Raw genomic sequence first — 51,671 nt, 5'->3', positions numbered from 1 at the left:
AGGAACTCCTTTTTCTAATGTTTAAAGAAATAAATTTAAGGAATCATTCATCCTTACACAAACTATTTTACAGTCTCTAGTAGTTATTATGTTCCTCTGCAAAAAGTATTTGTATAAATGGTTCGATAGATATGCTCAGGATATTTTTAACAATAGCATGCAAATTTTATTAATTGGTACAATTTATACTTTTGGACAGCCTGATGAAATTAAAAGTTATATAAGTGAAGATCTTACAAGAATGTTAATCTCAATTATTGTATTATGGAGTATAGGTCTAATAATTAAAAGGATAGGTAATAGTAAAAAATCTGTGTGTGATAAAAAATAACTGTGGTGAGATAATTAACAAGTTTGCGGTCTTTGTTCTTATGAACGAAGGCCGTTTTTCTTTTGGCATGGTGTTGGGTAATTCTGCGATTGAGCCGTCTAGTAGAGACGCCTAGTTTCAGGACAGTTCATTTTTTATTGCCGTTGTGATCAACTGGTTCTTTGATAGTCTTGTACTGTTCTTCATATTTCATAGTTAAATCACTCCTTGTCACTAGCTATAACCTCCAGTAAGAGAGATTGAGATATTATCACTTATTAATCACAATGAAAAAGTGCACTATTTCTAATAGCACTTGCATCATATGCTTCTAAATATTTAAGAATAATGTAATTAGTAGCAGCGCTTTAATATATCGAACATAGTTACTTTCAGAAAAAGTTAAAAAATGCAGTAAATTTTTGCGATAAATAGTATAATTAATCAAAAAAGACAAGGGGTACTAGAATGGATAATTTAAAATTAACAGAGGATGTCAATCAATTTATTGTTAATGGTATCGTAAATGGATATAAAGAATATTTAGCTATGAGAAAGAGAGAAAATGCAAGATTAGTTATTAGTACTGGTTTGTCATGGGCTAAAGGAAATTATATTGATACTGCTTTAAATAATATTGCTGAAAATGCAGATGTAAAATTCGAAATGGCTGGAGGATGGAAATTCTTAAGCTATAGTTTAAAGAATGATGAATTTGAAAATCCAGATTTATTAATCGTGCGAAATGCTAGAACAGCTAATCAACAATTTCACGGAAATATTGATGATATTGCTGATTATCTTCGTGAAGATGCAGCAATTAATAATCATTTATTCAGTAAAAATGAAATTGTAACTAAGAATAGCAATCGTTCAGTTCAGTTAGAGTTGCCATTAATTGATGGAGAGGAAAAGAGTAAGTCAAAAGTAGAAAAGTATAATAGATTCTATATTGCAATATATGAATTAGATAAAAATCAAAATATTAAAAGTATTAGATTAGAACTACCAAATCAAAAATCTGCAGAGTTTTTAGAGGTTGAAGATCTAACTAAATATATTCAAAATACGGCTACTATTACAGAAGATGAATTAGAGCCTGTGAGAAATGATAATATTCCTGCTGCGCAATACGATAATCATAAATTTAATATTACGGAAATAGCACAGCAGCAACAAGAAAATAATGATCGAAATTAAGGTGGATAAATGATGTTTTATGGAGAGAAGCTTCAACAATTAAGGGAATTAGAGGGACTCTCTCGTAAAGATTTAAGTGAAAAATTAAATGTAAGCGAACAAACTGTAGGGCAATATGAAAATAATCAAATTACCCCTAGATTGGATATTCTTTATAAAATAAATGATCTTTTTCAAGTAGATACTGAATATCTGATGACCCCTAGTTTTTTAAAAGAAAGAGTAATTTCTGAAAGTAATGTAGCTTATAGGGCTAAAGATAAAAATTCAAGAAAGAAAACAAAATTAGAATTAATGTATATTACATTTGCTGATTTTTTCATTAGTTATTTTGGTAGTTTTGTGAAGCTAGAACAAGATAATTTTGATAAATTAAAGAAAGCTAGTGATATGCAAAAGTGTAAAGTTAAAGATACTTCCACAAGAATAAGCAAGATTGCAATTTTTACTAGACGTTTTATTAGATTGAATAATAATCGGGATTTAATGTTTAGTTTGGAGAGTCTTGGGATTAATATTCTTGAGAAGAATCTTGGCCGAGAAATAGACGCTTATAGTGGATATACCAGGAGTGGTAAGCCGTATATCGTTTTAGGAACTATTCGAAAATCTGCAGTTAGAAGAAATTTTGATTTAGCGCATGAACTAGGGCATCTGTTGTTACATGATGATCAGGATATGACCATTTTGAATGAAAAAGAAATGCGAGAATTAGATAAGCAAGCAGATACTTTTGCTTCTCAATTTCTTTTACCGGAAAAAGAATTAAGAGATGATTTTCAAAATATATCCAAACCAAGTAATCCAGATTCGTATATTGAATTAAAGAAAAAGTATTTTACTTCTATCGTGGCACTAGAATATCAAGCATATAAGATAAAATTATTATCGACTCAGCAAAACCGTTATTTCTGGGCACAAATGACTAAAAAGGGTTATCGTTCTAATGAACCACTTGATGATGTAATTCCACCAATTAAGCCTGGTAAAGTTAAGGCAGTACTTGAATTTTTACTGGATAAAAATATTATTAACGTTTATGATTTAACTGATACTTTTCATATTAAATTGGATTTCTTAATAAGATTATTTGATTTGAAATCTAACTTCTTTGATAAATATTTAAAAGATAGTAGTAATGATTTGAATAAGCTTTCAAATATAATTGATTTTAATTTAGTTAGAAAAAATTTGAAATTAAAAAACGATTTAGCGTAAGCGTTGAATAAGCGGTTCTTTGTCAAAGAACCTAAAGTAGGAGATGAATCTTGGCATAATGATACTATGGTTTATCTCTTATTTTTTACAATTAAATATTTCAGCTATCGCAGTGTTTTATGACATAGAAAAGAAAATATTTTCTTTTAAAATCTTATACTCTGTTGAGATAAAGCTGCCCCTCACCTCAGTCTTTCAATCATTAATTTGCTAAACTAGGTTTCAAAAGTCCATATACTCCAATGAAATTCCTGAAAAGCCGGTGAAGCTCCTCGTTTTATAGATGACATTAAGTGTCCAAAAAGCGTTTGGCATTAAGTGTTTCATCTCAGCTTTTATTTTAGTATAAATTTATATAAAATAATTTTAAGTATTAATAATTATGTAGAATAAGTTAATAAAAGTAGTTTAAGGACAAGTTATTTATGGCAGATGGCAGTAATAAATCATTAAGTTTTTCAAAGTTTCAATTATATGTGGAATCTCAAGAGGAAATTGCTAAGACTAGGGAGGTAAAATTATCAGATTTTCAAAATTTACCTAGAACTTGGAGATACGTTTATAATAATACAGTTTACGAATGTGTTAGTGAGGTAAAAGAAGAGTATTTGTTTCTTTCGATTAATTATGGAACTTCTGAACCACGGGGTGAAAAGCTGTATGACTTTAAAAAGAAGGAAAATATTGCTAATCCTAGAACTTCTTCTCAAGCTGAACTTAGAAATCAGCTTTTTGTGTATTATGATTTTGAAACTGAATTATTGTATTTAAATAATAGTTTAAAAAAGACGGTAGTCGAGGGAATTTTAAAGCAAGAGACTAACCTGATTTTTGATATAAAGGATATTTTTGTTGATATAGATGATTTTGTGAAGGAACTTAATACTGTTGATTGTTTTGAATTTACGTCAATAAAAGATATTTTTTCTTCATCAGGAGAAGAAGCTGAACGTAAAGCGTTGGAAGATTTAACTGGTACTACTGCTCCAACCAAATTTAGTGTTAAGGCTGTATATAAGGGGCAAGATAGATACCTCATCACTAAATTTATAAGGAAAATGGGTAAAAAGTTTAAATCCCATCAATTGCGGGGATTAATTATAAAGGGGAAATCTGAAGAGGGTTTTGAACGTATATATAATACCGATACTTTTATTCAAAAGGAAATTCTAAAAAATGTGACAGTTGATGAGAACAATCAATTTAATCCTCAAATAGTTCTAACAACTCTACAACAGCAAATAAATGTAGGAAAATAACAATGGAAAGAAAATCGATAAAAAAAGAATACTTAAAGGGACTTAGCATATTAATAATTACCTATGGAATCGGATGTTGGCTAAATATTAATTTAAATAATAAGTCCGATTTAATTACTTTTTTATCAATTATGATGGGATTTTTTATGACGGCATTATCTTTTTTATTTTCTTCACCGTTATATGAAATCTTACAAAATAAAGAAAGAAAAGGATATCCAAATAAATGGGTAGAAATTGTTGATAAATATTTTATTGCTGTTACTTTTTCAATGATATTCATTTTGTTATTGCTTATTAGCTGGAAAATACCTGAATTTTCAATTTATAAATTTAAAATAAAGATCCAAGAGAAAAAGATATATTTTGGCATGACATGTGCAAGTATTTACTTATTTAGTAATATTAGTTGGGTATTTTTTAAGAATTTAAAATTCCCTATTAATCAAAATTAGCATTTATAGTGTCTACATATTATTAAGAAATTAAATGATTGATCGGGTAAAGGAGTAATAAGCATAGAAAGATGCCAACATACTACACAAGCGGCGAATTTGCGGAAAAGGCGCATGTCTCAATTCGCACGATTCGTTATTATGACCAGAAAAATTTATTAAAACCAGCTGTGCGTGCCAAGGGTGGTGCACGGCGGTATACAGACCAAGATTTTGCTAAGTTGCAACAGATTCTGCTGTTGAAATATCTAGGTTTTTCACTTAGTGAGATTCGGGAGATGGCGATTGGGTCAGGGGATGCCCAAGTTTTACTCAATTCTTTGCAAATTCAAAAGCGTCTAGCTGAAGAGCGGCTTGAAGAAATGAAGAATGTGATTGCGGCGATCGATTCGACCAGTCAGGCACTGAAGTCTAACCAACAAGTTGACTGGAGTCAAATGCTAAAGCTGATCCACTTAACTTCAATGAATCAATCACTTAGCCTGCAATATAAAAATGCTACCAATATTTCAGCCCGCATTCGTTTGCACCGCGACTATTCGCTTAACAAAGAGGGCTGGTTTCCGTGGCTTTTTAGTAATTTACACCTTAAAGCTGGAATGAAAATACTAGAGTTAGGAGCGGGCAATGGCGCCTTATGGTCGCAGAATCTCGCTAAAATTCCATCTGGCGTAACGGTAGTTTTATCCGATATTTCGGAAGGAATATTGGCTGATGCCAAAAAAGCAATTGGCAAGCAACCACAGTTTCAATATGCCGTTTTTGACGCTCAGAAAATTCCTTTTGCGGACAATACTTTTGACTTAGTAATTGCCAACCACATGCTTTTTTACTGTGATGATCTTGCTAAAACACTTAAAGAAGTGCAACGGGTGCTTAAGCCTGGAGCTACTTTTACTTGCAGCACCTATTCTAAAAGACACATGCATGAGATTACCGATCTTGTGCAAAGCTATAGTGACAATATTGTTTTGTCTTCGACCAATTTATATGAACGCTTTGGCCTAGACAATGGCCGACAAATACTGCAGCCATATTTTAAGGATATCGTTTGTCACAAGTACCGAGATGCGATTGAACTTTCAGATTCGATGCCAATTATCTCTTATATATTATCTTGTCACGGTAATCAAAATTCGATTTTGCTTGATCATTATCAAGATTTTAAACAGTATGTCGATCAGCAAGTTGAAGATGGCTTTCATATTACTAAAGATGCGGGCTTTTTTAGCTGTAAAAAGTAACATCTTTTTTATTTATCTTGAAGGTGACGTAACGTAATGTTATATACTTCAGATGAATAAGATTTTGTAGTGGAGGAATTATATGAAAGTTATTGTTACTGGCGGAGCAGGTTTTATCGGCTCAAACTTCATTTTTTATATGATGAAGAAGCATCCTGATTACGAAATTATTTGTTTAGACAAGTTAACTTATGCAGGTAACTTATCAACTTTGAAGAACGTTTTAGACAAGCCAAACTTCAAGTTTGTTAAGCTTGATATCTGTGATCGCGATGGTGTTTACAAGTTATTTGAAGAAGAAAAGCCTGACGTTGTAGTTAACTTTGCTGCTGAAAGCCACGTTGACCGTTCTATCGAAAATCCAGAAATCTTCTTGGAAACCAACATCATTGGTACTTCTGTCTTAATGGACGCATGTCGCAAGTACGGCATCAAGCGTTTCCACCAAGTTTCAACTGATGAAGTTTACGGTGACTTGCCACTTGATCGTCCAGATTTATTCTTCCATGAAGATACACCACTTCACACTTCAAGCCCATACTCATCAAGTAAGGCTAGTGCAGACTTATTAGTTGGTGCATATGGCAGAACCTACAACTTGCCAGTAACTATTTCACGTTGTTCTAACAACTACGGTCCATATCAATTCCCAGAAAAATTGATTCCATTAATGATTCAACGTGCCTTAAACAATGAAAAGTTGCCTGTATATGGTGACGGTGAGAATGTCCGTGACTGGCTCTATGTTGAAGATCACTGCAAGGCAATTGATCTAATCCTTGAAAAGGGTACTCCTGGTGAAGTCTACAACATTGGTGGTCACAACGAAATGCATAATATCGACATTGTTAAGTTGATTTGTGATTACTTAGATAAGCCTTACTCATTGATCGAACATGTTACTGATCGCAAGGGTCACGATCGTCGTTACGCAATTGATCCAGAAAAGATTCGCAATGAATTGGGCTGGTTGCCAGAAACCATGTTTAAAGACGGCATTAAGAAGACCATTCAATGGTACTTGGACAACAAGGAATGGTGGGAAAACATCATTTCTGGTGATTACCAAAATTACTATGAAGAAATGTACGGCAACAGAAAGGTATTAGACAAGGATTAATCATGAAGGGAATTATTTTAGCTGGGGGCTCAGGAACACGACTTTATCCATTGACTTTGGTTACTAGTAAGCAATTATTGCCAGTTTATGATAAGCCAATGATTTATTACCCATTGTCTACTTTAATGTTGGCTGGAATTAAGGATATTCTAGTAATTTCCACACCAGCAGATACACCACGTTTCAAGGAATTGTTAGGCGATGGCTCACAATTTGGGATTAAGTTAAGCTACAAGGTTCAGCCAAGTCCAGATGGTTTGGCCCAAGCATTTACTTTAGGCAAAGACTTCATCAATGGTGAACCATGTGCCATGATTTTGGGCGACAATATTTTTTACGGCAATGGTTTTACTGAATTGCTTAAAAACGCTACGGCTGATGCGCAAAAAGGTAAGGCAACCGTCTTTGGCTATTATGTAAATGATCCAGAGCGTTTTGGCGTGGTTGATTTTGATCAAAATGGCAAGGCAATCTCAATTGAAGAAAAGCCAGCTCAACCTAAGAGTAATTATGCAGTGACTGGTCTGTATTTTTACCCAGCTGGCGTGAGCGAAAAGGCTGCGCAAGTTAAGCCAAGTGCACGTGGTGAATTGGAAATTACCAGTTTAAATGAAATGTACTTGAATGAAGACGACTTAAATGTGCAATTATTGGGCCGAGGCTATGCCTGGCTTGATACAGGAACGATGCACAGCTTGGTAGACGCAAGTAACTTTGTTAAGATGACTGAAGAACGCCAAGGCGTATCTATTTCTGCACCAGAAGAGATTGCTTATATTCATCACTGGATTGATAAAGATGAATTGCTAGCTGCAGCCAAGCACTATGGTAAGAGTCCATATGGGCAACATTTAAAGTCAGTTGCCGAAGGTAAGTTACGTTATTAAGAGTGAATAAAGAAAGAAGATAAACATGGGACAAATTAAAGTAGAAAAAAATGTCGGTGGTATTGAAGGTTTAGCTGTGATTACCCCAACTGTTCACGGTGATGATCGTGGTTACTTTATGGAAACTTTTAACCAAAGAGACATGATGGATGCTGGTTTTAGCATTAACTTTGTGCAAGATAACCAATCAAGTTCAACCAAGGGTGTATTGCGTGGTTTACACTTTCAAAAGCATTATCCACAAATTAAGTTGGTTCGTGCTGTTCGCGGTAGCGTTTTTGATGTTGCTGTTGACCTTCGTAGTGAATCAAAAACTTATGGTAAGTGGTACGGCGTTGAATTGACCGCTGAAAACAAGAAGCAATTCTTGATTCCACAAGGTTTTGCACATGGCTTTTTGGTATTAAGCGATGTAGCTGAATTTTGTTACAAGGTTAATGATTTTTGGCACCCTAATGATGAAGGCGGTATGGCTTGGAACGATCCTGAAATCGGTATTAAGTGGCCACATTTACAAGGTGAATACCCAGGTAGTCCAGATGCTTCTGGCTATACTTTAGATGATGGCACTAAGCTTAATATGGCTGAACGTGACCAAGAATGGAAGGGCTTAAAGGATACTTTCAAGTTTTAATTAGTGAGGTAAATTTATGAAAGTTTTTGTAACTGGCGTTAATGGTCAATTAGGTCATGACGTAATGAATGAACTTGCTAAACGTGGCTATGAAGGCGTTGGCAGTGATTTAGCTCCAGAATACGCAGGGGTAGCTGATAATACGGCTGTCACTAAGGCGCCATATGTTGCCTTGGATATTACTGATGCTGAAGCTGTGGATAAGGTGATTAGCGAAGTTAACCCTGACGTAATTATCCACTGTGCAGCGTGGACAGCTGTGGATATGGCTGAAGATGACGACAAGGTTGCTGCTGTACGCAAGGTTAATGTCGGGGGTACGCAAAATATTGCTAGCGTAGCTAAAAAGCTCGATGTACCGATGGTTTATCTCTCAACTGATTACGTTTTTGATGGACAAGGTACAACACCATGGAAGCCCGACTTTAAGGGTTACAAGCCAATGAACGTTTATGGTGAAACTAAGCTTGGCGGAGAAGAAGCAGTTGCCAATACTTTAGACAAGTACTTCATTGTTAGAATTGCTTGGGTCTTTGGTGTGAATGGCCATAACTTTATCAAGACAATGCTCAAAGTTGGTGCAAATCATGATGAGGTGAAGGTGGTTAATGACCAAATTGGTACGCCAACTTATACCTTTGACTTGGCGCGTTTGCTTGTCGACATGATTGAAACTGATAAGTACGGTTACTATCATGCAACTAATAGCGAATTGCCTGAAACAGACAGCGGCTTTGATGAAAATGGAACCAAGACAGGCTACATTTCATGGTATGACTTTACTAAAGAAATTTATCGCCAAGCAGGCTACGATACCAAGGTAACGCCGGTAACGACTGAAGAATATGGTTTGTCAAAAGCTGTTCGTCCATTTAATTCACGCTTAGATAAGGGCAAGCTGGTAGAAAACGGCTTTAAGCCATTGCCAACTTGGCCTGACGCTGTTAAGCGGTACTTAGAGATTTTGAAGAAGCAAGGCTTTTTTGAAGAATTGAAGTAGATGAAAGATGAGGCATTTGGGATGCCTCATTTTTTGTTACCAGCAAGGGTATGACAGTAGATGATGAAATAAAAGGATATTTTCACTTAAGACATTATCATTTATTAATCACAATATGACACTTACCAAGCTATTAATTAGTTGCAAGCATTTTAGTAACTACGTATAATGGCACTTAAGACAGATCAAGTTTAGAGGCACTAGGAGAGGGTTCTAAACAAAACCTTGATATAATGTTCACATTGAATGTTGTTATCAGGGTTTTTATTTTTTAGGAGTTAATAATTGGAACTAACGAATAGGTCTTTTAGGAATTTAGATCAACAAGTAAATATTCTTCGAGAAAAAGGAATGCTGATTGAGAATGAAGAGTATGCTAAAAATTGGTTGAAGGATTTAAAAGAATGATTAGAAAGCTACAGTTTAATTGAATTAGGGTGTGCTTATGAAGTGCATCCTATTTTTTTGCTCTAAAAAATAAGGCTATCAAGTTTTTACTGGTTAAGTCAGAGTTATAAAAATCATATTCTAAATAGACTAATCTGTTATATACTAAACAATATGGAGGAGGATATTATGAAAATTAAAAGAAGTTTTGTCCTTTTAATAGGGATGCTGTTTGCTTTTGCAATAGTTTTGACAATTAACCAACCTAAGCAAGTAAGCGCATCAGTTTTTCAAAAAACTACAGTACCTAAGAAGTTCCGAGGCACTTGGTATGGTTATGATTATCAAAAGAAGATCAAGGCTTTTAAGATTACCAGCTCGAAAATTGTGTTAGCTGGTTATGGGGATGCAGGCATGAAGACCAGAACTTATAAATATACTAAACGCTCACACAATTCACACGCTGATTATAGTTCACACCAGTTAATTAAGTGTAGTGGAAATAGAATGCTGATGAGCTATCCAATGGGTGAAAACGCAGCTGCATATGTTACCAGTAACCGTAAAAAGCTTTATGTTGGGATCGATACTTGGGTAGACACATATTACAAGAGTAAAGCTGCAGCTAAAAAGAATCATCGTGCTGATAGTAAAAGAAGTAGAGCAGTCAAGCTTTTTAAATTAGTTTGGCAACAGTAGTATTAAAAGATTCAATTTGGAGGAGAATCAATGAAGAAGAAAATTTTATTAATGATGGCTGCATTATTGTGTTTGACTACTGTTTTGGTAGTTTCAAGCAATACTGCAAATGCGGAGAGTATTGCTCTTAAAGGTAATTATTTATACGATCGGCAAGGCAAAGCACATAAGATTCCGATCACTAAAAAAGGCAATCATACCAAAGCGGCTCAACGAGTAGCCAAGTTGATTGCTAGATGTGTTGGCAAGAAGGCTGGCGATACGGATTTGGCGCGAGTAGATACAGCGGCATACTATGTTTCATTATTTGCTGCTCGTGATGCCTATTCAATGAAGGCGCCATATTATAACAAGGCTTATGGCGTATTCATTGGCGGTTCATGTTCATGTGCTGGGACAGCCGATGCGATGCAAATGGTTTTGAAACAAATGGGCTTTAAGGCTAGACATGTTAACAAAAATAAATATACACACCAATGGTGTACTTTGAAGATGGATGGCAAAAAGGGTTACGCCGATGGTCAAGCTGGTTTTGCCAACTATGGCAGCTACTTTTCTAAGAAAAATAAGTATGTCATGATTCCATCAACTAGCGTGGCATTCAAGAAAATTAATGGTGAGCTAGAATAATTAAGCTGTATTTTTGAATAGGATAGTTGAGGACTTTGTTCTTTTGAACGAAGTCCTTTTTTTATAGTCAAACTTTTATTTTAAAGGACAAAGTCCTCTATTTTTGTAGCATTTAAGTTAGCTAATGCAATATAAAAAATATCTTTTACAAATTGGAACGTTCCAAGTATAATCATAAGTTAAAAGTAAGCGGTTTCAAAAAATAGAACTGAATTATGAATAAAGTAGTTAAGGAAGTAACTTATCGCTTTACAGTAATTACTAATTCATTGATTAAAGCGATGATGGACGTTTGAAGATCGTCCTACAACGGCAATTTTGCATCGAAATTTTAAGAAAGATTTTGATCTTGAATTGTCAAAAAAGGTTAGGGGAGACCAAATTAATAAAGATTATAAAAGGATATTACCTGTTTCATTTGTTAAGGCGGAAAAGCCATTCGAGTAATGTGTTGGAGGAAAAATCATGAAGTTATGGAAAAAAGTATTAATGTGTAGCACCGTTGTATTAGCAGGATTAACCTTAGGAGCTTGCGGCAATAAAAAATCTAATAACTCAGCAACTGATAGTAAAAAGCCCATTACTTTGTGGGTGGCAACAGATTATGTTCCTTGGTATAAGACGTCAGTTAAGCAATTTGAAAAAAAGTATCCGCAGTATAAGGTAAAGGTTACCCAAAGTCCTAATGGTACTTCGAATGCTAAAACAGATGTTGGTAAAGATCCAACTAAAGCCGCTGATGTGTTTGCTGTACCCAACGATCAATTAGGGCAAATGGCAGATGCGGGTTATATCAATCCGCTTTCTCCTAAGGATGTAGCTAAGATTAAAAAGAATGATACAGCGGTAGCCTATAAAGCATCTGCATGGAAAGGAAAGTTATATGGCTATCCATACACTGCTGATGTGCAATTTTTGTACTATAACAAGTCAAAGTTATCAGCAGCTGATGTTAAAGATTGGGATACTTTAACTAAGAAGGGAGTAGTCGCAACTGACTTTTCAAACGCTTATAATATTTGGCCGGTAATGTTTTCAGCAGGTACCAAGTTATTTGGCAGTAGTGGTGAAGATTTGAAGGGATCTACCATGGACAGTCAAAACGGTGTAAATGGATTGAAGTGGGTTGCTGCACAGAAGAATAATAAGGGTGTAATGCAAACTTCAAATGCTTTGAACCAACTGAAGCTGAATCATGCTCAAGCTATTTTAGATGGACCGTGGGATGCCCAAAATATTAGAAAAATTCTGGGTAAAAACTTTGCAGTAGCCCCATATCCAACTATTACGATTAATGGGCAAAAGAAACAAATGCAAGCATTCTTAGGGATCGGATGTTTTGGCGTGAACTCACATACTAAGAATCCTAAAGCAGCAAATGCATTGGCTGAATTCTTAACTAGTAAGGAACAACAATTAGTTGTTCATAGTAAAACTGGTGAAACACCAGTTAATAAGTCTGCTCAAGCTACTGCCGCAGTGAAGAATGATAAAGTAGCTGATGCTGTTATGACAATGTCTAAGCCAGGGTATTCAGTGATTATGCCGAAGATGCCACAAATTACGACATTTTGGAATGAATCTGCTCCGTTGCTTAGTGGGGTTTATGATCATAAGATTACTCCGTCACAATACAAAGCTAAACTGGCAAAATTACAAAAAGATATTTCTAAGAAATAAAAAGATAGAAAATGCTGATGATCGTCACTTGTTTTTCAATAAGCAGTGATATCATCAGTATTTTTTCGTCCATAAAAATAACAACTATATTATTTTTTGATTAAATGCATATTTTGGGGCAGATTAGCTGATAACCAAGGACTCTTAAAAAGATAATTTAAAAATTATGTTATAAAATTAAAAATATATTGCAAGCAAATTATAATCATGATATTATTTTTCATAACTTGAAAGTGGGATAGATTTAACCACAAGTTTTATCCACAAGGAGGAAAATATATGAATCAGAAAAACTTTGATGTTCGAGATTATTCGTACGTATTTTGTACTAAGAAAAGACTTGAATTAGTTCAAGCACGTAAACATAGTAACGGCTTAGTTGGTTTAAGAAAAAAGTGGGCAACTGCTGCTATTTTGACATTAGCCTCTGGTTCAGTATTTATTTTTTCACCTAATGGTCAAGTTCAAGCTGCAGAAAATAGTAATGCTGCAAAACAAGTGTCAAGCAGTGAAAAACAGACCAACATTGCAGATTTTCAGGCGAAACAACAAAGTGACTTAGCTAAGTCGGCTGGTACAGCTGAGGATGATACGCTTGAGTCAAAGCAACAAGAAAATACCACAGTTTCTACACAAACAAGTGAAAATGGTCAGGTTGAAAAGGCTAACGTTCAAACTCAAACTACTTCAGTAAATTCAGCCCAAGATAATAGTACTCAAGCTGATGCTCAACCTGCTACCAATTCTCAAAATCAAGTAACACCACCAGCTAACAATCAAGATCATGTAAAAGGTAATGTTCAAAGTGCCTGGGATCAAGGATACAAGGGTGAGCACACAGTAGTTGCCGTAATTGATAGTGGTGTTGATACTAGCCATAAAGATTTTCAAACTATGCCTAAAGATCCTAAGTTAACAGCTGATCAAATGAAGGAATTGATTGCTAAGTTAGGATATGGTCGTTATGTGAATGAAAAGTTTCCGTTTGTGCATAACTATGTTGATAACAGTGAAGATGATATAAAGCCCGAAGCTGATGAACCTCATGGTCAACACGTTTCAGGGATTATTGCAGCTGATGGTCAACCAGATGGTGACAAAGAATACGTAGTTGGGGTAGCACCGGAGGCTCAATTATTACAGTTACGGGTCTTCAGTGCTGATGGAACATCACTTGATTTAGCTAAACAAATTGTTGATGCTGTTAATCTAGGTGCTGATGTAATTCAAATGTCTCTTGGTGGTGGTGTAGCCGCTGCCGATTTGGGAGTGGCTGATCAAAAAGCAGTTCAATATGCAGTTGATCACGGTGTAATTGTTTCGATTTCAGCATCAAATAATGGGAATGCAGCCTCTGTTGATAATACTAGTCATATTACTGATTCAGATTATCAATCAGGAGGAAATGCTGGTAATTATGAACCGTTTAGTTCAAGTACTGTTGCTGATCCGGGTGCATCACGCAACGCAATTACTGTAGCTGCTGAAACTTCTGACACAGGTAAAGATAGTGACATGGCTTCTTTCAGTTCATGGGGACCATTGCCTGATTTTACATTAAAGCCAGATGTTTCAGCTCCAGGATCTGATGTAACTTCTTTAGCAAATGATAATCAATATACTAAGATGAGCGGGACTTCGATGGCTGGTCCATTTGCTGCAGGAGCAGCGGCTTTAGTTAAAGAACGACTAGCTAAAACTAATCCTGAACTAAAAGGTGCAGAGTTAGTTAAGGCAGTTAAAGCATTGTTAATGAATACGGCTAATCCACAAACTCAGAATGGTTATACTACACCAGTTTCACCTAGAAGACAGGGTGCAGGTCAAATTAACGTGGGAGATGCAACAGCTTCACCGGTATATATTACTACTGATGATGGCACTGGGGCACTCAGTTTACGTAAGGTCGGAGACAATACTGAATTTACCTTGACTTTGCATAACTTGTCAGATAAGTCTCAAACTTATACTTTTGATGATATGGGTGGAGGCTTTACTGAAAAAAGAGAAAAGGACAGCGGAATCTTTTACGATGTTCAACTCGCAGGAGCAAATGTTTATGGTGCAGATACTGTTACCGTAGCACCAAAGTCAGATGCACAAGTTAAATATACTTTAAAATTATCTAATTTGAAGCCTAATCAGTTAGTTGAAGGGTTCTTAAACTTTACAAATACTGAAACTAAGAAAACATTGGTAGTGCCATACTTAAGTTATTATGGTGATATAACCAATGAGAATGTCTTTGATAATAATGCTAATGAAGATAATGATATCCAAGGCAATCGTTGGACTAATGAGGATAACTATCCACGCGGAATTGCTGATCAAGACTCACTTAAAAAGTTAATTAATGTGGATGGTCAATATAATTGGCAAGAGGTAGCTAAGTTATATGAAAGTGGTAAGGTTGCCTTTTCACCCAATAACGATAATAAGAGCGATTTAGTTCGACCTTATGCATACCTTAAACAAAATGTTGAAGATCTTAAGGTGGAAATCTTAGATGCCAAAGGTAATGTAGTAAGAGTTTTGGGTGATTCTCATGGGATTCAAAAGTCATATCATGCCGATGGCGAAGGTACCGTTGATATGGGATACTCAGCTTCAGATGCATCTGTTTTTGACTGGGATGGTAAACTTTACGATGCTCAAACAGGTAAGATGGTTGTCGCTCCAGATGGAAATTATACTTATCGGTTTGTGGCAACCTTGTATAATGATGGTCCTCATCAAGTTCAAACACATGATACTCAAGTTGTAATTGATACTGTTGCGCCAACTTTAAGTAATGTAAAATTTGATCAGGCAAATACTACTTTGAGTGGTGATTATAAAGATACGGGTGCAGGTTTTACTAGTTATTCATACGGTACGGTAACCATTAATGATAAAGTATTTGGTTTTAAATTAGATGATCAAGAACAATCAGTTTTTTCAGATCACGATAAAACCTCAGGCCATTTTGAATTTAAGCTGACACCTGAAGAGCTTAATGCATTTTCAGGTGCGGGTAATAAAATAACTGTTGCAATTAGTGATGTGGCTGATAATACTGCTACCTTTACTTTAGATGTAGCTGGTCAAGCAGGCAAACCAGAGGTTTCCGTTTGGAATGCTACTAACGGTTTAGCTTTTAATCAAAAAATGGAGGATTATTATGCTAAAACCAATACTTATACTCTACGTGGTGGTGCAACAAAGGATTTCTATCTTAATGGAAAGTTAGTTCAAGTGGCCAATGGTCAATATGCGGTACCCGTTGCTGCAGATGAAAAAACACCATTGGTATTCTCAAGTGATCAAGCTGGCCATGATGTATTACTAACCTTTACTCCAGCTACGCTTAAGGCAAAGTTTGCATGGCAACATGTCGATGGAGAAAAGAAGAGTTTCGGTCCAGAAATCTATTCAGTATTTGGTTCCAATGATCAGGATATTGTTGTTCAAGCAGCAGTGACTAAAGGTGATAATGTTCAAGCATTTGCCCAAGATTATTTCACTAAAGAAATTTATACTGCTACTGTCAAAGATGGCGTAGCAACATTCCATATCCATACAAGTATTAATAAGGAAAAAGATGGCAAATTTGCTCGAGCTTTACTAAAAGGCTGGACGGAGATTGTTGGACCTACCTTTAATGATAAACAAAAGACAGCAACTACTGATATTAATGATGAAGGCTATATTGGAGTTTACTATGACCCTACTCATGCTGATCAACAACCTTATACTGATCGGGATAAATTAGGAGTTGAAATGACCGATGAAGTAGCTGATACGGCTGCATTTGGTCCTACTCCATATCCAGGTCATGAGCCAGAAGATAAGTCTAATAAAGACATTCATTTTGACTATTTGACAGATGGTGGCGTATCTAATCTTGGGTTAGAAGCAGTCGAAAATGGCTATTATGATCCTGCTACTAATGAATTTACTTTGACAGGTCATGTTGATTCTAACGTTGTTAGCTTAACAGCAATGGTAGCTAGTGGGTTTGAAAATGATCCTAATAATCAGATTGATATTCACAATAATGGTAAATTTACAATTGTCTTTAAGATGCCTCACACAGGTCATAGATATGTGCAATACATCTATAAGACTACTGATGGTGCCGAAAAACGTGGATCAGTTGGTTTGATTTTAGATATAGTTAAACCTACATTATTAGTTGATCAACTTGGCAATCAAGATGAAGCAGAATTTACAACTAATAAGCCAACTTTTAAGATTTCTGGTGAAGCTAACGACAATCTGGATGGCTATAAATTCTATCTGGATGGTGATAACTTATTCAGTCAATTTAACGGTTCTGGCTACGATTATGTTGCAGGATTATATGCTAGTTCTGACTCAACTAACGATTATGGCTCACACAAGTTTGAAAAAGAAGAAGTACTTGATGATAATCATGGTCAGCCAACAACACATGTCTTTACAATTGCAGTAGTTGATCAATTGGGTAACAAGTTAGAAAAGAAAGTAATTGTCCATTATGATCCTAACTTTGTTGAAACTCCTGTTGTTGATCCTAATCAAAATAGTGGCAATGCTGATAATAATGAGAATAAGCAAGCTCCTGTGACAGGACCTACATCAGCTGCCGAAAATTCATTTGAGCAGGGAAATCCAACTCAATCTGATGTTAAGAATGATGTTACTCCATCACTTGCTGATGCTGCTAAAGAAAAGACCTTCGTTTTAACTCATGCTGCACTAGTTTATGATCAAGATGGACAGGTTCTTGCAACTAATAATAAAGTTCAACGTCTTGAGAAGGGAGCAACTATTTCTGCCTGGAATAATGGTCAAGTAGTGAAAATCAAGGAACAGCAATTCCTTCAAGTAGGAACTAATGCATATGTTAAATTAGCTAATACCTTTATGAAGAAATTAGTTGTAAGAAATGCTTATGTTTACAATGCAAGTGGTAGAGCATTATCAGTTGATGGCAAGGTCAGATTGATTAAGAAGGATCATTATGTTTATGTATGGAATAATGGCGAACTCTTTGAGATCCATGGTAGAAAGTATTACCGAATTGGTGAAAATGCCTACATTAAATTAGCAAATCTTCAAGCCACTAAGTATGTTTTATTGAAGAAAAATGCCTATGTCTATGATCATAATGGCAAAGTTGTCAAAAACCATACTAAGCGTGCCCTGTTAAAGAAAGGAACTAAGCACGGCGTATGGAATAATGGCAAAACTGTTTTGATCCATGGTAAGCGTTTCTATCAATTAGGACAAAATAGCTATGTTAAAGCTGTAAATGCTAAACTACTGTAAAAAATAAATACACGAAAATAATCGGACAATCTAATGACTGCCCGATTATTTTTGTGCTTTTCTAAGCTAAACTAATCTCACGACTAATTTGTTTAATCGTCTTTTCTTTCAAATCCGCGGATAAAGTAAATTTGGTAAAGGTATTGCAACACTCTGGCTGAATATATAGCGTACGTTTTGCTACATCATAGCCAATCCAATAGCCGGTGTAATCAGATTTACCGCTATTAGCACCTAGTTTTTCAATACCTTTTGGAATCATGACCGTCTTGAAAACGTCATATAATTGCATAATTCCTTCTTCACGCTTGAAGCTGTCAACGTAGTTTGACAAAAAGGTTGCCCGAATAAAACGAGCAGGTGGTGTGTAATCACCAGGGAGTCCCAGTAATCCAGAACCACTTTCGATTTGTTTAATGACTAATTGGTCATTTAGCTTATTTTCACCAACATTATGCGGCCGTATTTGCACGTAGTTGCGTAAGTTATTTAAGTGCCAAGAATATTCAGGACTATTGGTCATTACCCCGATGCTGTCGTAGATTTTAAAGGCACCATTGTTAACCGGCTCGAGGACGACGCCTTTACCGCTTGGATCAAAGAAAGTGAAGTGCATTGGTACTGGACTAGGGATACCAGTTTCGGCATCTTCCCAAGGTTGATACTTAGTTTTTAATAAAGCTAGTTTAGGGACGGCTTGTTTGATTTCAGCAACATCTTTAAAATTGCTAAGAATATAGCTGACAAATTCGGCTCCTACGATCGGAGTTAGATTACGCTTTTTTAAGTTTTTTTCAGTGTCCCAGCTGCACTCTTCAAGATATTGGGCATCCCCAACTAATCCTTCACTATTAATCCCGTCATTATAAAAGAGCGAATTATTAACGTTAATTCCTACAAAAGCATATTTGCTCGTCCATTTATGATAACAACTTGGCATTTCTGTATTTTTAGGAAAAGCAGTGATTTGAGTTTTCACACTCTTTTTGAAAGGACTGAAAGTAAAGTCATCGGTTCGGCCCCAGAATAAATCGCCATTATTTGCCTTCATTGCAATTGATGTACACGGCATATTAAAACCTCCCTTGTTCAGATTAATCAGTTATATTGTAGTGCGACTGATGAGGAATGCTAAGTGATATAGCTTGCACTTTATGAAGGCTCAATTACCAAATGAATGAAAGATAAGAATGCTTTAACGCCTCATCTTTTTGTTTCATGATTCCTGTCAAAGCTAGTAAAATAGATACGAAATGAGGAAAGTAATGGATATAGAAGTATCAATAATTGTACCTGTGTACAATGTGGAAAAATATTTACCTAATTTATTTGATTCGCTTAAAAAGCAAACTTTTAAGAATGTGGTAGTAAAAATTTACCACATTGTTCAAGGCGTGTTAGCAGCGATCTTAACAGTAGTAATCCCACGTTTAGCCTGGCTATGGGGCAAAAAAAGATGCTTAGAATATAACAGTCTTTTAAAGCAATTATTTAATGGCCTGCTGTTACTGGCTTTGCCGATAGTGACTGGTATTACAATGCTAAGTCGAGCAATAATTTTACTAATTGCTGGTCAAAAGTATTTATCTGCACTTGGTTCTTTGCGGATAATTTCTTGGGCAATCTTATTTTCTATTATGGCATGGCTATTTTCAGATTGTGTTTTGATAGTTGCTAAACGTGAAACATTAATTTTACGGAATACAGTTATGGTCGCATTGCTTAATGTAGGCCTAAATTTAGTTTTGATCCCGCTACTATCAGATCAAGGGGCGGCAATAGGCACAGTGATTGCAGAACTTAGTGCTATGCTATTAAATTATTGGACCTGCCGCGATATAGTTAATTTGATAATTTTGAACAAGGACACTTGTAAAAATATTTTTGAAGCTCTTGTAGGTTGTATGGGGATCGTAATAGTTTGTGGCTTATGTGAACGGGTTTCGAATATCTTTATCCAAATTGTTTTGGCTGTAAGCATTTCAGGTCTGGTTTATGTTTCAATTTTGCTGTTGCTAAGAAATCAATTCCTGTTCAAATTAGTTAAGCAACTTAAGAAAAAGTAATTCAGATACATTATTCCTTAATAAAAGATCTATACTTAAATTAAGAAATAAAGCTATTAAAATAAGGAATTATTTATGCAGAATTGGTTACAAAAATTAGAATATAAAATTAAACAATACATGATCTGGTGTTATGCGTTATCTGTCTTTGTCCAAGTAATTATGATGACAGAGTATGTAAAATTGCATCCCCAATATGCTGCTATTTTAAATGGGCTAAATCGAATTTTGTTTATAGCAATGATGGTCGGTGTATTAGTTAGTGCATTAGACAGCAGACGAAATTTAAGCATTTTAGTACTTACTGTAGCACTATTAATTATGGAAAAAGTAGTAGCAGGAAATATGAATTTTAAATCTACTTTGCTTTTAATGTATTTATTACCAATTATTGGTTTTCCGCGTATGCTTTATCTTGATTTTTGGTCGAGACTTGTTGGCTACGGTGTAGTGGTTGTCGTGTTACGTTTATTAGCTACCCATAATGTCTATAATCCGGTCGTCTTTGGTTGGAAATTAGGGCTAGGTTTTAATAACCCTAATACGTTGGGAGCAATGACGATGATTTTGTTTATGGAATTGGTAACATTGCACAAATACTTCTCTAGATATATTTTCTGGGGCGGATTATTGGCTTGGGTGCCATTTTTATTTATGTCACGCTCTCGAACCGCTATTTGGGGTTCAATGATCTTTTTGATTTTTATTTTATTATTTAAATATTTGAATCTTAGGCGTTACCGGGTAACTGATTATTTTGTTGTTTTAATGCCATTAATCGCAGCAATTATCTCGGCAATTTTTGCAATTTGGTATAAACTTAATGCTCAGCATGCTTGGGTAAAGGCTTTTGACTTATTTACATCTAATCGTTTGCAGCTAGGATCATATTTCTTCCATAAATATGGGATAGGGCTATTTGGTCATACAATCAATACTTCCAAATATGTTTTGGATACAGGATATTTAAATCTGTTAATTACTCAAGGAATAATTATTACGGTCCTCTTTTTAGTCTATTACGGGTTGACATTGGCTAACTTAATTCGAGTTAATTGGTGGCCAATTGTACCTGCAATGTTAGCAATGCTATTTGTAGGATTATCAGAAGGTTATTTTGCTAATGTTAATATGAATCCCTTTTTGCTAACATTCGGTTTAGTTTTAACGCAATTTGATAAATTGAAGTTTATTCAAGAAAGTAATATTGATGAAGAATAGATTAACTATTAAATTAGTGCGTGCGTTTCTGTTAACTATAATGCTTATTTTGGTAATTTGTGGGATTAAATTTAAACGGCAACTTGATGTTAATTTGTATATCAAAGCAGCTCATTTTTCTTATCCTGGTGTAACTAAAATACAGTCAACTTTTACACAGGATGAGCCATATCGGCATAATAAACCAGAGGGAATTGTCATTCATGAGACAACAACTACTACGCCAGCACGAAAAGAAGCTGAAACTTTTTTAAAAAACTGGCGCAAACGTGAAGCTTATGTGCATGCTTTTGTAGATCAAGATGCAGTGGTACAAATCCATACTCCAACTCGAGCTGTCTGGGGTGCGGGACGGCCGGCCAATAGGCGGTATATTCAAGTAGAATTGTGTGAAGGGCGCAACTTTAATGAATTTGCACGGAGTGTAAATAATGACGCAATTTATGTAGCATATTTGTTACATAAATATCAATTGAAGCCCAGCTGGGCACAACCAACACAAAAGAATTGGACATTAAATAAAAAGAAATCTGCTAAACAAGATGTGATGGATGGTAAAAGCGGCGGTTTAGGTACAATTTGGTCACATCACCAAGTAACCCATTATTTGGGCAATACCACGCATACCGATCCTGATGGCTATTTTGCTAAGTATGGTTATAGCATGCAACAATTTTATCAGCTGATTTGTTGGCACTATGATAATCAGCGGTAAAATATTTAGTTTCAAATTACTTAACATTGTCCTGCAAAAATAATGCAATTAGTCCCTAAATATGTGAGAATGTAATTGCTTACAGCATTTTGCGATGATAATAAAGGAGTTTTTCCATGACTGAAGATGCAAAACTAAAGCAAGTAATGAATAAAATTAACGATGCAATTAGTTGGATTAAGCAGCTAAACTGTATTGTGCCTAATTCTATAAATACTGAATTAGATCCTGATGACGGCAGTGTCTTGCTTTACTTACAAACGCCAAATAACTTAATTGTGCCTAGTTTACTTTTGAACGTGCAAACTTATGACTACTTGCTTGAGCAAGATGATACTTCTAACGGCGAGGGGATTATTGTTAGTTGGGCTGGCAGTTTTATGGATGCCACGGCGCCAAAAGAGAGGACCGGGCTTGATCCGGAGCAATTGCGCCAAGATATGGATTATTTGTACAATGCCTGGTATAAATTGACTAAGCAAAGTGAAGCGATTAATGATTATTATCAAGATACAGCTGATTTTTCTGCTGAAAAGATCAAGGCAGAATTGCAACAGATTTTAACTACAAGCGGCGTGTTTGCCGCTGATGTATTAGCCGAAACTGAAACGCAGCTAGCAGGGATGCCGTTTGCCTATTTATGGGGAATTTATCAAGAAGTGCAGCGTTCAACCGATGATAGCAAAACTGCAGGACAACTGCTTTATCACTTAACAGTCGAGGTCCCTCATGATTCATGCTTGTTCAAGCCAGATCCTGATTTTTCTTTATTAGCAAATTTAGCTGATCAAGCTGCAGCAACTGGCGCTGATTCTAACTTGATGGGTGAGCCAATTGAGCGAGCAGAAGCGGAAAAATTAGCAAAAAAATTACGTCAAGCAGGTGATTTATTGGTCAAAAATAATTTGATTCCTGCTGGCGCTTTGGGCGTGGAATATGATGAGACGCAACATGACGTGATTGTCTACTTGCAGTCACCTAATGATGTGATGATTTTCCGTAATGATATTCTAGGTACTAAAACTGCGGCAATGATTGAGCAGGAAAATACAGAGCAATGCGCAACTCATCTGGCTATTTCCTTTATTTTGAATTTTGCGCGTGACTTGCAAGATACGGCCGGGCAAATTAGCGAACAAGATTGGGACGGCTATTGCGCTGATTTGGACTACTTGTACCGGATAATTTTGGGCTTTTCTGCCAGCATCCCTGATGTCGATAACTATTTAAGCAGCACCAATGACCGGAAGCTTACAGATTTACGGCAAAAATTGAGCAGTTATATTCAGGCAAGTGATAGTGAGGACAAGACTGACTTAATCGGGATTATCAATCAACTAGGCTATGGCTATCTCTACACTTTAATGGCATATATCGATTCAATTGGCGATGACCAAAATGCTAATGCGATTACCGATTTCTTGGGTCACGCTCTCGTTTATTTACCAACGCAGGATATTGCTAGTGGCTTTAATCCTGACAAGAATTTCTCTGTTTTAGCTGAAAATAATCCGCATGATACCTGGCAAAATGGCTCAATTGTGCTTGATAACGGTCAAGGTGATACATCAGGTATTGTGGCTGACTTATATGCTAAGCTCCAAGCAGCAGTAGAAAAGCTGGAGCAGCGCTGCGATTTTGTACCTGGTTCAATTAATGTTCAATACTCAGCCAAGCAAGGTTTAGCAGGAATTTTGTTCCAGACGCCTAGTCGCATCATCAGTCCTTCTTTTGCTTGGAATGCGCAAAGTGCAGCCCAATTAAGTGATCTAGAGCCCGAACAAATGGAGACCCAATTAGGGTTAGACTATGTTTTTGGTGCTTTTGGTGAAGCACTTGACAATTTAGCTGCTGGAGTTCGGAACAATCAGGATAAACTTGATCAAGCCGATATGGAGCAGATCGACACTGACTTGGCCTACAATTTTGAACGAATCACTAAGCTATCGCAAACTTATGCTGACTTGAATCCGGCGCTAAAAGAAATGATGGGCCAAGATTATGATGAAAGAAAACTGCGTGACTATTTAACTACTGCGATGCAAGTAGATGATAATGACGCAGCTTACCAAGCTGATGGACTACTAATTCGGGCAACTTATGCGCAAGTCTTTGCCTTATATCGGTTAATGCATGATAGCAAATTGCTGGAGCCTAAGGCTACAACTTTAGTTGATTTATTGCAGTATCAACCAGAACATCCAATGAAGTTTGAAGTAGTTAAAGATGTTGATTTGTTTGAAAATGATCATGCTGATGAATAATTTTTAGGTGGGAGTGAAGTTAATGATTATTAGACGAGCAAAAAAGACGGATTTTCCTTTTGTCTATCCGATCTTAAAGCAAATTTTTGATGAAATGCAGATGAAGTCAATCGAGTCATTGCCAGAAGATCAATTTTATAGTTTGATGAAACTAGGCTTCATTTCAGAAGATTACCGCTATTCATATCGCCGCATCTGGGTGGCCGAAGATCATGGTCAAGTGGTCGGAATTTTGGATATGTACCCGTATAAGGACCAAAAGATTATTGATATTGTTCTGCGGCGTAATTATGCTAATGTTGGGTTGCCAATTTCAACAGTGATTTTTGATGATCAGGAAGCTTGGCCACATGAGTGGTATATTGATGCGCTAGCCGTTCATCCTGATCATTGGGGTGAACATATTGCCAGCAAGCTGATGGACGAAGCAGAGCGGGTGGCACTGAAGCATGGCTATCATATTATTAGTTTGAATGTTGATCAAGAAAATCCGCGCGCCCAGACCTTGTATGAGCATAAGGGATACAAGGTGCAGAAATCGATGACAATTGGCGATCGGACTTATGATCATATGATTAAAGAAATTTAGTAAGATAAGCATCCTTAACTTTTTTAGGTTGAGGGATGCTTATTTAATTTAGGTAAAAATTTTCTATGCTTATACAAAAACACGAACGATTTTAGTGCAATTTATTATATAAATGACTGAATTATCCACTTTTGTTACTAAATAACTTCATTTTATAACTAAATCATGCTAAAATCTGATCGTTAGCAAAAATATAATTTAAAGGGTAGACAAATAATGAACAACGATATTGAAAAAGTTTTGTTTGATCAGGAACAATTGAATAAGCGGATGGATGAGATGGCTGCTGAATTAAATCAAAAATATCAGGGCAAGCAACCGATTGTTATTCCTGTATTAAATGGCGCAATGATTTTTGCCAGTGATATGATTAAACGGCTTAATTTCAAATTGAATATTGATCCAATCAAGGCGTCAAGCTATGCTGGGGCAGAATCTACCGGCAAAGTTAAGATTACGCAAGATATTAAGTCAGATGTTAAAGGGCGTCCGGTAATCTTTATGGAAGATATTATTGATACTGGTCGTACGTTGCAGGCTTTAAGTGAAGTAATGAAGGATCGTGGTGCTGCTAGTGTTGAAGTAGTAGCAATGCTCGATAAGCCAGCAACTAGACTGGTTAATTTCCATGCAGATTATTATGGTTTTCAAGTGCCAGACGCTTTTTTGGTTGGCTATGGACTTGATTACAACGGCTTATACCGTAACTTGCCATATGTTGGCGTTTTAAAACATAAAATTTATGCTTAAATGAAAAGGCTACTAATTCAATTTTAGTAGCCTTTTGCTTCATAGATGATGTTGAACAATGCATTCAATATCGGTATAAACATTGATGAGATTGTCTTGGTAGTCATGAGAGACCCAATCTAAAATACGGATGAAAATTAAGCCAGAGATGCTCTGGATATGTTTGTTAGAAAGCTCGCTATTGAACAGTAATTTTTGGATTGCAACAAAAAGGGCATGATTTAGTTGTGTACGAATGCGACTACTCGCAAAATGATGGATGTTGCGATAATAGATCGCATCGGCTTCAATTTGGAGTAACAAACGATGAATTGTTTTGCGCAAGTTGCTTGATTGAAGGCGGGTAAAATAGTAATCTATTTCAAATTGCAAAATTTGGCAAAACAAGTCATCAAAATTCTTAAAGTTACGGTAAAAAGTACCACGGCTAATCTTGGCAGCTAAACAAAAATCTCGGATTGAATACTTATCAATTGTCCTTTGTGAAAATTCCCTTTTTAATACATTTTCAAAAAACTGGATGTACATTATGTTTTCCTCCTAATGCTAGTCTAGTTTTTGTGTTCATCCAACACGTTGATATAGAATATATCAGTTAATATTTAGCTTGGCAATACTATTTTTAAATAAAAATAACTTAATAGTTGGTGTAAGCTGAAGCAATATCATAATTTCGCTTAAAAATTATTTGAGAAAAATTTCGTTAGTAAAAATAAACTTGCTTGTTTTGCTAAATAACTAGAAAAAATAAAGGAAAAAGCTGATATAATAGCATTTTAAAAGATAACGTGATAGTAGAGTAAATCAGCCAATTATTAATATTAACTAATGATGGCGAATAAATTAGATAACTCAATTGAAAAGATACACGTTTTTGCTTATTTAAGCAGGATTTTGACGAAAAAAAGACAAAATAAAAAGAGTTCAAACGGCTGACTGTACCATTTAAACTCTTGGATTAGGAAACTTTATTAAGTTCTAACTACAGCGTCAATTTTAACGGTTAAATTTTCTGTAGTTTTGGATGTAACGCTTAGCAACGCCCATCATGTGAACACTAACTTTACTTTCGTCACCCTTTAAACCGCTAAAGCTAACACCAAAGTATTTAGTCTTAGCATCGTAACTCTTGGTACGGCAACCAAGTAAGTCACCAGCGTGTTCCCATTCAATATATCTTGATGAATCATTCATTTGACTATCAGCACCTGAGAAACCACCGAAAAGCATTTGCTTAACGTTGAAGTAAATTTGGTTCTTCAATACTGACATTGGACGTAAGTTAGTGTGATAAGTTGAAGAAATAGGTAAACCAGCTTCATCTTCATAAACTTGTCCTACTCTTGAGTTAAGTCCTGAAGCTTTAGCTGCGCGTTCAATTCCAGCAACATAGTGGTCGGCATCCCAGCAAGATCTGTTGTGACTGTAGTATTCTTTAGCTACGCGATTTGCAAAAGTTAAAGCACCTTTTTTATAAGTCCAGCCTTGCTTGCCAAGTTGATGACGAGCAGAATTAATTAAACTTAAAGTATATTCGCTCAATTCTCTTTGTTGGCCAGCGGTCAATTTGGTCACGTTAACAAGAGTATTGTCTGAGCCAGCACCACTGTCGGTGTTTTCTTTCATGCCTTTTTTAGAAGCATTGATTAATGCCTTACTTGCTTTACCAGTTTGGTTCCACTTAATAATGGCACTCTTGGTATAGCCTGAAGGCAAATTGATTGAAGCAGCTTGTACAGTGGTTTCAGCGTTATTGTTATTGTTTAGGATAGCAATGCTTCCACCTACTAAAGCGGCTGCGATACTAATGGTTGATAAAAGTCTAACATTCTTTGTCATTTTTCCTAATCCCCTATATTACGAAAAGAATTCCCAATGTATAAACCATTTTTTCTTCAAGGAGTAGTCAATTCCTTGAAGCTCGTTATAAGTCTCTTCATTGATTGATACTAGCATTATTGACGGTAAAGTCTATACATGAAAAGTTTTAATAACGGATTGTATAAAATAAAAAATATGTATGTTATTTTTTAAAGCGTTAATGGATAAAGGTTTGAGACACAGACTTTCCAAAACTATACGATTAATAAATAATTTAAAATTTTTTTGCCAAAGGGGGCAAATATGTAATAAAATATATAAAAATAGCCACAGTTATATATAAAGCTATAAAAGACTAGAATTAAGAATACAGATAAGATCAGTACTTAGCGGAGATATGCTTTATTTTTTATTTTAAATATAGAATATGAAAGCGGAATCTAAATTTAGACGTTTAGTAAAACCAGACGATACAAAATATGGTAATTTACGCCTTTTTAGCCATATCTTGTAATTAATACTATACAAATACAGATATAGGACACTCATTTACGTAGCTAATTAAATGTTCAAATTATGGCATTTATTCTGGAATTGCTTGCTACCTTTTTTGAAGATGGCATGATATTCTTTTCTTAAAGTAAAAAATACATTGGGTAAGAAAACGAGATGCTGTTTGTAATTGATCTATTAAGATAAAGGGGGTTAACATGAAAAAACTATTATTATTGTCAACCGGAGGTACGATTGCTTCTGTTGCTTCTGATGCCGGACTAGTGCCTAAGGAAACCGGTGAAGAATTAATCAAGATGTTGGGAAAATTACCATATAATATTCAAGTACGGGATATTCTTCAGTTGGACTCTTCCAATATTCAACCAGAAGAATGGGTGTTTATTGCGAAAACTATTTATAAGTATCGCAATGATTATGATGGCATTGTTGTTTCTCACGGAACTGATACGATGGCTTATACGGCTTCCATGTTGGCCTTTATGCTGAAAAATATTAATATTCCAGTTGTTTTAACTGGAAGTCAGGTGCCAATTAACGTTGTCTTAAGTGATGCGCATGACAATTTGCGTTTAGCTTTTGCTGCTGCCGCAACTTGTCCGCCAGATATTTATTTGGCTTTCCATAATAAGGTAATGTTGGGTTGCCGTAGTGTAAAAGTGCGGACAACTAATTTTGATGCCTTTGAAAGTGTTAATGTCCCACCAGTAGCGACCGTTTCTTCTGATGGTTTGGTGTTTAATCCAGATAATTTTCCAAAAAAGCATCATGGCCAGCCAAGTTTAAATACTAAGATTAATTCTCATGTCTCGCTGGTAAAACTGTTTCCTGGTTTTGATCCTGATTTGCTGTTTGCAATGGTTGATAGTGGCTGTCGCGGGATAGTCATTGAAGCTTACGGCTTAGGTGGAATGAACTTTATTCGGCGGAATATGGTAGCCGCAATTGGTAAGCTGATTCGGCAAGGGATTCCGGTGATCGCCAGCAGCCAGTGTTTATATGAGCGTAGCGATTTAACCAGATATGAAGTTGGGCGTGAGGCTTTGCTTGAAGGAGCAATTTCTGCCTGTGATATGACTTCTGAGAGTGCCATTACCAAATTAATGTGGGCCTTAGGTCAAGGAATGGATGTCCACCAAGTAGCAGAATTCTTTAGAACGAATGTGGCTGGAGAGGTAACTCTTAAGTAAAGGTAAAAAATATTACAATTGTATTAATTGTAACCGCAATTATCCCATAACGATGGGCTTCTTGTATAATAAGATATATAAGGAGCTGGGTTATTCATGAAGAGTAAGGTTTTGCAAAAAATATGGCTTGTAGCTGCTGCGATCGGAATTGGGGTATCCCTCTTTATCAATAATTCGCATCAGTTAATCGAATCAGATGCCAAGACAATCTCTAACGCAATTATTAAAATAAAATAAGGCTGACAGTCACGGAAGTGGCTGTTTTTTTGTATAATAAAGAAAAAGAATTGGATGTGAACAAGATGAATTTTGAAGAAGCTAGAAATAATTTACAAATGATTGAAGAGATGCTTAACCGCATGCCGTTAATTCATGGTGAAAATGATGTGTTTAAAGTTACGGCTGATGAAATGGATGATTTTTTGGCTAATGTAACACCTGATATGGACGGCAAGCAAGTTGTTGAAAAAGGAAAGAAGATTTTGCATACTTGCTTACAAGTGTTAAAGTTGCGTCAAAAAGATGAACGTTTAACGCCAGAACAAAATAGCTTATTAGCTGATATTGAAAAGTTGGGTTAAAGCTAAAATATGTTAAAATAGTTCTATAGAAATCGCTTACAAAAGAGGTGTACTTCATGGAACTTTTAATTGCTACACACGAAGGTTTAGCAACGGGCTTAATGGCAGCACATGATATGCTAGCAGGCAAGAATGATCAGATTTTAACGATTGAGTTAAATGACTCAGGGATCAGAGATTTTAAGGCTCGTTTCGCTAAAATTATGAATAAATATCAGAGTAGCCAAATTTTAGTTTTAACTGATTTGAAAAATGGTACGCCGCACTTGGTCGCTTCGGAATATGAGGACATGTATCCAGAGCGAGTGAGAGTAGTTAGCGGCGTTAATCTGCCGATGGTGCTAGAGCTTAGTCACAAGATGATTAATGCTAATTTGGATCCTAGCGCTCAAAAGGCGATCGAGGTTGGCCGTAGTCAGATTGATGTTGACCAAGTGGTTCAAGCTAAATAGAACAAAAAACGATAGCATTTGCTATCGTTTTTTGATTGGGCTAATTTTCAATTAAGCGGTCACTATTGAAAAATAGATTCTTAAATTTAGTCCAGCCTTTAACTAGTTCAACTTGGACAATTGAAAGTAAAGCTAATGCAAGCACGATCAACCATTGTCCGGCAGAAAGACTAGTCAGGTGAAATGCATTTTGCATTGCCGGAACAAAGAGAATGATTCCCATGAAAAAGGCCGAAATAATGAAGGCTATAATTAACCAAGGATTGTTGCCAGCCGATCTTTGCCAGATCGGATCAGTATTAGAATGCTGGTTAAATGAACGAATCATTTGTGCTAAAGCCAAAATACTAAAGGCCATCGTTTGCCCCACAACTTGATTGCCGGTTTCTTTACCGATGAAGTAACCAGCTAAGGTGAGCAAGGCAACGAATAGTCCTTGCGTAATTACTCGAATAACTAGCTCTTTTTCAAATAAAGTACCAGCTTTAACGGGCTTGTGTTTCATGATATTCTTGCTTGCTGGGTCGACGCCAAGAGCCAATGCTGGCAAAGTAGCAGTTGCTAGGTTGACCCATAAGATATGCACAGCTAATAATGGGGCATCCCAGTTGAAAAGAGTTGCCGTAAATAAAGTAGTAATTTCAGCAATATTACCGACTAGCAAGAATTGAATTACTTTTTGAATATTTCGGTAAACGCGGCGTCCTTCTTTTATTGCCTGAGCAATTGTCGTAAAGCTGTCATCTAACAGAATCATGTCAGCGACATCTTTAGCTACATCAGTTCCCGTAACGCCCATCGCCACGCCAATATTGGCTGCTTTTAAGGCAGGTGAGTCGTTAACTCCATCACCAGTCATGGCGGTTACTTCGCCGTCACGCTTCAAACTTTGAATAATTCGCAATTTATCAGCGGGCGAAACTCGGGCAAAAACAGTTGCTTTTTTAACAGCTTGATCTAATTCTGCATCAGACATCTGTGCTAATTCAGTGCCTGAAATTGCCCAATCACCTGGCTGAAAAATATTTAGCTTTTTGGCAATCGCTAAAGCCGTCACCTTGTGATCACCAGTAATCATGATGGTGCGAATACCGGCTTCACGACAAGTCTTAACTGAGGCAGCGACTTCCTGGCGGGGTGGATCGATCATACCGACCACGCCAATAAAGGTTAAATTATTTTCTAAATCAGCCTCTTGCTCCGGCATATTTGGTATGACTTTAGTCGCAAAGCCCAATACCCGCAAGGCATCTGCTTGCATTTGGTGGGACAAGTGTGCAATTTGCTTTTTGTCTTGGGCAGTAATTTTCCGTATGCCTTGAGCAGTCATGATGTTGGTACATAACGGCAATAATTCGTCTGTTGCGCCTTTAGTAAAGACAGTCAATTGTCTGTTAATTTTGTGTAAAGTAGTCATCCGTTTTCGATCTGAGTCAAAAGGCTGCTCAAATAAACGAGGGAATTCCCGCTTTAAATCGGCTTGTTTAAAACCAAGCTTTTGTGCAAACGGAATCAAGGCTACTTCAGTAGGATCGCCAATTTCTTTTTGATCCGTAATGCTGGCGTCGTTACACAAGGCACTAGCATAGGCTAAAGCCTGGGTGGCTGGATTTGCTTTAAGCTGTTCAACTGTTTTTTGCTCAGTAAAATCCACTGTTGCTGCTTTGGTAACGGTCATTTTGTTTAAAGTTAAGGTACCGGTTTTGTCGGAACAAATAACTGTAGCGTTACCCAAGGTTTCGACTGCAGGTAATTTTTTAATCAAAGCCTTGCGCTTAACCATCCGCTTGACGCCCAAAGCCATAACAATTGTGGCGGTTGCTGGCAAGCCTTCAGGAATAATTGAAATTGCTAGTGAAATAGCAACTAAGAATTGTGGCAAAAGTGGGCGGCCATAGAAGGCACCAATTGCGAAAACTAAACTACAGATGATTAGTCCAATAATGGTTAAAACCATCCCTGCCTTAGCTAATTTTCGTTTTAATGGCGTCTGGACCTCAGTTTGATCTTCCAGCATACCAGCAATAGCGCCAACTTCAGTCTGCATTCCAATTGCCGTTACGATCCCTTTACCGCGACCGTAAGTCACAATTGATGAAGAAAAGGCCATGTTGGTGCGGTCACCAAGAGCACAATCAGGCTTTAAAACGGCAGTGGCATCTTTTTCAACTGGAACTGATTCGCCAGTGAGGGATGCTTCTTGGATCTTTAAATTGGCTGTTTCAAGCAAACGTAAGTCGGCCGGTACCATGTCACCATCGTGCAGGTTAACCAGATCGCCAACTACCAATTCTTTGGCTAGGATGATTAATTCCTTGCCGTTACGAATAACGTTAGCAGTAGGAGCTGACATATCGCGCAAAGCAGCTAGAGATGATTGGGCCTTTTTCTCTTGGATCACACCGATTAGCGTATTAAGCACCACGATTGTGGCAATAATAATTGCCTCAGTATATTCACCAAAAATAGCAGCCAAAACTGCCGCTACTAATAAAATTCCAATCATCGGATCAAAAATTTGCTCTTTGACCATTTGAATTGTGTTTTTAGGAGGTTTAGCGGTGAGTTCGTTTAAGCCCTTTTGCTGGCGTATTCGAACTTCATCGTCAGTTAAACCTGTTTCCGTTGTTTTTGTGTTTTGCAAGACCTCGGGCTGAGTAAGGGTCCAAGGCTTTTGTCTGTGATTATCCATCGTGGATTAACCACTCCTTTCATAAAAAAATAATGGGAAACGACCTACTAGCATAAGCCGTTCCCCATTTGAGAAACCTATTCAGTTTTCATTTGCGTATCGGCAGCGTCGGAGGCGCTTCTCGGTATGTAAACTATAGTATTTATTTTATCATATAGTGACACAGTGTCAAAGCAATCATTAATGATGAAAGAGATCTTTAATTTTTCTTAACCAGTTTTTAGAAGCAGGAGCTTGTTTTTCTGTTGTTTCAGGTTGAGTTAATGCTTCGTCCTGCTTTGAACTAGAATAGTGCTTAACATTTTTAGGCATTTTGTGACTGTGTTCTGTTTGTTTTGCCTTAGCATTTTGATGATCATGCAATTTAATTGGTTTAGGCTGCTTATTTTGGCGAGAATAATAGTGGCCTTCGTCGGTTTGGGCTTCCATGGCAATATCGGGGCGCAAATAATACAGATCTTGACTATCGTAGCTGTTAATTAAAAAGACCAAAATATCGTGCAAGTCACAAATACAGCGCCAGGCTTGCTTTTGGTCGGGCTCAATTTTACTATCGTGAACTGCCGCGTTTCCCATTCGGCGTACTTCGTCAAAGAGATCCATAATTGAGAGCGGATAGTCCAATTCAATCCGCAAATAATGGGTATCATTGCGCAAGGTCCGGCGTTCTCCTGCAGGAACTTGGTAATATTGATTGAGGTTTTCTAATTTAAAAATCTTTTTGGTTAAACTCTCTAGTAATAAACGTGAATTGGTGATCACGTCGCGATAGTCCGCAATTGTGTATAACTTGTGGATTTTTTCAGCAGTGGGAAATGTCTCACTGAAGCTGCTATTTTTGATAAAATTAAAATTTACTTCCACGGTTAAATCCCTTTCTAGAATTGGATAGTGCTACCAGTATCATAAAAAGTTTTACTTAGTTTGTGAATGAAAGATGTTTGCTTTTTTGCATCAACTTGTTAATCTAAGTAAAAAGGATTTGCAAAAAAAGGTGTTTATTAATGAAAAAACATAAAAAAATTTGGCTATGGGGAATAATTATTATTCTAATTGGCGCAGCTTGGTTGGGCGGCAACTTTTATTATACTAAAGAGCGACAGATTAACCGGATTGTGGCTAATTTGCAGGAGCCTAAAAATGGGATGGCACAATATGTTACGGCTTCAACGCCTGATATGGAAGTAACAGATAAGTCACTCAAGCCGCTGCAGAACTATTTTAAGGAGCATCATAGTGCTGCTAAGCGGTTAGCTCATAATTTGCGGCATGATCGAGATCATGGTGAAATCAAACTAATTGAAGATGGTCGCTATTTCCTGCTTTTTCCAAAATATAAGTTATGGATCCAAGTATATCGGCCGCAAGTTAAGACTAACCATGCTGGTTCAACTTTGACCGTTAACCAAAAAGATTATGGTGAAATGGAGGGCGACAATCAGAATTATTATCAAGACTTAGGCTTAGTTTTTCCTGGTCGCTATCACATTTTAGTTAAATCCAAGGTAAATGGTCGCAAGTTAGATGCCGATTCAATTGTTAATATTTGGTCGAATAAGACAATTGATATGAAAATTAAGACGGCTACTTTCCAAGTCCGCAGTGTTCCTGGCAGCACTATCTATGTCAATGACCGCAAGGTAGGAAAATTGAATGATCATGGCAGCTATACTTTTAAGAATTATCCGATTGCTAAGCGGATGGAAATTTACATTAAGAGTAAAGCTGACGGGAAAACGATTAAGTCAGAAAAAGTAACTGATTTGGCGCAATCAATTAGTTCTGAATTTGCCAATAGTGAAGATGACGTTACTGATTATGACGGAACGGCTGAATATCAAGGTAATGGCGAAAAGGACGTTTATCAAGATGCGGAAGGCGACTATATTGTTAACCCAATCTGGCCGGGATTAATTAAGGCCGAGGATGCAGCCAAATTGCTTTATAACAATTTTAAGGCGCCAAATGAACTTGATTTTGAAAAGGGTAAAGAGAATGCTGACTATAAAGAACTAGCTAAGCAGCTGAAGAAATGGCATCATCAAAAGGGCTTGAAAAAAATAAGCGTTCAAGTCAAGGTGCTTTCTGTTTTGCCAGGTCAGCGCAATTATAGCAAGGTTGATTATGAAGTAACTTTAACTAGAAAGTATAAGAATAAGCGTAAGAAGACGGAGCGACTGTCATACCAAGATGCAATTTTCCATCAAAAAGATGGTCATCAACTTATTCAAACACTTGGTAATGCTAAATTAATAAAAACTAAAAAAAGTAAATAAAAGCTGATTAAATCAAGGTTTGTCACGGTTGAAAAACGGTGACAAGCCTTTTTTAGTTAAAAAACAAATTGACAAGATCACTATGTTATATTACTGTATTAAGTAAATAATACAGTAAAACAAAAAACAGCAGGAATGAGGACAAAAAAATGAACGAAATTTTAAAGGTTGACCAAGTCACCAAAACTTATGGCAAAAAAGGCGAGAAACAGTATCAGGCATTAAAAGGAATCAACTTTTCAGTAGCAACCGGTGAATTTGTAGCAATCATGGGCGCATCAGGTTCAGGGAAAACAACCTTGCTTAATATTCTTTCGACCCTAGATAAGCCGACAACTGGCAATGTTTTTATTAATAATCAAGATATCAGTAATTTGAATGCCAACCAGATGGCAGATTTTCGGAGTAAAGAAATAGGTTTTATTTTCCAAGATTTTAACTTACTAGAGAATTTGACGAATCGCGAAAATATTGCCTTGCCGCTGAGCTTGCGGGGGATTACCACTAATCGAATTAATCCACTTGTGGATAAAATTGCGGCCAAGTTAGGAATTAAAGGCATTTTGACAAAGTATCCAGCAGAAATTTCCGGTGGACAAAAGCAACGGGTTGCTTCAGCTCGGGCCTTAGTGCATGAGCCAGCAATGCTGTTAGCAGATGAGCCTACTGGTGCGCTAGATTCCAAGAGTGCGCGTGAATTGTTAAACACAATGGAAACTTTGAATCAACGCGATGGTGTAACTACTTTAATGGTTACGCACGATCCATTTTCTGCTAGTTTTGCTAATCGCATTCTGTTTATTAAAGACGGTAAGATTGGCGAGCAATTGACTAAAGAGAACAAATCGCGGACAGATTTTTACCATGATTTGATTGTTCACTTAGGTACTGAAGAATAGGGGGCGAGAAAAATGATTTGGAAGTTATCATTAACCGGGATTAAAAGCCGGCTCAAGGATTACACCGTCCTTTTCTCAGGATTAGTAGTAGCCAGCACAATTTTTTATATGTTCTTAACTTTGGCCGTCAATCCTGGTTTTATGAGTAAGGATGTTAATGCCCCAGGACAATACTTAAGCTTTATTTTTGGCTTTGGGATTGTGTTATTGGCGATTATTACTTTTGTTTATTTAGTTTATGCAAATACCTTTTTGCTTAGCATGCGCCAACATGACTATGGCATGTTCATGATGCTAGGAGCAAAAAGTTCTAAAATTGGGTTATTGATCTTTTGTGAAACCTTAATGACTGGGCTGTTAGCGACAGTACTTGGAATTGTTATTGGTTTTGGTTTAACTGCGATCGTAGCTAAGTTTTTAATCGTTAGTTTAGGTTTAAAAATTACCCATTTTCAAGTGATTTTGCCTAATGCAATTTTATGGACCTTGATTTTCTTTATTGCAATTTTCTTTTTAGCAGCATTGAGAAATGTGCATAAATTGGTTCGCAGCAAGGTGATTGACTTGTTGCATGAAGGTCAAAAGCCAGTTAAGTTAAGCCGTAAAAAAGGTTTAAAGGTTATTGAAGCAATCCTAGGCTTAGCGCTGCTAGCAGCAGGATATTACATTATGGGGATGCCCGCTAGTGCTATTTTCTTCATCATTCCAGCAGCACTAGTCACGATTGTGGCCGGGTCCTACTTTACTTTTGATTCTTTCTTCACGCTCATCATCAACTTTTTGCTTAAACGTAAAAACTACGCTTACCGCGGTATTCGCGTTTTTACCTTAGGGCAATTAAAATTCAGAATTCGTGATTATACCAGAATTCTGTCAGTTATCTCACTACTTTTCGCTTTAGCGCTTGGTGCTATTACTGTTGGACTTAACTTTAACTCATTAAAAGATCAGGCAGTTAAAAGTACCTATTACGATGCCACGATTGTAAAAAATACTCCAGCTGTGCAAAAAACTGTGGACAAATTGGATGTTAAAACAAAAACAACTTACCACTATGTTGCAACTAAAAAAGAACTTTACTTTATTAAAGATGAATTTGATAAAAAGCCATTACATGACATTGAATTCAAAACTCACGGCAATAACTTCCCAACTTACACGCCGTATACGCTCAAAACTAGTGAATTAGCTAAACCAAATAATCATGGCAGTACATTATTAAATACAATGGTTTCTCCTGCTGAAAGAAAAACAATTCGCTTAGTTTCCGCTAAAAAGTTGAATGCGATTAAGGGAGAAAAGAAATTCATCACCTTAATTACGGTTAATGATTTTGCCAAAGCTTATCCAACTTTGATGAAGCTAGAGAAAATGCAAATCAAGGCTGATCCGACTGCAGCACTAGCTCTTACTAATACCAAACCCTTCTCTTATCAAGCAATATTGGGTTTTATCAGTGGGTTTGAATTTATGGGCTTCTTCTTAGGAATTGCTTTCTTGACTATGCTAGCTTCAACTTTGATGTTCAAAGTTTTAAGTGGGGCTGCTAGTGACAAGATTCGTTACGAAATGCTTTACAAGATTGGTACTAGAAGGGCAGTCTTGGAAAAATCAATTAGAAGTGAAATTGGCGTTCTCTTCTTATTACCAGGAATTTTAGGCGTAATTGATGTTCTCTTTGGCTTACGATTATTTACTGCCTTGTTGCCAAAACCATATATGGGAATTTGGCTACCATTTACAATTTTCATTGTGCTTTATTTGATTTATTATCTAATTACGGTGAAGTTGTATAAGAATATTGTTTTGGATAAATAACAAAAAGCAGAGATTAGATGACGATGGTTATCTAATCTCTGTTTCTGCGTCGGCAGTGCACTTATTGTGAAAAATAAGGACTTGAGTAATGAAGAAATACATGTTACTTTAGTGTTAGTAAACGTTTACTAATAATTAAAAATAACAGAGCAAAACGAGACTATCAAGATAAATAAAAGTTGGTGAGCATTATGTGAGATACAACAAATGATTTTGTATTGAGTACTTCTTTAGTAACTATTTTGCAGGTAGATTTAGACTTAATACTAAGTAGCACCTGTTTTATTTAGAAGATTAGATGTCAAATTTGGTGAAGTTAGAGAAAATACTGTCAGTGCGTTAACTCAATTTGTTTAAATTGATATAACCAATTTAGCAGTTGGGGTACTGCAGTATTTATCAGACTGCTGAAGCTGCAGTGATGTTATCAACAACTATCGCGTATACTTATATCTTTGAGGGTACATTGTTGTACCAACTTTCTTAATGAACATTGCTTCAGTCATTTTCTATGTAACTTGTGTGAAGTAATAACAATAATATCTGAGCAACTACTTTTAATTGATTTTGACGAAATAAATTTAGCCTACTAAGATAGTGATAATAAACCATCCAAACGCTGCAATCATGTTTGGATAGGAAAATGATATGATTGGTTGCAACTAAGATTGAAAAAATTAATGTGGTAATAGCAAGCAAAAGTTCTTAAGAATTTTTCAAGCAAAAGCTCTTAAGAATTTTTATAGATGACTTTTCTCTTGATCTATAAGGAGGACCAGTTTTCATTAGCCAATAAGTGCAGCTATTCTGCCGTTAGGTACTTAATTAGTTGTATCATTTTGTTGGCGATGAAGAATTGGGAAAACTGTGAGTAAGACCTAAAAGCGGATACTTTTAGGTCTTTTTCATAACTAGCTATAAGATTTAGCTTAGAGTATATTGAGTACTAGAGCAATAAAAAATAAAAAATAGATTAAAAGGCTTAATTCTGAAAGAATATCAGAATCAAGCCTTTTATTGATTTAATGGTTAATTACCCTATATTTTTGTCTTAGCGTAAGATTAAAACATGTCCTTTTTTTTTTTTTTTTTTTAATAAAAAACGCGAGCAACGAAAAAATGGACAATTGCATTTGCACATAATTGCGTGTTATATTCGCCTTAGTGAGCGCTCATTATAGTCATAAAATAACGGAGCAAAGAAAGAAAAAATCTTTCTTGGGAGATCATTATGGTTGTCGATGAAAAGCAACTTGAGCAATTAGGTGCTTTTGAAATTAGTCAAAAGATGTTGGCATTAGCTCAAAAAAATGAAAAAAGTAATGTATTCTTAAATGCTGGTCGTGGCAATCCTAATTGGATTAACACTTTAGCAAGACTAGCATTTGCGAGATTGATGCAATTTGGTATTCAAGAGTCACGCCGCACTATTAATAATGGTGCTATGGCCGGTTATGTTGAAACTAATGGTATTCGGGAACGCTTAGAAGCATTTTTAGATCCCGAAAATAATCGAGAAGATCAATTTCTAGAAGATGTTTTAACTTATGTAAAAGACGAGTTAAAGCTAGATCAAGATGCGGTTGTAGCAGAAATAACTAACGGAATTGTAGGTAATAATTATCCAGTTCCGAGTCGTGTTTTGAAAAATAGTGAAGTTATTTTAAATGAATATTTGCAATCAACTTTGTATGGTAAGACTAAATTAGCCAAACATACAGAGCTGTTCCCAACAGAAGGCGGTACGGCAGCTATTGTTTATGCCTTCCATTCCTTGGCTGAAAATCATCTTTTGAAGCCAGGTGACAAGATTGCAATTAATACACCAATTTTCACACCATATTTGCAAATTCCAGAATTGAATGACTATGAATTAGTTGAAGTAGATTTGCGGTCGCGTGAAAAAGATAATTGGGAAATTAAACCATCAGAAATTGAGAAGTTGAGTGATCCTTCTATTAAAGCCTTATTTGTTGTAAATCCAACTAACCCAACTTCTAAAGCTTTCAATCATAAAGCCTTGTTAGCAATTGAACATGCAGTTAAGCAGAATCCAGAATTGATGATTATCACGGATGATGTTTATGGCACATTTGTATCTGATTTCAAGACAATTTATAGCGTCGCACCACACAATACAATGTTAGTCTATTCATTCTCGAAGTTATACGGCGCAACAGGTTGGCGTTTAGGATTAATTGCTTTAAATAAAGATAATGTTTTTGATAAAAAGATTTCGGAACTGGGATCAAAGAATAAAGCAGAATTGCATGAGCGTTATGAACATGTAGTAATTGATCCAGATAAGATGAAATTTATTGACCGGATGGTTGCCGATAGTCGTTCTGTAGGACTTTATCACACCTCAGGTTTATCAACACCGCAACAAATGATGGAAGTATTGTTTGCACTGACTCACTTGGTTTACGCAAACGGCTCAACTGATGCATATATTGACAAATCTAGAGCATTAGTAGGTGAGCGTTATGAGAAATTGCATAAGAGTATGGGTGCAAAGGAAGACGAAAGTCGGACTAGTGCGAAATACTACTCATTAATTGATATTTATCGAATCGCTGAAAGAAAGTATGGCAAAGCCTTTAGAGAGTACCTTGAAAATAACTTTGAACAGGTAGACTTTTTACTTAAATTAGCCAAAAAGAACGGTGTCGTTCTGATGGATGGTGTAGGATTCGGTAGCAAACCTGGTGAACTTCGAGTATCTGAAGCTAACTTGCCAACTGATGACTATGCATTAATTGGTAAACAAGTATTAGAGCTGTTAAGAGAGTACCATCATGATTTCGAAAGCCAAAATAAGTGAAAGGCGATGATAAATTATGTGGCACACAATAAGTAGTTTTGCATTGAACAATCCTTCAGTAGCTATTTTCCTAACTTTGGGATTAGGTTACTTTGTAGGGAGATTTCATATTAAAAGCTTTAAACTTGGAGCTACGGTTGGTGTTCTTTTAGTCGGTTTAGTAATCGGACAATTAGGAAAGTTCCAAATTGCGCCAGTTGTTAAAAACCTATTCTTTGATTTGTTTATTTTTACTATAGGTTATGAAGTAGGGCCAGCCTTTATTAACAGCTTTAAGAAAAAAGGCTTAAAATTTATTATTCAAAGTGTTGTCTTTACAGTCATTGCTTTTGTAGTGGCCTTTGGCTTATTTAAGGTTTTCCATGTCAAATTTGGCGAAGCAGGAGGAATTATCGCAGGTGCCTTGACCCAATCTGCATGTATCGGGACAGCAAACTCAGCAATTGAAGCACTGCATATTTCTCAAGCTGCTAAAACTGCGGCAATGTCACAAGTAGCAATCGCATATGCATTAACTTATGTTTTCGGTACGGTCGGCGTACTGATTTTCTTAAAGAATATTGCCCCGGTCATTTTGCACGTTAACTTACGTGAAGCAACTAAAAAGTATATTGAAAAGAATCATATTTCTTCAGGAACTACAGGAGTAAAAGTCTCAGCTAATATCCGTGTTAGAGCATTTAAACTGAATGCTGGCTGTGAATTCATAGGTAAGACTTTAACTGATTTTGACAAATTAAATCATGGCTTAGTAATTGAAGAAGTCATTAACGAAGATAAAATGCTAACTGCGGCAACCACAGTTTTGCAGGAAAATGATACTATCTTGGTTGTAGGCAATATTAAAGACTTTGCTGCATTTGCAGATAAAGATCCGAAGATGTCTGAACTTGATGCAAATAACTTCCCTCTTAACTTAAAGAGAGCAACGGTTTTATTGACCAAGGCATACAATTATCATGCATTAGAGCAAATGATGAGCAACGGCGTTATTATTGATTCTGCTTATCATGATGGAGAAAAATTAAGCGACTATAGCCGCTTAACTGTTGGTGACCGGATTACAATTATCGGGCCAGAGAACTACTTAAATAATTGTATTAAGACTATTGGTTATGAAAAAGTTGCAGGCACCAAGACAGATGTAAGCTACATGTCAATTGGGATTTTCCTAGGTATTCTCTTAGGTGCAATTGTAATTACAATTCATAAGATTCCATTGACTCTTGGTGGCGGTGGTGGTGCTTTGTTTGCAGGTTTATACTTTGGTTGGCTGCAACAGAAGCATCCTAACACAGGAATAATTCCTCCATCAACCAGATGGCTACTGAAGAGTTTAGGTTTGAACCTATTCATTGCAGTAGTCGGGTTACAAGCTGGTAGCGGATTTGTAACGGCATTAAAGGAAATGGGCTGGCTAGTATTTGTAATTGGTATTTTAGTATCAATTTTGCCACACTTATTAACTTTGTTATTTAGTAGATTTGTTTTAAAGATGAATATCGTAGATAACATCGGTTCACTTTGTGGTTCAGGTACTATCACAGCTGCTTTGAATGCTGTAAATGCAGAAACAGACTCATCAGTCTTTGCCTTAAGTTACACCCCAACTTATGCCCTAGGAAATATTTTCCTAACGGTTATGGCACCATTAATGGTAGCGCTGCTAGCGTAAGTTATGAGGTGGTAGATGCAAAGAAAAACTAAATTTCAAGCAAATAGTTAAAAAATACATATGTTGATTTGAAAATTGCACATAAAAACGCGTTGAGAAAAATTCTCAGCGCGTTTTTGCTATAAATGCATCAGGTTCCATTTTGGAATTTTGATTTTTCCTTGATCACTCATGGTCATAATTGTGATTGAGGCATTTCTAGGACCAGGTACTAGCGGAATATTATCGCCATAACGGTACCAGAGACTTCTAATAGTAAAGCCGTGAGTAACTAAAAGAATATTTTCAGCACCATCTAATTGGCTGATCAACTTAAAGCCATCATCAAGCCGAGCCCAGTATTCTGCCGCATTTTCAGCTTGATGGTAGGGATCAGCTTCTTTAATCCAATCTTTAATGGTATCGATGCTTTCGTGAGCGAACATTTCTTGTCGAGTTCCGTAGCCGTGGCTGCCGCCAATCATTCGCCAAGCCATCTCGGAATCCATTCCTTCAAAGTAGCCGTAGAATTGTTCGCGGAAAAATGGACTAGCAATGTGCTGCAGTTCGTCTTTATTGACGTTATGCTTCATAATGATCTCACAGGTGTCGCTGGCCCGCTTTAAGTCGCTTGATAAGGCAATATCAAAAGGAACTTCGCTTAAGGCTTTGCCGGCCTCATCAGCACCTTCAATTCCTGGGGTCGTTAATGGTGTATCGCACCAGCCCTGCATTTTGTTGTAACGGTTGATATAAGTTTGTCCATGACGGACAATGTAAATTCGTTTCATATTTTTCTCCTCGTAAAAAGCTCACCTCTTATTTTAGAAAAAAGAAGCGAGCTTTTAAAGTTAATTCCGTTCATGATAGATTTTTCTAACTGCTTTAATATCTTGCGGCTGGATTGTGTAGATTGAGCCTTTAGGATACATGACGGAAACGTTATTAGTATGGTTCAAGCCGATTGCGTGACCTAGTTCATGTTCGGCCGTGTTAATAATCCGACTATTACTATAGCCATACCATTGATTTTGTAAATAATAGCGATTCAGGTGAACTGTTGCCTTTAACAGATGTCCTGTCGCAGGATTATAAGTCGTAACTGTTTCGCCTGCGGCATTCGTATCACTTTCATCAACCGTATTGATGGTGATCTGGGCATCTTTTTTAATATTTACTTGATGAAAGGTAAAGGCACCTGTTCGATTCCAAGCGTTCATCGCGTCGATTGCAGCTGAGTGCAACTGGATATTATGATCGATGTCAACGTAGACCTTAGCTTCAGGATGCGACCAGACGCGGGTAGTGCTAGAACTATCATTTTCAGTTTTATCGGTATCAGTTTTTATAGTAGGATTATTTTTTTCGTGGTTAGGTGTGGTAATTGTGCCTGTCGTTAGTAATTCGTTAATGCGATAACTTAGGGTAGTTAGTGAATCTTGCATTGCCGTGCGAATATTGGGGCTATAGGTCCAAATACCAAAAGCGAGAAGAGCAAGCAAGAAGATATTTCTGATAAATCTAAAAAATGTTCTCAATAATATCACTCCAATACGCCAAAATTATAGTCTCTGAAAGTAAAATTTTCACCAAATTTAGCTTATGTTTTTGCTAACGAGCAAGAAAACTACTATGAAAGCGCTATTCATGATAAAATAGAATGCGAATTTTTAAGGAAAAGGTGATTAGATGGCTACAGCCAAAACTGAAAAAAACGAAAAAGCACTTGAACAAAAACACCTTGATAATATTATGGGTCAGATCAAGGACCGCGAAAAAACTTTAAAGAAATCTATCAAATCAGCTGAAGGCGAAGCAAGAGAGCTTAATTCACACTTTTTTGACGATGTTAAATTGGATTATGATGGCTATTCTACTTCAATGGAAACGGCCTTATCAATCCATCAGCAACAACAATTATTAAGTGAACGTGAACACGCTTGGCAACATTCAGCCAAGCAGTTAGAAACGGTGGAACGCTTAGAAAAGCGACCATATTTTGCTCGAGTTGACTTTAAGGAAAAAAATGAAGATCAAGCTGAAACGATCTATATTGGCTTGGGTTCATTTGCGGACAAAGATGATCATTTCTTAATTTATGATTGGCGAGCACCAATTTCTTCAATTTACTATGATGGTAAATTAGGCAAAGTTTCTTATAACTCGCCTGAAGGTGAAATTACCGTTGATATGACAAAGAAGCGGCAATTCATGATTGAAGATGGCAAGATCGTGAACATGTTTGATACCAATGAATCGATTGGCGATCAAATGTTGCTAGAGGTTTTGTCAGAAAAATCATCAACCCAGATGAAGTCAATTGTGACGACGATCCAGCAAGAACAAAACAAGATTATTAGAAATACCAGCGCTGATTTGCTTTTCGTGCAAGGAGCAGCTGGGTCTGGTAAGACTAGTGCTATTTTGCAAAGAATTGCCTTTTTGCTTTACCGTTATCGTGGCAATTTAACTTCTAGCGATGTCATTATGTTTAGTCCAAACCAACTTTTTAATGACTACATCAAGAATGTTCTGCCTGAAATGGGTGAGCAAAACATGGTGCAAATGACTTATTGGCAGTTTGTTGCACGGCGTTTGCCTGGTATGGAAGTTGAAAATTTATTTAGACAATTTGAAGACCAAACCGCCGATAGCAATATTTCTAAATTTAAGGATTCAGTTAACTTCTTTAATTTACTGACGCGGTATGCTAAGCGCTTGAACAAGCGGGGCGTCATTTTTAAGAATATTTACTTCCGTGATAAGAAGAAGCCATATTTTGATAAAGAAAAGATCAAGGAGATCTACTATTCTTTCAATGAAAATTACAATTTAGCTAATCGGATTGATGCAACGCGTGAAGAGTTAATTAAGATGCTCAACCGCAAGATTACGCCAGAAACTAAGAAGGCTTGGGTAGCTCATACCATCGAAGGGATGAGTCAGTCTGAATTAAATGAACTTTATGATCGTCCTGATCAGGAATTTGAATCAGAAGCCAAAGAAGAAGCCTTTTTAGGTAGAAAAATTGTTTTGGCTGCTTTAAAGGGCGTGCACAAGCGGATTTTACACAATCACTTTTTGAATATGCGGGCCCAATACTTGAGCTTCTTGCGGGCAGTGCCTAAGATGGTCGATTTGTCTAAGTGGGACATTGATGAAGCTGAATGGCTAGAGCATGTTGAAGGAGTCAAGAATAACTTTAAGCAACATCATATAGCGATGAATGACGTTTCAGCTTACTTGTATTTGTATGATTTGATTACTGGCCGTAGAACTGATTATGAGATGCGTTATGCCTTTATTGATGAAATTCAGGATTATACGCCATTTCAATTAGCTTATCTCAAGTATAATTTCCCACGGGCTAAGTTTACGATGTTGGGCGATTTGAACCAGGCGATTTTTACTAAGGATGAGAGCCGTAGCTTGCTCAAGCAAATCTCAGGTTTGTTTGATCCAGAAAAAACTGATGTGGTGCAATTGACCAAGTCTTATCGTTCAACTAAGGAACTGACTAATTTTACTAAGCAAATTCTGCGTCAAGGTGAAAAGATTGAAGCCTTTAACCGTAAGGGACCTAAGCCTATAATTTGGGGCAGAAAGAATGATGAAGAGGCATTAGATGTTTTAGTTAATGTGTTAAAGGACAATGAACAAAATAAGCGCACGACAGCGGTAATCACCAAGGACTTGGCCGCAGCTAAGTTTGTCCATGAAGAACTAGTTAAAAAAGGTGAAAAAGCAACTTTAATTGCGACAGCTAACCAGCGTTTAGTTGATGGTACATTAGTCATTCCATCTTATTTAGCTAAAGGATTAGAATTTGATGCAGTAGTCATGTGGGATGCTTCTAAAGCGGCTTACCATAAACTGGATGAAACTCAACTTGTTTATACTATTACTTCTCGTGCAATGTATAAGCTAGATATTATTTATACTGGAGAAAAGAGCCCATTGCTTGATGTTGATCCAGATACTTATGAAGAAAAATAATTGACAAAAGTTGCGGGATCATTTAAGATTTAAGTCAACATTAAAAACAACTTAGAACAGAAATAGTAATACTGGTCAAAGTAATAGAGAGTCTTTGCTGGTGGAAATAAGATATTTGCTAGTATGAATCACATCTGTGAGTTGGTCTTCTGAACAAAAGTAGGAAAATCCGGGATAGCCCGTTATAGCTAAAGGTTGATTATTGAACTTATTGAGGCAAGTTGCGTGAGCAATTTGTAAATATGAGGTGGAACCGCGATTACATTCGCCCTCGTAGCCGTTTGGCTATGAGGGTTTTTCTTTTAAGATAATCAACCTAGTGAGGCAAGTTGCGTGAGCAAGTGCAAACATGAGGTGGAAACACGATCCGTTCGTCCTCTTAGGCTAGTCCTAAGGGGGCTTTTTTATTAGGAAAGAAAAATGAAGGTGAGAGTATGTCATTAAGATATATTGCAGAAATTTTGCCCGCTCTTTTGTCAGGAGCAGGTATGACGTTAAGTATTTTTTTCTGGACGTTAATTTTAGCAACGCCATTAGGAATTTTGGTCTCATTAGGTGAAAAAAGTAAGTTTAAACCATTACGCTGGTTGGTTAACTTTTATGTTTGGATCATGCGGGGCACGCCCTTATTATTGCAATTAATTTTTGTCTTTTATGGCTTACCCATCATTCATATTGTCTTTCCGCGCTATCAAGCAGCCTTATTTGCTTTTGTTTTGAATTACGCGGCTTATTTTGCGGAAATTTTTCGTGGTGGTTTTCAGTCGATTGATGAAGGGCAATTTGAAGCAGCGAAAGTTTTGCGCTTGAACCGCTGGCAGACAATGACTAAGATCATTATTCCCCAGGTAATAAAAATTGTTTTACCATCAATTGGCAATGAGGTAATTAACTTGGTTAAGGATTCATCACTGGTTTACGTTATTGGCTTAGGCGATTTGCTTAGGGCCGGCAATGTAGCAATGGCTAGGGATGTAACTTTGGTGCCACTAGTATTAGTCGGTGTGATCTATTTATTGTTAATCAGTATTTGTGCCTTTGTTTTAAAGAAACTAGAAAAGCACTTTTCTTATTACAAGTAGTGGAGGTGAGAGCATGCTAGAAGTAAAAAAATTGAGTAAAGGATTCAATGGTCACCAAATTTTAAAAGATATTTCTTTTACTTTAAAAGATGGCGAAATTATGACCATTGTAGGACCATCCGGTGCTGGAAAGACCACGTTATTAAGAATCATTGCAGGGCTTGAAACTAAGGATAGTGGTCAAATTTTAATTGATGGCAAGCCTTATGATTCTGGCAAAGTTGGCGTAGTTTTCCAGGATTATAATCTTTTTCCTAATTTGAACGTTTTACAAAATATTACTTTGGCACCTACGTTGGTATTAAAAAAGAGTAAAGCTGAAGCAGAGCAGGATGCGCGTGTATTGTTAAAGCGTCTACAAATGAGTGGGCGTGAACAGCAATACCCTTATGAGTTATCAGGAGGCCAAAAACAGCGAGTAGCGATTGCTAGAGCCTTGGCTATGAAGCCGCGGATTCTTTGTTATGATGAGCCAACTAGTGCGCTAGATCCAAATTTACGTAGAAAAGTTGAGAAGATGATTTTAAGCTTGAAAAAATCTGGTTTAACTCAGCTGATTATTACCCACGACTTGAATTTTGCAGAGAATGTAGCGGATCAGATGCTCAAGGTTCAACCGTTAAGCGAGGATTAGGCAATGAAAAAATGGATTTTAGGTATCGTTTTGGCCATAATATTATTTTTAACTGGTTGCCAAAGCGTACAAAAAGAAGCTAATACTCAAGATACATGGAATAAGATTGCCAGCAAAAAGCAAGTGGTAATTGGCTTAGACGATAGTTTTGTACCAATGGGCTTTGAAAAGAAAAACGGCCAATTGACGGGTTATGACATTGATTTAGCTAAAGCAGTCTTTAGGCAATATGGCATTAAGGTGTCTTTTCAGACAATTGACTGGTCAATGAACGTTACGGAGCTGCGTAACGGTACGATAGACTTACTCTGGAATGGTTATAGCATTACGCCAGAACGTAAAAAGAAAGTAGCTTTTAGTCGGCCATATTTGCGCAATCGGCAGGTATTAGTAGTGAAAAAGGACAGTGGTATTAGGTCCTTTAAGCAAATGAAGCAATACGAATTGGGGATGCAAACTGGTTCAACGGCTGAGCAGTGGTATGAAACTAAGCAAGACGTGCTGCATGATAAGAAAACAGTTTTATATGATACGATCTCTAACTCATTCTTGGATCTGAATGCAGGACGAATTCAAGGAATTCTGTTAGATGAAGTTTATGCCGACTATTATATTGCTCACATGGCTAAAAGTAGCGAATACAAGGTAATTCAGAATGATCGCGTGCCAATGGACTTGTTTGCTGTAGGGATGCGTAAGGGAGACAAGACTTTGCACAAAAGGGTTAATGAAGGCCTGGTTAAGTTGCAAAAAAATGGTCAATTGCGCAAACTTAATAAAAAATGGTTTGACAGAAATAGTAGTTGGTTAGGTAAGTAATATGAAGATAGATGATTTTACTTTTAAAAAAATTGACGAAATGACGGGGAGAGAATTCTATTGCGTAGAAAAATTGCGCAACACGACTTTTGTGGCTGAGCAGAAAATAACTCTACCAGATTTAGATGATGCCGACTTAATTGCCTTTCAAGTCTATTTACTCAATCAAAAACAGACGACTGCCTTAGCGACTTGTCGTCTGTTTCAAGAAGATGGTAAATGGATGTTAGGTCGAGTAGCTGTATCAAAAGAAGCACGTGGACAGCAATTGGGGTCGAAAATGATTACAGCTGTGCATAAATTTTTATGGCAAAATAAGATTGATGTAGTTTACTGTCACGCTCAAATGCGGGTAAAGCCTTTCTATGATAGTTTGGGTTATCAAGTTGTAGGCGAACCGTTTGATGAAGGCGGCGTAGAACACGTGATGATGAAGAAGGACTTGAACTAATCAAGTTCTTTTTTGATTACTGGCACAATTTGGCTAACTAAAAATTCGTTGCCTTTGTCAGTTAAATGTTGACCATCGGCCTGATAATATGTCGATTTGTCCTTTAGCTGACGCATTGCTGGTAGAATATCCACAAAGGGTGCCTGCTCATTGTGCGCAACTTTTTTAGCAATGTTTTTAAAAAGATCTAAGCGTTCATCACCGTAATATTGGTTAATTTCAAAATTATTAGGATCGGGTAAACATAGGCCTACCACAATAGCTTTGCCTACTGCCGTAAGGATTGTAGTTAGATTCTTTTCATAGCTTTCAGGACTAATTCCCCAAGCTGTTGCGGCATCGTTATTGCCATATTCGACGACAACTAAATCATGCTTTTTAGGGATTTGAGCTAAATAGTCGACGCCTTCAACAGTTGTTGCCCCACTTTTAGAAATGTTTTCCACCTGTGCATAATCTTTTAGTTCTTGTCGGAATAAATTAGTTACTAAGTCGGTATTTTTACCATTGCGATAGCCATTGAAGATAGAATCACCGAATAGAATAATTTTTTTCATATTTTTAGCGCTTTCTATTATAATAAGTAAGTGTTTTAGAAGGAATATGGATACGATATATGAGAAATTATACGAATTTTAATAGAAATGAATGGGCAAAATTAGCTCCTTTAGATAAAGTAAATATTACCAAAGAAGAATTGGCCGATATTAAATCTCTGGGTGACGTAGTTGATTTAACCGATGTGCATGAGATCTATACCAGTCTGATCAGTTACATACATTTAGTTTACCAACAAAAAAAGAATGCGCAAAAAGCACAAATCGAATTTTTGCATAAAAGTTTTTCACCAGCTCCGTTTATTATCGGCATTTCGGGGTCAGTTGCAGTTGGCAAATCAACCACTGCGCGTTTATTACAATTGTTGCTCAGTAGAACCTATCCAGAATTGAAGGTACACTTGATGACCACGGATGGTTTTATTTATCCTAATGAGGAATTGAAACGCCGGGGCTTGATGCCGCGCAAGGGCTTCCCTGAAAGTTACAATATGACCTTGCTTAGCGACTTTTTGCGGGATGTCTTAAGTGGAAAAAAGGATATTGTATATCCTTTATATTCGCAGGAATTGAGCGATATTGTGCCCGGAAAATATGGTCATGTAAAGAATCCTGATGTGTTGATCATTGAAGGAATTAATACTCTGCAATTGCCTGAAAATGGGCAGGTGGTGACTAGTGATTTCTTTGATTTTTCAATTTATATTGATGCCGAAGAAGATTTAATTGAAGAATGGTACATGCAACGCTTTAAGAAGGTATTGAAACTAAATAAGGATAAACCGGATAACTTTTATTATGAGATGGCTAATGGACCATTAGATAAGGCAATGCAGCTAGCTGAAGAAACTTGGCAAATGGTCAATTTAGTCAATTTGCGTGAATATATTGCGCCAACTAAGCAGCGTGCCAGCCTTATTTTACACAAGACCGATGGTCATTTAATCGATCGCATTTACCTGAGACATATCTAATTTGGTATACTAGATATTATGAATACGATTTATTTACTGTTGATAAAAAAATTTGCGTTACCTCCAGCGTACTCTGACTAAAACACTAAAGCAGTTTAAGATAGAGTAAGGGAGAAAAAAGAATGGTACAAGCAATTAATTTGAAAAAAGGTATGATTTTTAGCCAAGATGGCAAATTGATCAAAGTTTTAAAGGCTAACCACCATAAACCAGGTAAGGGTAATACCGTTATGCAAATGGATTTGCGTGATGTTAAGAGTGGTGCAGTTGTCCACAAGACCATGCGTCCAACTGAGAAGGTAGATTTGGTTGAAGTAACTAAGAAAAAGGCCCAATATCTTTACGGCGAAGGTGATACTTATACTTTCATGGATACTGATACTTATGATCAATATGAAGTTTCAGCCGATCAATTAGGTGATGACGTTAAGTTTTTGATGCCTAACATTATGGTTGATATGGACTTTACAGATGATAACAAGATTATCGGTATTGAATTGCCATCAACTGTTGAAATGACCGTTAAGGAGACACAACCAGAGATTAAGGGTGCAACTGTAGCTGGTGGTGGTAAACCTGCTACTATGGAAACAGGCTTAGTTGTGCAAGTTCCTGATTTCATCAAGAATGGTGAAAAGCTGGTTATTGGTACCGAAAACGGTGATTACAAGTCACGTGCAGATAGTCAACCTAGATAAAAGATAAAAAATAATCCTCAACTTATGCATAAGTTGGGGATTATTTTGGCTCTATAATTTTTCCTGTTGATGACTTATCTATATGATAAGCTGTTAACAGGATTTTTTATTGCAAAAAAG

General features: G+C 36.5%; 43 protein-coding genes and 1 other annotated feature. Of the genes, 35 read left to right on the top strand and 8 right to left on the bottom strand.

What is annotated here, in order from left to right:
* The first annotated feature begins 778 nt into the window (after positions 1-778).
* From Q0Y84_RS04835 to Q0Y84_RS04775, 13 genes are all read left to right on the top strand, one after another.
* On the top strand, positions 779-1,510 hold the full coding sequence (locus Q0Y84_RS04835) for a hypothetical protein (protein ID WP_297951408.1): 732 nt from the start codon (positions 779-781) through the stop codon (positions 1,508-1,510).
* A gap of 12 nt (positions 1,511-1,522) precedes the next feature.
* A complete protein-coding gene (locus Q0Y84_RS04830; protein WP_297951407.1) occupies positions 1,523-2,728 on the top strand; it encodes an XRE family transcriptional regulator in 1,206 nt (401 codons plus the stop codon).
* Positions 2,729-3,153: 425 nt separating this feature from the next.
* Positions 3,154-3,987: a hypothetical protein gene (locus tag Q0Y84_RS04825; protein ID WP_297951405.1), complete on the top strand. Its 834-nt coding sequence runs from the start codon at positions 3,154-3,156 to the stop codon at positions 3,985-3,987.
* A gap of 2 nt (positions 3,988-3,989) precedes the next feature.
* A complete protein-coding gene (locus Q0Y84_RS04820) occupies positions 3,990-4,442 on the top strand; it encodes a hypothetical protein (RefSeq protein WP_297951404.1) in 453 nt (150 codons plus the stop codon).
* Positions 4,443-4,513: 71 nt separating this feature from the next.
* Positions 4,514-5,686 carry a methyltransferase domain-containing protein gene (locus tag Q0Y84_RS04815; protein WP_297951403.1) on the top strand — a complete coding sequence of 391 codons (1,173 nt, stop codon included), beginning with the start codon at positions 4,514-4,516 and terminating at the stop codon, positions 5,684-5,686.
* An 82-nt stretch (positions 5,687-5,768) separates the two neighbouring features.
* Positions 5,769-6,806, top strand: coding sequence for a dTDP-glucose 4,6-dehydratase (rfbB, locus tag Q0Y84_RS04810; protein ID WP_297951402.1), 1,038 nt, complete (start codon positions 5,769-5,771; stop codon positions 6,804-6,806).
* A gap of 2 nt (positions 6,807-6,808) precedes the next feature.
* Positions 6,809-7,693: a glucose-1-phosphate thymidylyltransferase RfbA gene (gene rfbA / locus Q0Y84_RS04805; protein WP_297951401.1), complete on the top strand. Its 885-nt coding sequence runs from the start codon at positions 6,809-6,811 to the stop codon at positions 7,691-7,693.
* Positions 7,694-7,718: 25 nt separating this feature from the next.
* A complete protein-coding gene (gene rfbC / locus Q0Y84_RS04800) occupies positions 7,719-8,327 on the top strand; it encodes a dTDP-4-dehydrorhamnose 3,5-epimerase (RefSeq protein WP_297951400.1) in 609 nt (202 codons plus the stop codon).
* A 16-nt stretch (positions 8,328-8,343) separates the two neighbouring features.
* On the top strand, positions 8,344-9,327 hold the full coding sequence (gene rfbD, locus Q0Y84_RS04795; RefSeq protein WP_297951399.1) for a dTDP-4-dehydrorhamnose reductase: 984 nt from the start codon (positions 8,344-8,346) through the stop codon (positions 9,325-9,327).
* Between the two features lie 576 nt (positions 9,328-9,903).
* Positions 9,904-10,413, top strand: coding sequence for a hypothetical protein (locus tag Q0Y84_RS04790; RefSeq protein WP_297951398.1), 510 nt, complete (start codon positions 9,904-9,906; stop codon positions 10,411-10,413).
* A gap of 30 nt (positions 10,414-10,443) precedes the next feature.
* Entirely contained in the window at positions 10,444-11,043 is a 600-nt protein-coding gene (locus Q0Y84_RS04785) for a hypothetical protein (RefSeq protein ID WP_297951397.1), read from the top strand.
* A gap of 465 nt (positions 11,044-11,508) precedes the next feature.
* Complete coding sequence (locus tag Q0Y84_RS04780) at positions 11,509-12,723, top strand: extracellular solute-binding protein (protein ID WP_297951396.1); 1,215 nt, start codon at positions 11,509-11,511, stop codon at positions 12,721-12,723.
* Between the two features lie 279 nt (positions 12,724-13,002).
* Complete coding sequence (locus Q0Y84_RS04775; RefSeq protein WP_297951395.1) at positions 13,003-18,015, top strand: S8 family serine peptidase; 5,013 nt, start codon at positions 13,003-13,005, stop codon at positions 18,013-18,015.
* A gap of 61 nt (positions 18,016-18,076) precedes the next feature.
* Here Q0Y84_RS04775 and Q0Y84_RS04770 read toward each other — a convergent pair whose 3' ends face one another.
* Positions 18,077-19,087 carry a choloylglycine hydrolase family protein gene (locus tag Q0Y84_RS04770; protein ID WP_297951394.1) on the bottom strand — a complete coding sequence of 337 codons (1,011 nt, stop codon included), beginning with the start codon at positions 19,085-19,087 and terminating at the stop codon, positions 18,077-18,079.
* A gap of 193 nt (positions 19,088-19,280) precedes the next feature.
* Between Q0Y84_RS04770 and Q0Y84_RS04765 the strand changes: the two genes are divergently transcribed.
* The 6 genes from Q0Y84_RS04765 to hpt all read left to right on the top strand — a co-directional run bounded on the left by Q0Y84_RS04765 (position 19,281) and on the right by hpt (position 25,620).
* On the top strand, positions 19,281-20,081 hold the full coding sequence (locus tag Q0Y84_RS04765) for a polysaccharide biosynthesis C-terminal domain-containing protein (RefSeq protein WP_297951393.1): 801 nt from the start codon (positions 19,281-19,283) through the stop codon (positions 20,079-20,081).
* 75 nt (positions 20,082-20,156) lie between these two features.
* Complete coding sequence (locus Q0Y84_RS04760) at positions 20,157-21,302, top strand: hypothetical protein (RefSeq protein ID WP_297951392.1); 1,146 nt, start codon at positions 20,157-20,159, stop codon at positions 21,300-21,302.
* A complete protein-coding gene (locus tag Q0Y84_RS04755) occupies positions 21,292-22,017 on the top strand; it encodes a peptidoglycan recognition family protein (RefSeq protein WP_297951391.1) in 726 nt (241 codons plus the stop codon). The genes Q0Y84_RS04760 and Q0Y84_RS04755 overlap by 11 nt, the downstream gene beginning before the upstream one ends.
* 116 nt (positions 22,018-22,133) lie before the next feature.
* On the top strand, positions 22,134-24,281 hold the full coding sequence (locus Q0Y84_RS04750) for a hypothetical protein (RefSeq protein ID WP_297951390.1): 2,148 nt from the start codon (positions 22,134-22,136) through the stop codon (positions 24,279-24,281).
* Positions 24,282-24,306: 25 nt separating this feature from the next.
* A complete protein-coding gene (locus Q0Y84_RS04745; RefSeq protein ID WP_297951409.1) occupies positions 24,307-24,870 on the top strand; it encodes a GNAT family N-acetyltransferase in 564 nt (187 codons plus the stop codon).
* 216 nt (positions 24,871-25,086) lie between these two features.
* On the top strand, positions 25,087-25,620 hold the full coding sequence (gene hpt / locus Q0Y84_RS04740; RefSeq protein WP_297951388.1) for a hypoxanthine phosphoribosyltransferase: 534 nt from the start codon (positions 25,087-25,089) through the stop codon (positions 25,618-25,620).
* Positions 25,621-25,659: 39 nt separating this feature from the next.
* Here hpt and Q0Y84_RS04735 read toward each other — a convergent pair whose 3' ends face one another.
* Complete coding sequence (locus Q0Y84_RS04735) at positions 25,660-26,148, bottom strand: TetR/AcrR family transcriptional regulator (RefSeq protein WP_297951387.1); 489 nt, start codon at positions 26,146-26,148, stop codon at positions 25,660-25,662.
* A 468-nt stretch (positions 26,149-26,616) separates the two neighbouring features.
* Positions 26,617-27,459, bottom strand: a complete 843-nt coding sequence (locus Q0Y84_RS04730; RefSeq protein WP_297951386.1) for an SEC10/PgrA surface exclusion domain-containing protein — start codon at positions 27,457-27,459, stop codon at positions 26,617-26,619.
* Between the two features lie 692 nt (positions 27,460-28,151).
* Here Q0Y84_RS04730 and Q0Y84_RS04725 point away from each other — a divergent pair.
* From Q0Y84_RS04725 to Q0Y84_RS04710, 4 genes are all read left to right on the top strand, one after another.
* Positions 28,152-29,144, top strand: coding sequence for an asparaginase (locus Q0Y84_RS04725; RefSeq protein WP_297951385.1), 993 nt, complete (start codon positions 28,152-28,154; stop codon positions 29,142-29,144).
* A gap of 96 nt (positions 29,145-29,240) precedes the next feature.
* A complete protein-coding gene (locus tag Q0Y84_RS04720) occupies positions 29,241-29,381 on the top strand; it encodes a hypothetical protein (protein ID WP_297951384.1) in 141 nt (46 codons plus the stop codon).
* Between the two features lie 50 nt (positions 29,382-29,431).
* Positions 29,432-29,725 carry a hypothetical protein gene (locus tag Q0Y84_RS04715; RefSeq protein WP_366791464.1) on the top strand — a complete coding sequence of 98 codons (294 nt, stop codon included), beginning with the start codon at positions 29,432-29,434 and terminating at the stop codon, positions 29,723-29,725.
* Between the two features lie 56 nt (positions 29,726-29,781).
* Positions 29,782-30,177, top strand: a complete 396-nt coding sequence (locus tag Q0Y84_RS04710; protein ID WP_297951382.1) for a PTS sugar transporter subunit IIA — start codon at positions 29,782-29,784, stop codon at positions 30,175-30,177.
* Positions 30,178-30,217: 40 nt separating this feature from the next.
* On the opposite strand, the gene Q0Y84_RS04705 is transcribed toward Q0Y84_RS04710, so the two are convergent.
* Both Q0Y84_RS04705 and Q0Y84_RS04700 read right to left on the bottom strand, forming a co-directional pair.
* Complete coding sequence (locus tag Q0Y84_RS04705) at positions 30,218-32,869, bottom strand: cation-translocating P-type ATPase (protein WP_297951381.1); 2,652 nt, start codon at positions 32,867-32,869, stop codon at positions 30,218-30,220.
* A gap of 180 nt (positions 32,870-33,049) precedes the next feature.
* Entirely contained in the window at positions 33,050-33,733 is a 684-nt protein-coding gene (locus tag Q0Y84_RS04700; protein ID WP_297951380.1) for a hypothetical protein, read from the bottom strand.
* 140 nt (positions 33,734-33,873) lie between these two features.
* Between Q0Y84_RS04700 and Q0Y84_RS04695 the strand changes: the two genes are divergently transcribed.
* The 5 genes from Q0Y84_RS04695 (at position 33,874) to aspT (ending at position 42,361) form a co-directional block, all read left to right on the top strand.
* Entirely contained in the window at positions 33,874-35,145 is a 1,272-nt protein-coding gene (locus tag Q0Y84_RS04695; protein ID WP_297951378.1) for a hypothetical protein, read from the top strand.
* A 149-nt stretch (positions 35,146-35,294) separates the two neighbouring features.
* Positions 35,295-36,044, top strand: coding sequence for an ABC transporter ATP-binding protein (locus tag Q0Y84_RS04690; RefSeq protein WP_297951376.1), 750 nt, complete (start codon positions 35,295-35,297; stop codon positions 36,042-36,044).
* Between the two features lie 12 nt (positions 36,045-36,056).
* Positions 36,057-37,862 carry an ABC transporter permease gene (locus tag Q0Y84_RS04685; RefSeq protein ID WP_297951375.1) on the top strand — a complete coding sequence of 602 codons (1,806 nt, stop codon included), beginning with the start codon at positions 36,057-36,059 and terminating at the stop codon, positions 37,860-37,862.
* A gap of 1,231 nt (positions 37,863-39,093) precedes the next feature.
* On the top strand, positions 39,094-40,686 hold the full coding sequence (locus tag Q0Y84_RS04680; protein ID WP_297951373.1) for a bifunctional aspartate transaminase/aspartate 4-decarboxylase: 1,593 nt from the start codon (positions 39,094-39,096) through the stop codon (positions 40,684-40,686).
* Positions 40,687-40,702: 16 nt separating this feature from the next.
* Positions 40,703-42,361 carry an aspartate-alanine antiporter gene (gene aspT, locus Q0Y84_RS04675; protein WP_297951372.1) on the top strand — a complete coding sequence of 553 codons (1,659 nt, stop codon included), beginning with the start codon at positions 40,703-40,705 and terminating at the stop codon, positions 42,359-42,361.
* A 119-nt stretch (positions 42,362-42,480) separates the two neighbouring features.
* Here the strand turns inward: aspT and Q0Y84_RS04670 are convergent, their stop codons facing one another.
* Together Q0Y84_RS04670 and Q0Y84_RS04665 are read right to left on the bottom strand one after the other, a co-directional pair.
* The gene (locus tag Q0Y84_RS04670; protein ID WP_297951371.1) at positions 42,481-43,131 is read right to left on the bottom strand and encodes a histidine phosphatase family protein; all 651 of its coding nucleotides are present in this window, start codon (positions 43,129-43,131) and stop codon (positions 42,481-42,483) included.
* A gap of 60 nt (positions 43,132-43,191) precedes the next feature.
* On the bottom strand, positions 43,192-43,878 hold the full coding sequence (locus Q0Y84_RS04665) for a matrixin family metalloprotease (protein WP_297951370.1): 687 nt from the start codon (positions 43,876-43,878) through the stop codon (positions 43,192-43,194).
* Between the two features lie 151 nt (positions 43,879-44,029).
* On the opposite strand from Q0Y84_RS04665, the gene helD reads away from it, so the two are divergent.
* The 5 genes from helD (at position 44,030) to Q0Y84_RS04640 (ending at position 49,322) form a co-directional block, all read left to right on the top strand.
* Positions 44,030-46,336 (top strand): RNA polymerase recycling motor HelD, encoded by a 2,307-nt coding sequence (gene helD / locus Q0Y84_RS04660; RefSeq protein ID WP_297951369.1) that lies wholly within the window; start codon positions 44,030-44,032, stop codon positions 46,334-46,336.
* 43 nt (positions 46,337-46,379) lie between these two features.
* Positions 46,380-46,612, top strand: a binding site (T-box leader).
* A gap of 158 nt (positions 46,613-46,770) precedes the next feature.
* The gene (locus Q0Y84_RS04655) at positions 46,771-47,418 is read left to right on the top strand and encodes an amino acid ABC transporter permease (protein ID WP_297951368.1); all 648 of its coding nucleotides are present in this window, start codon (positions 46,771-46,773) and stop codon (positions 47,416-47,418) included.
* Between the two features lie 13 nt (positions 47,419-47,431).
* The gene (locus Q0Y84_RS04650) at positions 47,432-48,052 is read left to right on the top strand and encodes an amino acid ABC transporter ATP-binding protein (protein ID WP_297951367.1); all 621 of its coding nucleotides are present in this window, start codon (positions 47,432-47,434) and stop codon (positions 48,050-48,052) included.
* Between the two features lie 3 nt (positions 48,053-48,055).
* Entirely contained in the window at positions 48,056-48,871 is an 816-nt protein-coding gene (locus tag Q0Y84_RS04645) for an amino acid ABC transporter substrate-binding protein (protein ID WP_297951366.1), read from the top strand.
* Position 48,872: 1 nt separating this feature from the next.
* The gene (locus Q0Y84_RS04640) at positions 48,873-49,322 is read left to right on the top strand and encodes a GNAT family N-acetyltransferase (RefSeq protein ID WP_297951365.1); all 450 of its coding nucleotides are present in this window, start codon (positions 48,873-48,875) and stop codon (positions 49,320-49,322) included.
* Here the strand turns inward: Q0Y84_RS04640 and Q0Y84_RS04635 are convergent.
* Positions 49,319-49,879 (bottom strand): SGNH/GDSL hydrolase family protein, encoded by a 561-nt coding sequence (locus Q0Y84_RS04635; RefSeq protein WP_297951363.1) that lies wholly within the window; start codon positions 49,877-49,879, stop codon positions 49,319-49,321. The genes Q0Y84_RS04640 and Q0Y84_RS04635 overlap by 4 nt on opposite strands.
* A 59-nt stretch (positions 49,880-49,938) precedes the next feature.
* Between Q0Y84_RS04635 and coaA the strand changes: the two genes are divergently transcribed.
* Together coaA and efp are read left to right on the top strand one after the other, a co-directional pair.
* The gene (gene coaA / locus Q0Y84_RS04630; protein ID WP_297951362.1) at positions 49,939-50,853 is read left to right on the top strand and encodes a type I pantothenate kinase; all 915 of its coding nucleotides are present in this window, start codon (positions 49,939-49,941) and stop codon (positions 50,851-50,853) included.
* A 122-nt stretch (positions 50,854-50,975) separates the two neighbouring features.
* Positions 50,976-51,551 carry an elongation factor P gene (gene efp / locus Q0Y84_RS04625; protein WP_089146071.1) on the top strand — a complete coding sequence of 192 codons (576 nt, stop codon included), beginning with the start codon at positions 50,976-50,978 and terminating at the stop codon, positions 51,549-51,551.
* Positions 51,552-51,671: the final 120 nt, after the last annotated feature.

The sequence above is a fragment of the uncultured Lactobacillus sp. genome (genome assembly GCF_947367125.1).
Classification (GTDB): Bacteria; Bacillota; Bacilli; order Lactobacillales; family Lactobacillaceae; genus Lactobacillus.
The sequence above is the reverse complement of the archived record's forward strand: the minus strand, read 5'-3'. Positions and strand labels throughout refer to the sequence as shown.

Bases quoted from the DNA above. Each gene is read 5' to 3' on its own strand.
- Q0Y84_RS04835 (WP_297951408.1), top strand. From the start codon at position 779: ATGGATAATTTAAAATTAACAGAGGATGTCAATCAATTTATTGTTAAT.
- Q0Y84_RS04830 (WP_297951407.1), top strand. From the start codon at position 1,523: ATGTTTTATGGAGAGAAGCTTCAACAATTAAGGGAATTAGAGGGACTC.
- Q0Y84_RS04825 (WP_297951405.1), top strand. From the start codon at position 3,154: ATGGCAGATGGCAGTAATAAATCATTAAGTTTTTCAAAGTTTCAATTA.
- Q0Y84_RS04820 (WP_297951404.1), top strand. From the start codon at position 3,990: ATGGAAAGAAAATCGATAAAAAAAGAATACTTAAAGGGACTTAGCATA.
- Q0Y84_RS04815 (WP_297951403.1), top strand. From the start codon at position 4,514: ATGCCAACATACTACACAAGCGGCGAATTTGCGGAAAAGGCGCATGTC.
- rfbB (WP_297951402.1), top strand. From the start codon at position 5,769: ATGAAAGTTATTGTTACTGGCGGAGCAGGTTTTATCGGCTCAAACTTC.
- rfbA (WP_297951401.1), top strand. From the start codon at position 6,809: ATGAAGGGAATTATTTTAGCTGGGGGCTCAGGAACACGACTTTATCCA.
- rfbC (WP_297951400.1), top strand. From the start codon at position 7,719: ATGGGACAAATTAAAGTAGAAAAAAATGTCGGTGGTATTGAAGGTTTA.
- rfbD (WP_297951399.1), top strand. From the start codon at position 8,344: ATGAAAGTTTTTGTAACTGGCGTTAATGGTCAATTAGGTCATGACGTA.
- Q0Y84_RS04790 (WP_297951398.1), top strand. From the start codon at position 9,904: ATGAAAATTAAAAGAAGTTTTGTCCTTTTAATAGGGATGCTGTTTGCT.
- Q0Y84_RS04785 (WP_297951397.1), top strand. From the start codon at position 10,444: ATGAAGAAGAAAATTTTATTAATGATGGCTGCATTATTGTGTTTGACT.
- Q0Y84_RS04780 (WP_297951396.1), top strand. From the start codon at position 11,509: ATGAAGTTATGGAAAAAAGTATTAATGTGTAGCACCGTTGTATTAGCA.
- Q0Y84_RS04775 (WP_297951395.1), top strand. From the start codon at position 13,003: ATGAATCAGAAAAACTTTGATGTTCGAGATTATTCGTACGTATTTTGT.
- Q0Y84_RS04770 (WP_297951394.1), bottom strand. From the start codon at position 19,087: ATGCCGTGTACATCAATTGCAATGAAGGCAAATAATGGCGATTTATTC.
- Q0Y84_RS04765 (WP_297951393.1), top strand. From the start codon at position 19,281: ATGGATATAGAAGTATCAATAATTGTACCTGTGTACAATGTGGAAAAA.
- Q0Y84_RS04760 (WP_297951392.1), top strand. From the start codon at position 20,157: ATGCAGAATTGGTTACAAAAATTAGAATATAAAATTAAACAATACATG.
- Q0Y84_RS04755 (WP_297951391.1), top strand. From the start codon at position 21,292: ATGAAGAATAGATTAACTATTAAATTAGTGCGTGCGTTTCTGTTAACT.
- Q0Y84_RS04750 (WP_297951390.1), top strand. From the start codon at position 22,134: ATGACTGAAGATGCAAAACTAAAGCAAGTAATGAATAAAATTAACGAT.
- hpt (WP_297951388.1), top strand. From the start codon at position 25,087: ATGAACAACGATATTGAAAAAGTTTTGTTTGATCAGGAACAATTGAAT.
- Q0Y84_RS04735 (WP_297951387.1), bottom strand. From the start codon at position 26,148: ATGTACATCCAGTTTTTTGAAAATGTATTAAAAAGGGAATTTTCACAA.
- Q0Y84_RS04730 (WP_297951386.1), bottom strand. From the start codon at position 27,459: ATGACAAAGAATGTTAGACTTTTATCAACCATTAGTATCGCAGCCGCT.
- Q0Y84_RS04725 (WP_297951385.1), top strand. From the start codon at position 28,152: ATGAAAAAACTATTATTATTGTCAACCGGAGGTACGATTGCTTCTGTT.
- Q0Y84_RS04720 (WP_297951384.1), top strand. From the start codon at position 29,241: ATGAAGAGTAAGGTTTTGCAAAAAATATGGCTTGTAGCTGCTGCGATC.
- Q0Y84_RS04710 (WP_297951382.1), top strand. From the start codon at position 29,782: ATGGAACTTTTAATTGCTACACACGAAGGTTTAGCAACGGGCTTAATG.
- Q0Y84_RS04705 (WP_297951381.1), bottom strand. From the start codon at position 32,869: ATGGATAATCACAGACAAAAGCCTTGGACCCTTACTCAGCCCGAGGTC.
- Q0Y84_RS04695 (WP_297951378.1), top strand. From the start codon at position 33,874: ATGAAAAAACATAAAAAAATTTGGCTATGGGGAATAATTATTATTCTA.
- Q0Y84_RS04690 (WP_297951376.1), top strand. From the start codon at position 35,295: ATGAACGAAATTTTAAAGGTTGACCAAGTCACCAAAACTTATGGCAAA.
- Q0Y84_RS04685 (WP_297951375.1), top strand. From the start codon at position 36,057: ATGATTTGGAAGTTATCATTAACCGGGATTAAAAGCCGGCTCAAGGAT.
- Q0Y84_RS04680 (WP_297951373.1), top strand. From the start codon at position 39,094: ATGGTTGTCGATGAAAAGCAACTTGAGCAATTAGGTGCTTTTGAAATT.
- aspT (WP_297951372.1), top strand. From the start codon at position 40,703: ATGTGGCACACAATAAGTAGTTTTGCATTGAACAATCCTTCAGTAGCT.
- Q0Y84_RS04670 (WP_297951371.1), bottom strand. From the start codon at position 43,131: ATGAAACGAATTTACATTGTCCGTCATGGACAAACTTATATCAACCGT.
- helD (WP_297951369.1), top strand. From the start codon at position 44,030: ATGGCTACAGCCAAAACTGAAAAAAACGAAAAAGCACTTGAACAAAAA.
- Q0Y84_RS04655 (WP_297951368.1), top strand. From the start codon at position 46,771: ATGTCATTAAGATATATTGCAGAAATTTTGCCCGCTCTTTTGTCAGGA.
- Q0Y84_RS04650 (WP_297951367.1), top strand. From the start codon at position 47,432: ATGCTAGAAGTAAAAAAATTGAGTAAAGGATTCAATGGTCACCAAATT.
- Q0Y84_RS04645 (WP_297951366.1), top strand. From the start codon at position 48,056: ATGAAAAAATGGATTTTAGGTATCGTTTTGGCCATAATATTATTTTTA.
- Q0Y84_RS04640 (WP_297951365.1), top strand. From the start codon at position 48,873: ATGAAGATAGATGATTTTACTTTTAAAAAAATTGACGAAATGACGGGG.
- Q0Y84_RS04635 (WP_297951363.1), bottom strand. From the start codon at position 49,879: ATGAAAAAAATTATTCTATTCGGTGATTCTATCTTCAATGGCTATCGC.
- coaA (WP_297951362.1), top strand. From the start codon at position 49,939: ATGAGAAATTATACGAATTTTAATAGAAATGAATGGGCAAAATTAGCT.
- efp (WP_089146071.1), top strand. From the start codon at position 50,976: ATGGTACAAGCAATTAATTTGAAAAAAGGTATGATTTTTAGCCAAGAT.